This is a genomic window from Sphaerisporangium sp. TRM90804 (genome assembly GCF_029846175.1).
Lineage (GTDB): Bacteria > Actinomycetota > Actinomycetes > Streptosporangiales > Streptosporangiaceae > Sphaerisporangium.
In genome coordinates, this window is record NZ_JARWAC010000001.1 from 288358 (window position 1) to 346028 (window position 57671).

Genomic DNA, 57671 nt, shown 5'->3' on the forward strand with positions numbered 1-57671 from the left:
CGGTCGGCGCCGGGTGCGCCGAGCCCCTCGGCGCGCACAGCGCGGTCGCCCAGCTCGTGGCGCTCAGCTACGGCAGCTCGCTCACCGGAGTGGATCCGGACCCGCAGTAGGCACGACGCCCAGCGGCCCGGCGGGGTCGGGCCAGGTGTGCACGGGCTCGTGGGAGAACGACAGGTCGAGGTAGCTGGAAAGCATGGCCGCCCGGCTGTTCGGCTCCTCCCCCAGCGCGGCCAGGGCGGCGCGCTGCCAGGCCGCGCCGGTGCGGCGGCGCCTGACCCGCTCGGTGACGATGCCCAGCAGCCGCTCCGCCTCCTCGTCGTCCACCCCGGCGGACGCCAGCCCCTCGCGGGCCACGGGGATCAGGGCCAGCGCCAGGTCGGCGGCCTTGGCCGGCTCGGCCCGGTCGGGCCAGGCGAGGGTGGCGTCCAGCCCGTTCCTGGCCGCGCGGTAGAAGTTGCGGTAGGCGTCCGCGAACGGGAAGGAGCCGACCCAGGTCGGCTCGGCGGCCATCGCCAGCACCAGCCCGACGAGGAACGCCGCGTTGGCCGCCATGTCGGCGCACGTGGGACCGGCCGGCAGCGCGCGGAACTCCACCCGCAGGTGACCGCCGTCCGCCGGGTCGTAGACCGGCCGGTTCCACTGCCAAACCGTCCCCTGGTGCAGCCGCAGCTCGGCCAGCTTCGGCACGCCGGCGCCGCGGACGGCGGCCAGAGGCTCCTCCTCGTCCAGCACCGGAGCGACCGGCTCGTACTCGCGCACGCTCTGCTCGAACAGCTCCTGCGCGCCCTTCTCGACCCAGCCGGAGCCGAAGCACACCCGGCCGTCGACCCGCCACGGGCGGGCGGGGTCGCGGTCGTCGGCGGACGCCTCGAACAGCGCGATGCGGGTCTCCTCCCACAGCTCGCGCCCGAGGAACGACGGGGAGTTGCCGCTGACCGCGAGCACCGGGCCGATGGCGAGCTGCGCGGCGTTGTAGACGGCGGCGAAGTCGGCCGGCTGGGTGCGCAGGTGGATCTGCCAGGAGGTGTTGGCGCTCTCCAGGATCACGTCCTCGACCTCCAGCTCCAGCCGGTCGGCGCCGCGGATCGCGACGCGGAACGGCTCGGCGCGCACCCGCCGGATGCCCTCGCTGAGCGCCCGGTAGCGGGCCTCGTCGCTCAGGACGTCGGGGGTGAAGTCGAACTCGGTGAGCGTCGGCAGGATGCCGATCGGCACGACGCGGCCGCCCTCGGAGCGGGCGGCGCGGTCGGCCACCGCCATCAGCTCGCGCGCCTCGGCCTCCAGCGCCGAGAAGGGCCGGCCCGCCAGCGGCAGCGGGGTCAGGTTGACCTCCAGGTTGAAGCTGCCCAGCTCCAGCACCACCCGCTCGTCGCCGGCGGCCGCCCGGACCTCCTTGTTGCGGCGCATCGGCCGGCCGGCGCCATCGATGAGGAAGAACTCCAGCTCGGCGCCCAGAGACGCGGGCCCGACGCCGAAGCCGGGCCTGTCGAGCAGCTCGCGCAGGGCGAGGAGGCAGTCGTCCAGCCGCCCGCCGAAACGCTCGTACTCGGCTTCGGAGAAGCGCTCCTTGGCCACTTCCTGTCCCATCGTGCCGCCCTCCAGCCGTCGCGGTCCCCGTCGTGACGTCCCTGTCCCGGCGGGAACGTTTCATGCCTCCTACCTCGGCCGAGGCGGTGACAACCTCCCGGCCCGGCGGCGCCGCCTCCCCGCAGGTGCGGCGGCGCGGCCGTCCCACCCGCCGCCCCGCCCCCACGTGACCTCCCGCGACTCCACGGACACGCCATTGACTCGGGCGCGCCGAGTCGGTATGCCTGAACAACGCCATGTCAGGTGAGGGCCCGGCAGTGGAGGCGATGGCAGATGCGCGTGCTCGTGCACGCCTACCCGTGGGACGTGATCGGCGATCCGCTTTTCACCGCCCGTGTGCAGGCGCTCGGCGTCGACGGCGTGAACCTCGCCGCCGCCTACCACGCGGTCAGGGCCGCGACCCCGTGGCACCCTGAACGGGCCTATCTCGACGCTCGGCACTCCGCGCTCTACCGCCCCGTCCGCCCCGAGGCGTGGGCCGGCAGGCGCCTCGTCCCGGCCGCGCCCGGGTGGATGGACGAGCCCGACTCCTTCGGCGCCGCCGCGGCGGCGCTCACCGCCGCCGGCGTCCCGGTGACGGCGTGGGTGGTGCTCACGCACAACTCCCTGCTCGGCGAGGCCAACCCCGACGTCACCGTGGTGAACTGCTACGGGCAGTCCTACCCGTGGGCGCTGTGCCCCTCGCGGGCGGAGGTCCGCGAGTACGCCGCCACCCTGGCCGCCGAGGCCGTGCGCGAGGCGCCGCCGGCCGGCGTGCTGCTGGAGGCCTGCGGGCAGCTGGGCGCCGACCACGGCGGCCGGCACGACAAGACCGACGGCGCCTACGACGCCCGGGCGCGGCGCATGCTGTCGGTCTGCTGCTGCGCGGCCTGCCGGACCGGCTGGGCCGGGCGCGGCGTCGACGCCGATCGTGTGGTGCGCGACCTGCGCGCGGCCGTGCGGTCGCGCGAGCACGATCTCGACCCCGCCACGCTCGCGACGCTGCTGGCCGTGCGGCACGAGGCGGCCGACGAGCTGCGCAACCGGGTCTGCGACACGCTGCCCGGGCTGCCGGTGGCGCTGCACGGCAGCCCCGACCCCTGGGCCACCGGCGCCAACCCCGGCTTCGGCGCGAACGCGGGCAAGGACGTCGACGCCGTCGTGGTGCCCTGCTGGCCCACCGGCCCGGAGTCCCCCGAGATCGTGAAGCTCGCCCGCCGGATGCTGCCCGCCGACGTCGCCGTCGGCTCTTACGTGACCGTGCTGCCGCCGGCCCGCCCGGATGACGTCGCCGCGCACGTGCGGCGGCTGGTCGAGGCGGGGGCGGGCGAGATCCACCTGTACCACGCGGGCCTGGCCGGGCCCGCCCGCCACGGCCTGCTCGCCGAGGCCGCCCGGGCCGCCACGTCCGTCTGACCCTCGCTCGCCGGGAGACGTCCTGAGTCGCCCGATCCGTCGCCTCTCTGAGAGGGTGATATATCAGGATACGAGGAGGACATGTGCAGCGTCTGACGCCTGAGCAGTTGAGAAGCCATCGCTGGTACGGCACCGACAGCCTCCGCTCCTTCAGCCACCGTGCCCGCACGCGCCAGCTCGGGCTGGCCGCCGAGGAGCACATGGGACGGCCCGTGGTCGGCATCCTCAACACCTGGAGCGAGCTCAACCCCTGCCACATCCACCTGCGCGAGCGCGCGCAGGACGTCAAGCGCGGGGTGTGGCAGGCCGGCGGCTACCCGGTGGAGCTGCCGGTCATGTCGCTCTCGGAGACCTTCCAGAAGCCGACGACCATGCTCTACCGCAACCTGCTGGCCATGGAGACCGAGGAGATGCTGCGCTCGTACCCGGTCGACGCGGCGGTGCTCATGGGCGGCTGCGACAAGACCACGCCCGCCCTGCTCATGGGCGCCATCAGCATGGACCTGCCGTCGGTCTTCGTGCCGTGCGGCCCGATGATCCCCGGCAGCTACCGCGGCGAGGTCCTCGGCAGCGGCAGCGACATGTGGCGCTACTGGGCCGACAGCAAGGCGGGCCTGGTCGGCGAGGAGCAGATGCGCGGCGTGGAGGAGGGCATCGCCCGCTCCCCCGGCCACTGCATGACGATGGGCACCGCCTCCACGATGACCTCGGTCGCCGAGGTGCTCGGCATGACCCTGCCGGGCGCCGCGTCCATCCCCGCCGTGGCCTCGGCGCACAACAGGATGGCGGCGGCCAGCGGCCGGCGCGCCGTCGAGCTGGCCTGGCAGGACGTCCGCCCGTCCACGGTGCTCACCGCCGGGGCGTACGCGGACGCGGTCACCGCCGTCCTCGCGCTCGGCGGCTCTTCCAACGCCGTCATCCACCTGGTGGCCATGGCGCGGCGCAGCGGGGTGGAGCTGACGCTCGACGACTTCGACCGCGCCTCCCGCACCGTCCCCGTGCTGGCCGACCTGCGGCCGAGCGGCGCCTACGTGATGGAGGACTTCTACCTCGCGGGCGGCCTCCCGGGGCTGCTCAACCGGATCGCCGACCTGCTGCACCTGGACCGGCCGACCGTCGCCGGGTGCACGATGGGCGAGGCGATCGGCGGCGCCGAGGTCCACGACGACCGGGTGATCCGCGAGCGGCAGGACCCGCTGTCGGCCGAGGGCGGCCTGGCGGTGCTGCGCGGCAACCTCGCCCCCGACGGGGCCGTCATCAAGCACGTGGCCGCCGACCCGCGGCTGCTCGCGCACACCGGCCCGGCGGTGGTCTTCGACGGCCACCGCGACCTGATGCGCCGCCTGAACGACGAGAGCCTGCCCGTGACCGCCGACTCCGTGCTGGTGCTGCGCGGCGCCGGGCCGCGCGGCGGGCCCGGGATGCCCGAGCACGGCATGCTGCCCATCCCCGACCGCCTGCTGAAGGAGGGGGTGCGCGACATGCTGCGCGTCTCCGACGCCCGCATGAGCGGCACGAGCTACGGCGCCTGCGTCCTGCACGTGGCCCCGGAGTCGCACGTCGGCGGGCCGCTCGCCCTGGTGCGCGACGGCGACCCGATCACGCTGGACGTCGCGGCCCGCCGGCTCACGCTGGACGTGCCCGAGGAGGAGCTGGCCCGGCGCCGCGCGGCCTGGACGCCGCCCGCGACCGTCTACCGCCGGGGGTACGGCTCGCTGTACGACGCCCACATCATGCAGGCCGACCAGGGCTGTGACTTCGACTTCCTCCAAGGCGCGGGGGGCGCACCCGAACCGGACACCGAGTGACGCTCCACTCGAAGCGCCTACCAGTCGCCTTTACCATGTAGATCATGACTTGCCGGTTTCGGGAGTAGCCGCACGAGATCACGATGGGATGCGAAACGATATGCCGGTGTACGACACCACCGAGGAGCCGGCCCTCCAGCCGGTGGCCCGCGCCACGACGCGAACCGATCTCGTCGCCGGCTCGATCCGGACGGCGATACTCTCCGGCCGCATCAAGCCGGGCGAGACGCTGGTGGAGCGGCGGCTCGCCGAGCAGCTCGGCGTCTCCAAGACGCCGGTGCGCGAGGCCCTGATCGGGCTCGCGGCCTCCGGGCTCGTGACGATCAGCCCGAACCGCGGCGTCACGGTCAGGGTGCTCGACACCGTCGACCTGCGCAAGGCCACCGAGGTGCGGCTGCTGCTCGAACCGTGGGCCGTGGCCGGCGCGGCCCGCCACGCCCGCCCCGGCGGCCTGCCGTCCGCGCGGCGGGCGCTGGCCGAGGCCGGCGAGCTGCTGTCCGGGCAGGACCCGGCGGCGCTGAGCCTGGCCAACCGCCGGTTCCACCGCGCCCTGTACTCCGGCTGCGGCAACGAGCTGGTCACCGCGCACCTGGACAACCTGCAGGACCTGACCGCCCTCGGCGCCGTCACGGTGCTGTGGCGGCGGTGGCCCACCTGGCGGGAGGAGTTCGAGGAGCACGAGAGAATCCTGCTCGCCGCCGAGGCCGGTGACGCCGCCCAGGCCGAGCGCCTCACCCGGGCGCACGTCAAGCGCTCCCTCACCCACCTCGCCCCCGCCCCCGCCTCCTGACGCCCCGGCCGTTCCGGTGTCTCGGCCTCGCCGCTAAGCGCGGGTCCAGGGGAACTCGCCGCGCACCGTCGCCTCCCGTCGCCGGTCGGGGGACGCGAAGGCCCCAGTGCCCGTCGGTGTCCGGGCCGCGAGGGATCCCCCGGGCCGCTCCTCACCGCGCCCGCGCGACGACGCGCGGCGCGCCCCCGCGCTCAGCGGGGTCTCCGGTCGGCGGGCAGGGAGGCGTGGTAGCGGCGCAAGGTGTCCTCGTCGGGGGGGTAGGTGCCGCGCAGCGGGGCGCCGGCCTCCACCTCCCGCTGGATGAACTCCTCCATCCGCTCCTGCTCCAGGGCCTTGCGTGCCACCTCGGCGGCCATCTGGCGCGGTACGCACACCACGCCCTCGGCGTCGGCCACGATCACGTCGCCGGGGTAGACCGGCACCTCCGCGCAGCCGATCGGCACCTGCAGGTCGACCGCGTGGTGCCGCGCCAGGTTGGTGGTGGCGCAGACCCCGGCCGCGAACGCCGGGAGCTCCAGCTGGGCGAAGAACGGCGAGTCGCGCACCGCCCCGTCGGTGACCAGGCCCGCCGCGCCGCGGCGCAGCATGCGGGTGGCCAGAATGCCCCCGATGCACGCCGCCCTGGTCTGGCCCCGGCAGTCCATCACCAGCACCTGGCCCGGCCCCACCGACTCGACCGCGCGCCGCTGCGGGTGGTCGTAGTCGGAGAACACGTCCAGCACGTCGAGATCCTCGCGGGCGGGGATGTGGCGCAGCGTGAAGGCCTCCCCCACCATCCGGGTGCTGGCGGGGTTGAGCGGCCGCAGCCCGGCGAGGAACGCGTTGCGCAGCCCCCGGGCGAAGAGCTGGGTGGTGACGGTGGCCGTCGACACCCGCCGCAGCGCCTCGATCACCTCGGGCGTGACGGCGTCGTCGTCACGCTCCGGGCCGGGCGCCCCTACCGGCCCCGGGCCGCCGGCGTCCCGCGGGCCGGTCACGCGGCACCTGCCATGACGCGCAGCGAGCCCAGCAGCGCGGCGACCTCGGCCCGTTCGGTCTCCGGCAGCGGGGAGATCGGTGGCCGCACGTCTCTTCGGCACAGGCCGAGCTGGGCCAGCGCCTCCTTCACCACCGACACGTTGTTGGCGTTGCCGTGCCGGGCGCGCAGGTCCTCGAACGGTTTGAGCCGCCGCCACAACCGCATCGCGCCGCCGGTGTCGCCCGCCCGGAGCCGGTGCAGCAGCGCGAGCGACAGCTCCGGGACGACCGCGGCCAGCCCGGAGGTGAAGCCGCGCGCGCCACCGGGCCAGTAGAACGGCGCCCAGCTCTCGGCCAGCCCGCAGACCCACACCAGCCCACCGGCCTCGCCGGCCATCTCGGCGAAGCGCAGCGGGTCGGGCACCGCGTACTTCACCCCCACCACGTTCGGGCACGCCTCCGCCAGCCGTCCCACCGCCCGGGCCGTGACGAGCGGCGAGCGGACGTAGCAGACCACGCCGAGACCGGGCACGGCGTCGGCCACGGCCCGGTGGTAGGCCACCCAGCCGTCCTGCGACTGGTACGGGTGGACGGGCTGGTGGACCATGACACCGTGCGCCCCGAGCGCCGCCGCCCGAACCGCCTGCCGCGCGGCCAGCGCGGCGTCGTGCCCGACCCCCGCGATCACCGCCGCCCCGTCCGCCGCGCTCACCGTGAGCGCCAGCACGCGGTCGCACTCCTGCGGGGACAGCGAGTAGAACTCCCCGGTGTTGCCGTTCGGGGTGACGGCCACCACCCCCGCCGCCACCATGCGCGACACCATGTCGGCACAGGCTCCCTCGTCGACGCGCCCCGCGGCGTCGTAGGGCGCCACCGGCACCGCCACGACCGATCCGAGCGCATGCCTGACCTTTTCGAGCATCGCCGTTCCCCCTGACTTGCCGCTGTCGAGGTCTGGTATATCAAGACATCGCCATGTCGCCTATGCCATATCCGGCGCCATGCTCCCCGCGGGACGCCTCGCCCCACCGTCACCGCGCCGCCACCGGCGCCCGCCGCCCGCGCGAGCGGAACCTCGACGGCATGCGAGGTCAGCGGGGTCCGTTCCCCGTGGAGCCCCGCGCCGGCGGCGGCGGGTGAAGCCGAGGCGACGAACTCGTCACACCGCGGCGCCGAGGAAAGCGCTCGCCGGACCGCGGGCGGCGCGGAGTCAAGACGAGTTCCCGCTTCGGCACCGTCCCCGGGCGCCCATTTCGTGCACCGTGACAAGCGTTTCCACGAGCGCGCGGACGGGCCGTGGGACGACCCTCCGAGGCCCGGTTCGAGGGTGTCGGAAATAAATAAAGATTCTGTTTGAACCGTCCCCCCGGGGGCCGCGTACCTCCGACCGTACGCACATGCAGATGACATAGGAGGCCTGATGCGGCCACGCATCGTCACGTTCTGCGCTGCGGCACTCGTCCTGGGCATAACCACCGGCACGATCCCCGCGCACGCCACGTCAGAGTCCACGCCGACCAAGGAGTCCGCCAAGTCCACCACCACGAAGACGGCCACGCGATTCGCCGGGGTTCCCCTCATCTCGGACGTGGCCGGCAAGGCGGACGTCACCGACCCCAAGCTGGTCAACCCGTGGGGTCTGGCCATGGGTAAGACGCTGTGGGTCTCCAACGCCGGCACCGGCTCCGCCACCGTCTACTCGGGTGGCGCGGGGCTCATCACCAAGGAGAAGACCGAGGTCACCATCCCCGGTGGCACGCCCACCGGGCAGGTCTTCAACGGTGGCGAGGGATTCGAGATCCACAGCAAGGGCGCGAGCGGTCCGGCCCAGTTCATCTTCGCTAGCCCCAGCGGCGCCATCAGCGGCTGGAACGCGGAGGTGGACCCCAAGAACGCCATCATCTCGGCCTTCACCAGGTACGCCGACTACAAGGGTCTGGCCATGATGCCGACCAACCGCGGCAACTTCCTGCTCGCGGCCGACTTCGCCCACAACCGGATCGACGTCTTCGACGAGGACTTCCGCCGGGTGCGGATGTCGCGTTCGGCCTTCCGCGACCGCGCCCTGCCGTCCAGCTACTCGGCCTTCAACGTCGAGATCGTCGGCAGCGCCGTCTACATCGCTTACGCCAAGCGGGACGCCCGGACCGGCAAGTCGATCGCGGGCAAGGGCCTCGGCTTCATCAGCCGGTTCTCCGCGACCGGCCGCTTCCTCGGACGCGTCGCCGCCCGTGGCGCGCTCAACGCCCCGTGGGCCATGATCGAGGCCCCAGCGGGCTTCGGCCAGTACGCGGGAGCACTGCTCGTCGGCAACTTCGGCAACGGCTGGATCAACGCCTGGGACCGCAGGACCGGCCGCTTCCTCGGCCCGCTGCGCGGCACCAACGGCAAGCCCCTCGCCTGGGAAGGCCTGTGGGACCTGGAGCGCGGCACGGCGGCCAGCGGCGGCGAGAACGCCATCTGGTTCTCGGCCGGAGTCCAGAAGGCCCAGCACGGCCTGGTCGGCCTGATCATGCCCTCCAACGCGGCGAACACCACGCCGAGGCCTTCCTCCTCACCGACGGCCCCCCAGCCGAAGCCCTCCTCCGACAGCAACAACAACAGCAACAACGACTCGGGCTACTGATCACTGGAGGTGACACACCCGGGAGCCGCGCTTCAGCCGCGGGCTGGCGGCTCCACCACATCGGGAATTCTCTGTAATCAGAATTAACAATGCTTTCGACCCGCCCGAATGAGCGGAAGTCGGCTGCGAGGGTGGCGCGCCCTCGCAGCCGGCTTTCGGTCGTTCGGGCGATGTTTCCCAAACACCTGACTTGACAGCGGAAACACGCCCGAGTAAAGCCCGGAGCCACCCTCAGCGGACGGCGGCGAACGCGACGCTCACGATGCACGCGATCATGGTGGACAGGATGACCACGATCATGACCGTGGAGAGCGGGCTGCGGCGCCGGGGCGGCGGCATGCCCGCCGAGAGCACTCGCGGGGCGGCGGACGGCGTCACCGCCGGGGCCGTCGGCGTGGGAGAGGGCCCGCGCCGCGCCGGAGGCGACGCCGACGGATCGGGCCGGGCCCGCACGATCGCCGGCACCGGAACCGCGACGCGCGGCGGCCTCGGCGGCCGGGCCCGCGGGGGCGCGGGCGCGGCTCGCGGCGGGGAGGCCGCCGGTGGCGGGGCCGGCGGAGCCGGGGGCGCGGGCTGAGGCGGCGCCGGGCTCGGGACGGCCGGCGGCGCGGGCCGCGACGGCGGGGCCGCGGCGCGCGGGCAGACGGGCGGGGCGTTCAGCACTTCGAGGCGGAGCCGGAGGCTCACCACGACGTCGAGGTCGACGCAGACGACGATGCCCGTGCCCGCGACGAGCCGCTGGCGCCCGGCCTCCCCCGGCCGCCCCGGTGCGCCCGCCTCCTGGCCGCCGACCACCACCCTCGCGGCGCCCGGCGCAGCGCCGCCGCCCGGCGGGCCGGTGACCGGCGCCCCGCCGGCACCGGGCGCGCCGCCGGTGACCGGCGCCGCGCCCCGGGCTTCGCCGGCACCCGGATCAGGCGAGGCGACGTGCGGCGGGCCGGACGAGGCGGCGGACGGGAGGGGGGCGGCGGCGGTGAGTGCGGCGATGGACATGGCCAGGAGCGCCGCGGTGCGCGAGGGGGCCATGGTCATCCGATCGAGGGGATCTGCTGGAACTCCAGCAGCGCGGCCGTGAACGCGTCGGGCCCGACGGAAAGGCCGCTGGCGAACACGTGGGAGATCTGCCAGGTGAGGTAGACGCCCATGCCGAGCAGGCCGGCCATCAGCGACAACGGAACCAGTGTCCAGCCCCGGGGCCTGGCCCCGGCCAGGAACGGGAAGAGGATGACGAACAGGCCGGTCACGATCGTGAGCGGCAGCACGCCGGGCGGCGGGGCGGCGCGGGCGTCGGCGGCGCGCTGTCGGCGCGAGGACGACATGTCCTGCACCTGGTCGAGCACGTCGGCCTGGGCGTTCCTCGCGTCGTCGGTGGAGGTGACCACACTGGTGACCTGCGTGCGCAGCGCGTTCAGCCGCGCCTCGCCCTCGGGGCTGAGCCGGCCCTCGGCCATGAGCGGCCACTCCTTGTCGACCACGAACCGGACGTAGTCGTGCACCCGCCCCTGCACCTGCGCGTTGGCGGGGGCGGGGAGGCCGGCGGCCGCCCAGTAGGTCTCCACGGCCGCGTGGCTCTCGGTGTAGGTGTTCAGGCGGGCGGCGTCGGCGGTCGTCCACGGGACGACGATCGCGATGGCGAAGACGAGCAGGAACAGGGCCGAGAGCATCGACCCGGCGTGCCCGGCGGTCGGCCCGTCGGGGACCGGGTCGGAACTGCCGCGGCCGTATCTGCGGAACAGGAACGCGGCCGCCCCGACGACGCCGAGCGCCGCGGCCACGGCGAGAACGCCTACCAGCATGACCATCTCCATAACCTCGTATGGCGTGAACGCCCGACCCCTTGCCGAACGCATGCCGTGACATGGCTATCACATTAGGTGACCATCCAGGGCGGACAATCGCGGAGATGTGGATGGCAGAGGTGAGATGTCCGCCATCGGACAGCCGGCACGAGGGCCCGGCGCGTCAGGCGCGGCCGCCCCGGGCGGGGTAGCGGCCCAGAATGCTGTGCGCCTCCTTGCGCCGGCCCAGGGCGAGCAGGGTGGAGGCGAGGTTGCCGGCCGAGGTGAGGGTGTCGGGATGGCGTTCGCCCAGCACGCTGCCGCGCCGTTCGAGGACGTCGCGGTAGAGGTTGGCGGCCTCCCTGCGCTTGCCCTGCGCGAACAGGGTCGTGGCCAGGTTGTTCTTGGAGGTCAGCGTGTCGGGGTCGTCGTCACCGAGCACCTGCCGCCGCCGCCCGTACACGTCGCGGTAGAGGTTGGCGGCCTCCCTGCGCCTGCCGAGCGCGTACATGAGCGTGGCCAGGTTGTTCTGCGAGGTCAGCGTGGCCGGGTCGTCGTAGCCCAGCACGCGGCAGCGCCGGGCGTAGACGTCCTCGACGACGGTCAGGGCCTCGCCGCGCCGGCCGAGGGCGTACAGGCCGACGGCGAACTCGTCGCCCGCCGCCAGCGTGTCGGGGTGGTCGTCGCCCAGCTTCCTGCGGCGCCGCTCGTACACGACGCTGTTGACGGTGTGCGACTCGCGCCAGTGGCCCAGCTCGCCGCGGCCGACGGCGCGCTTGCCGAGGACGGCGCCGGGCTCCAGGTTGTGCGCGCCGAGGTAGGGCTGCGAGCGTTCGAGCAGGCCGCACAGGGACTCGCGGCGGCTCGGCCCGTCCGACGGCGGGTGCAGCCTGAGGAACGACTGGTAGACCGCGCGGACGCGCCGCCCGTAGTCGCCGGTGACCTGCCCGAGGGCGGTGAGCAGCGCTTCCGGGCGCGCGTTGGCCAGGTAGTCGACGTCGGTGACGAGCCTGTCGACCCGGCCGGCCGCGGCCGCGTGCGCGGCGAGGTACCGCAGCGTGTACGGGTGGGCCGTCTCCCACAGGCGCACGCCGTCGTGCAGCTCGCCGACCTGGCCCAGCAGGAAGGAGGTGAAGACGCCGTGCACGGACGCGGCGTCCGACTCCTCCTGGAAGCTCCCGCGCAGGGCCGCGTGGTAGAGGCGGTGGACGGGCCGGCCGTCCTCGACGGCGTCCACGACGTACGAGCCGGCGACGCCGCGCAACCACTCGACGTCGGCCCGGGTGTACCTCTCGCCCGCCAGGCGGGAGGCCAGCGGCGCCCAGAACTCGCCCGGCAGCCCCTCCCCCGCCGTGTACGCCAGCGGGCGCAGCAGGTCCTCCACCCGGGCGGCGTGCTCGCCGAGGCGGCTGGCGAGGTCGAACCGCAGCGCCTCGCCGGGGATGCTCGGCAGGCTCTCGCGCCAGCCCTGGTCGGCGGGGTCGGGGACGGCGTCGCCCGCGGCGAGCGTGGTGGCGACGATGCGGGCCACCAGGAACGACGGCGCGGCGGCCGCGGCGACGGCGGCCGCGACCGCGGCCACCGCGGGGTCGGGCGCCTCGCGGAACGGGCTGCCGGGGCGCGCGTGGCGGAGCAGGCGGCCGGTGTAGCCGGCGAGGGCCTCCTGGTCGGCGTACCGGGGGTCGTCCAGGTCGATCACCAGGGCGGGGGCCTGGTCGAGCCGGCTCACCAGGTGCCGGCGGGTGCCCACCAGCAGGCGCAGGCGGCCCTCGCCCCACCAGACCAGCGGCAGCAGCACCTGGTCGATCAGGGTGTGCGGCGTGAGGGCCTCGTCGATGCCGTCGACGACGGCGGTGAAGGGGCCCGCGCGATCGTCCAGGGCGGTGACGAGGTCCTCGACGGTGTCGGCGTCCACGCCGGCGGTGGCCGCGAGCTGCCCGAGGACCTGCTGGTCGGTCAGGCCGCGGACGTGCAGGGCCGCGTCGACGGCTCCGTCGTCGGGGACGGCGGTCGCGGGCAGGCCGTCGAGCGGGACCTCCGGGCGGAACCGGGGGTCGGCGAGCAGGGCGACCATGCCGAGCACCGCGCTCTTGCCCGACCCGGGCCCGGCCGTGACCGCGAGCATGGGCGCGGCGCGGCTCGGGCGGTCGGAGCCGCGCAGCCAGCGCACGATCTCGGACAGGGCCTCGCGCCGGCCGGAGAAGTGCCATCGGGCGTCCTCCTCCTCGCCGCCGCGCGCGAGCGGGAGGAAGTGCCGCCGCAGGTGGGTCTCGCCGTGGTCGGCGCGCGGGGCCCCGGGGCCGGCCGCGCCGTCGCGGGCGCCGCCCTGGCCGTCCACGCCGCCGTGGAACGCGGGGTGCCGCGCCGGGACGGCGTCCCCGAAGGTCTCGGCGCCCGGCTCGCCCCCGGGCGCGGGGGCGCCGGGCCGCGGGGGCGCGGGCGCGGCCGGAGCGGGGGCGGCGGGCGGAGCAGGGGCGGGCGGCGCGGGCAGGCCTAGGCGGGACAGGACGTGCCGGTGCAGCCTCGCCCAGGGGATGCCGTCGGCGTCGCGTTCGGCGAGCCCGGAGGGGTCGGCGATCAGGCCCGACACCCGGGCGACCGGCGTGTAGGAGTGGCGTTCGACGAAGCCGGTGACCTCGGCGAGCACCCGTTCGGCCTCGTGGGTGCGCAGGGTCTCGAACAGGGCGGCGCGCACGCCGGGGACGAACTCGTGCGGCACGTCCTCCAGCCGGGTCGGCCCGGTCACCGGGAGCGGCTGGATGAGCCCGCTGAACAGCACCTCGGCCAGGACGGTCGGCGGGCTGCCCGGGAGCATGGCCTCCTGGACGATGCGCATGATGGTGACGTTCAGCGGGACGACCGACAGCAGGGTGGCCAGCTTGAACGCCTCGGGTGTGGCCGCCGCGTGGAAGGCCTGGAGCGGGACGGCCGGGTCGGCCGAGCCGTTCGCGTGGCCGGGCCCGTGCGGCGCGGCGCGGGCCCGCGCCCCGGCGGGGCCGGCGGCGGCGCCCGCGGACTCCGGCGGGACGGCGGGGCCCGGCGAACCGGGCGGCTCGGCGGGGACGTCCCGGGACGCCGCGACGGCGCGGACGGGGGGCGGGAAGACGGCCACGGCGGTCTCGATGCCGCGGTCGCCGGTCGCGGCGACCAGCTCGGCCCAGGGGCGCACCCAGTCGGGCGCGATCTCCAGCAGCGGGACGACCACGCTTCCCGGGGCCAGGGTGCGCGTGCGCCTGCGGTGCCCGGTGAAGGCCAGGTCGGCGTTGGCGGCCGAAGGCCCGGTGCGGCGCAGGCGCCCGGCGACGACGGGCAGCGCGGTGCGGTGCCACAGGTGCTCGGGCAGCACCTGCAGCACCGCGACGGGCCCGGCCGAGGCCCACTGCCGAACGGCCTCGCGCACCCCGGGGTGCCGCCAGGCCGGGGCGACGCCGTCGGTGAGCAGCAGCACGAGGCGGCGGCCGGTGCGGTCGCGTACCTCAGACAGGTCGCGCGACCGGCTGGCGGGGTCGGTGACGTGCGCGGTCAGCCCGGGTGCGCCGCCGGGTTCGGCGTGCAGGTAGCGCACGCGCACGTCGCGGAAGGCGCCCAGGTGCTCCAGGAGCCGGCGCACCTCCTGCGCGAGCGGCTCCCACAGCATGAGGCTGGTCGGGTGGCCGTCCACGACGAGCACGACGTCCAGCCAGCGCCCGGTCGTGGGGCGCAGCACCGGCACCCGGGACAGGAAACGGTGCTCGGCGACGTGCTGGGCGGTGGCCTCCTCGTCCAGCTCCCAGGAGTGCGCGACCGGGACGCGCTTCTTGAACGGGCGCAGGGCGCGCAGCAGGTCGAGCCGGGCGGGAAGGCGTGGCTCCCCGCCGAGGCGCACGTGCCTGGCCGGGGCGCGGCCCGCGCCGCCGGGCGGCGTGGGCGGCGGCGGGGCGAACACGGGGATCTCGGGCTCGTTCGGCGGTTCGACGAGCACGGGCACGACCTCCGCCGGGGCCGGGGGACGTTCGCGTGTGTCGTCGCCGGTGTCGCGGCCGGCCTCTTCGTCGTCGCCTCCCTCGGCGGTCTCGGGCGCCGTGGCGCGGACGGGGAGGCGGGTGGCCAGCCAGAGCACCTCGGCGACCTCCCTGGGCGTGGGATCGCCGACCCCGCCCACCTCCCCGAACAGCGCGCGGAAGCGCTCCAGCGACATCAGCGCACGTGGTTCAGGTGCTGGAAGACGAGCTCGGCCAGGCGGTCGTAGTTCATGCCCGCCGCGCCGTTGGCGTGCCGCGCGAGGTAGACGGCGTGCAGGAGCTGGTCGGTCGCGAGCTCTCCGACGCTGCGCCGGTCGAGGAACATGGAGATGAGCCGGTCGGCGTGCGCGCCGTCGGAGCCGAGGTGGGCCCGCACGATGGCGCTCAGCCGGGCACGGTCGGGCGTGGGCAGGTGCAGGCGCACGCACCGCCGCAGGAAGGCGGGCGGGAAGTCGCGCTCGCCGTTGCTGGTCAGCACGGCGAACGGGAAGGCGCGGCAGCGCACCTGGCCCGCCGTGACGGTGACCCGGTGGCCGTCGTCGGCCGGGGTCACCGGCACCGGGCCGGAGTCGGCGACCCGGGCCAGCTCGGGGATCTCGTACGCGCCCTCCTCGAAGACGTCCAGGAGGTCGTTGGGCAGGTCGATGTCGCTCTTGTCGATCTCGTCGACCAGCAGCACCCGGGGCACCTCGTACGGGGCCAGGGCGGTGCCCAGCGGGCCCAGGCGCAGATAGCGCCCGATGCCGGCGCCGGCGGGCGTGTCGTCCAGGGCGGTCCGGGTGAGGTTGGCCTCCTCCAGGCGGCCGATGGCGTCGTAGCGGTACAGGCCGTCCTTGAGGGTGCTGCGGCTGGTGATGGGCCAGCGCAGGACCGACCCCAGGCGCAGCTCGCGGGCCACGGCGTAGGCGATGCTCGACTTGCCCACGCCGGGGTCGCCGGTGACCAGCAGGGGCCGCCGCAGGTAGAGCGCGGCGTTGACCATCTCGACGGTGTGCGGGTCGGGCTGGTAGGCCGAGGCCCGCTGCGGCCACCTGGCCGACATGCCCGAGACCTTCTCACGGTCGAACGGGGTGGCGGGGTCGTCGTAGAAGGTGCGCCAGGGAGGCGGGTCGGGGAGCCGCGCGATGCCGTCGTGGGGCTCGCCGTCGCCGGTGTAGACCAGCCAGTCATCCATCGGCCTGATACCTCTCCTGCGCGTACCTCATCGGGGGGTCGGAGATCCGCCGCTCGGGGTCGTCCCAGAGCAGGACCAGGCCCTGAGCGTAGTGCGCGGGGGCCCGGGCCGACACCGCCTCGCCGCGCAGGATCCGCACGCGTTCGGGCCACGGCGTGGACGCCTCGCGCGCCGCGGGCCCGGTGAGTTCGGCGTGGAAGTCGTGCGCGGCGCAGACGTCCCGCCCGGTGTCCGCCCGCGCCCCGGCGACGGGCCGGGCGCGGGGTTCGAGGGCGTCAGGCGCCCCCGTGCCGGACGCGCACCGGGGGTGGTCGCCCCGTGGGCAGTCGAGGGTGTCGGTGCGCCGCCAGATGATCACCGGGATGCCGGCCGCGAGGGCGACCTCCAGGGCCGCGCCGGAGGAGGTGTGCCGCGGGGATCCGGCGAGCACCAGGGCCGCGAGGGTGGGGTCGGACTCGATCCAGCCCTCCAGCACCTCGTGGTCCAGGCGGTCGCCGTTGCAGACGAGCGCGGGCGCGCCGGCCGAGTCGCGCAGGAAGTGGTTCCACCGCCGCTTCCAGTCGGGGTGCAGCTCCTCGTCCTCCAGGCGCTCCAGGTCGCGCAGGACGACGGGGTGTTTGCGCCCGAGGCTGGACCACGCGCGGCGCGGCCACAGCTTCCAGGAGTCGAAGTCCTCCTCCATGAGGTCGCGCGGGACGATCAGCTCGACCATGGTGGTCTCGCCGGAGCGGCCCAGGATCGCGAGCTGCTCGGGTAATCGCTCCCTGACCAGGGCGAGCGCCTCCGGCAGCGGCCCGGCCGGCGACTCCGGGCCCGCGGGAGTGATGGCCGCCGGCCCCTCGTACCGCCACATGCCGACGTGGTAGCGGGTGTGGTCGCGCCGCGACGGCCGCAGCCGGACCATCACCGAGGACGGCGGGCCGGGCCGCCGCGGGGTCAGCGGCGTGTGCAGGCGGTCGCCGAGGCCGAGCATGCCGGCGATGAGGTGCACCCGTTCGGACAGGCGCGCGCCCGCCGCGCCGTGCGTGGCGCCCGCGAGCGTGGCCGCGTAGCGCAGCCCCCGGGGGACGTCGTCGACGGTGCGGGCCATGGCCTCCAGTTCGCTGACCACGTCGCGATGTTCGTGCATGGGCGTCTCGGGCAGCGGCACAAGCGGGCCGGCGACGGCCGCGAACGCCGCCTTCGGGTTGCCCGCGCCCGGCAGCCCGGACATGAGCGCGAACATCGCGCGCTCCTCCGACCTGGGGATGGCTCCCCGGCGCGCCGGGGAGGCGGCGGCCAGCTCGTCGGCGGCCGACGCCCAGCCGTGGTCGCGTCCGTGGAAGGCGTCGTGGGCCCGGATGAGACGGCTGTAGGCCGCGGGGGCCAAGCGGCGCAGGGCTCCGACGGGCACGGCCAGCCCGCCCATGTCGGTGTCCTCCATGCGGGTGGCCTTGACCATCGCGCACACGCCGCCGGATCGGGTGTTGAGCACGGGGCCGCCGGACATGCCCGGGGGCACCTCGTCCCTCTTCAGGCGGAGCATCAGGCCGCCGTCCAGATCCTGGTCGCTGCTGTAGGCGAAGTCGGCGGTCAGCCGCTCGGGGACGGCGCGGTACTTGTCGGAGTAGCCGGCGGCCTTGAGCAGCGTGCCGCCGTCGGGGATGCGGTCGTCCAGCCAGACGCACGGATGGGCGTCGGGCGGGCGTGCCAGCGTGATGATCGCCAGGTCGGGGTAGGGCCAGATCTCCCCGCCCTCGGGTGCCGGGGAGGCGTCGGCGATCGTGCCCTCGAACTCGCCGCCCTCCCAGAAGACCTTCACCGGGTCGCCGGGCCGGCCGGCGACGTGGGCGCAGGACACGACGTGCCCGGGTGCTGCGAAGAACCCGCTGCCGAACGTGGAGCCGCGCACCTGCACCAGGCAGCTCTTCATCAGCCGGCCTAAGTGGTCCGCCGTTGTCATCATGTGGTCGACTAGCGCCTCCCCGTGGACCGCCTCACCCTGTGGAGGACCGCGCCGCCGGGCGCGGGCCGCCGGAACCGCCGGCCTCCGCCTGGGGCGGACTCGACCAGCTCATGCAGACCTTCAGCGTGGCCGTGCCGCTCGCCCCCGCGAGCGCCGCCACCAGACCGTCCTTGCCGACCGCGACCTCGATGCCGAACTCGACGCTGACCTGCTCGGGCCCGGCGCCGGCCACCGCCTCGCGGACGTTGGCCGCGACGGCCCGCAGGGTGGTGTCGAAGCCCTTCACCGTGCGCACCGCGCCGTCGAACAGACCCGAGTCGCGCGGCCCCGGCTGCACGCTGACCCGTGCCCAGATGGTCTGCCCGTCGGGCAGGGCCACCTCAACCAGTTGCTGCATACGTCGCACCCCGCCCGTCGTCGTCCATCGTGCAACCGATAGCCGCGTGCCGCCACGTGTAAGGGATTCTATGCCTTCACGGCATCGCGGGCGCCCCGCCGGAATTCGCGCGGAAGGGCCCAGGCTACGAGAGACGGCCACGGTGTCTCCAGCGGTTTACGGCGGCGTCCCCGGGGCCCGGCGCACCTCGTCCAGGCGGCCGGCGGCCTCGGGGTGGCCGGCCTCGGCCGCGCGGGCGAGCCAGACGGCGGCCGATCGGCGGTCGCCGCGGTCGGCGTGGACGGTGCCGAGGCGGAAGGCGGCGCACCTGTGGCCGGCGCCGCCGGCCAGCTCGTAGAAGAAGAGCGCGGCGCCGATCTCGCCGTCGCCCTCGTAGGCGACGCCGTACCCGTAGGCGAGCTTGGCCGCCTCCGCCCGGGGGGAGGCGAGGCCGCGGAGCCGCACCGCGTCCTCCTGTCCGGCGTCCGCGGCCCGGCGCAGCCGGTCGCGGGCCTCCGGCAGCCGGTCGTCGAGCAGCGTGACGAGCCACGACTGCAGGCAGGCGCCGATGTCGCCGGCGTCGGCGCGCCGGGCCAGGCGGGCGGCGAGGCCCGCCTCGGCGGGGGTGTGTACGGTCATGGCCTCCCCCGGAGACGGTGGCGACGATCATGGGCGGGTCGGCACCATGCTCGCACCGATCCGGACGTCACACAGCAGGATCCCGCATTCCGCACTCTTCGGACAGGTCCTCGGCGCGGGGCGGGAGGGCGCTCAGAGGGAGCCGGTCAGGTAGCGCTCCGCCAGGTCGCAGCTCCCCCGCGTGTAGCCCGCGCCGAGCTCGCGGGCGGTGTCGACCGCGGAGTGGGAGCCGATCCAGGCGACCAGCAGGAGGCGGCGGAACATGATGAAGGTCCAGATCTCACGCTCGTCCTCGGCGGGCAGGCCGAGCTCGGTCCGGTAGCCGCGCACCCACGAGTCGACCATCTCCGGGACGCGCGGATGGTGCTCGATGAAGCTCACGGCGGCGGCCAGGTCGTAGAGGTACCAGCTCAGGCCGCAGTCGTCGAAGTCGATGACGGTGACGGCGGCGCCGCCCGCCGGGGCGGGGTCGACGAGCAGGTTGGCCAGGCGCAGGTCGGCGTGGATGAGCCCGTAGCGGTCGGGGCCCGTGCCGAAGCGGGCCAGGCGGTCGCGCAGGGCCGACTCCAGGCGCGAGAGCACCGCGCGCGCCTCGCCGTCCACGCCGGCGCCGTCCTGCCACCTGCCCCAGCGCGGCCGGGGCCCGAAGGCGGCGTCCACGTCCCAGTGGAAGCGGGTGAACCCCGGCGGCCGTGCCCATCCGCGGGCGTGGCGGTGCATGCGCGCGGTGAGCGCGCCGAGCGGTTCGAAGTCCTGGACCAGGCTGTCCTCGGCGGGCTCGGCGCCGGGGACGAACGCGAACATCACGCAGGTGCGCGGGGCCGCCCCGGGGTCGTCGACGGCGACCAGCCGCGAGCCGTCGAGGGCCGGCAGCACCGCCGGCGTCGGCACGCCCGCCTCCTCGCGCAGCGCGGTCAGCCAGTCGAGCTCGGAGGCGATCGCCTCGGGTGCGTGGTAGCCGAGCCGGTGGACCCGCAGCACCGTGCGGGCGTCGCCGTCGGTGGCGAGGAAGGTGGCGTTCTCCGACACGTTGATCAGCTTGACCTCGGCGTCCGGCGACAGGCCGTACCGCCGCAGCGCCCGGCGGGCCACCCCCTCGACCCGGGCGATGACGTCGCCCCCGCCCGACAGGTCGTGGACCTCCATGCGCTCTCCTCGTGATCACGGCCGCAACGGCGAAACGTCCGGATGATAACGAGCGGCGGCCCCGACCGCGAAGACGGAGGCCGGGCGCCCGCACCGGTGCGGTGCGGGCGCCCGGCCGTGGGGCTGGTACGGGTCAGAAACCGGCGGTGATGCGGGTGAAGTCCCAGTTGCTCTGCGGGACGCCGCTGCAGGTCTCCGTCAGGCCGCCCGAGCAGGGGCGGTCGCGGTTGACCGACCAGAACGCGAAGCGGGTGAGGCCCCTGGCCTTGGCCCAGTCGCGGATCTGCGTCCAGGCCGCGGTCGTGGTCGTCTCCCGCTGGTCGGACAGGCCGTTCATGCCGGAGATGCCCATGCGCGCGTACGCCTGGGCGTCGGACCAGCCCCACGCGCTCTTCAGGGCGTTCTTCAGCCCTTCGGAGGCGCTGACGGTGTTCTGGTAGATGTTGCTGCCGCCGAAGTTGAACGGCATGATCGTGTAGTTGTCGATCGGGACGTTCAGGGCCCTCGACTGGTTGATCAGCCGGATGCCGTGGGAGTCGGGGCCGTTGATCCCGGTGCCGAAGGTGACCGCGATCTTGACGTTCGGGTTGTTCTGCTTGACGATCTTCAACCCGTTGAGGATGCGGTCCTGAACGGTGTAGTTGGAGAACTCGTCGGTGTTCTCGATGTCGAAGTCGACCACGGCGGGCCCGACGGCGTTGATGACCTCCTGGACCGCCCCGGCGAAGGCCGCCGGCGTGGAGCAGTTCGGGCCGAGCTTGTTGCCCGACCAGCCGCCGAAGGACACCTGGACGCTGCCGCCCGCGCCCTTGATGGCCGAGATCGTCTGGGCGTCGGTGCCGCCGGTCAGCGGCCTGCTGCCGTCCCACCTGGGGACGCAGCCGCCGCCGGACAGGATGAACGCCATGGTGAACGACCGGACGCCGGTCGCGCTCATCACCGAGGTGGCGCTGGGCGGGCTGCCCCAGCCCATGTAGAGGTACGGCGCGCCCGGCATCTTGCCGGCCGGGGGCGGCGGGGTGGTGCCGCCCGGCAGCGTCCACCGCTGGTTGGCGGAGGCGCTGCAGTCCCAGATCTGCAGGGGCGTGCCGTCGGCCGAGCTGGGACCGGTCGCGTCCAGGCACTTGCCCAGGGCGCGCAGGGTGCCGTCGGAGGAGGCCGTCCACGACTGCGCCGCCGAGCCGTTGCAGTCGTAGATCTGCACCTTGGTGCCGTTCGCGGTGCTCGCGGCGTTGACGTCCAGGCACTTGCCGAGGGCGCGGATGGTGCCGTCGGTGCCGGTCGTCCACGACTGGGCGTTGGTGCCGTTGCAGGTGTAGAGCTGAACCTGGGTGCCGTTGGCGCTGCTGGCGGCGGCGACGTCGACGCACTTGCCGCCGTAGCCGGTGATCTGGCCGGTCGCGGCGTGGGCGGGCGTCAGGCCCGTCGCGATGAGGGGAAGGGACGCCACGAGGGCGCCCGCGAGCAGCCGCAGTCGGAGACGGCCGGAGCGTTCCGGATTCATGGGGGGTGTCGCTTTCTTGGAGGGCCGAGCCTGCACGAGGCGTTGCGGTGGAAACCATCCCGGGCGCGCCTTAGGAACAGCCGGTCACACAGGGTGCCGGCCGCCATCTGACAAGAAGGTTTCCTAACTAATTGGTGCCCCTGATTTAACGCTCGACGGCCACAGGGCGTCAAGAGAGCGGTTTCGGCAATCGCGGACGGCCGGCTCAGACGGTGCGTTCCGGGGACGTGCCGCCACGGGGGACGGGGCCGGACTCCCGGTCTCGTGCCGTATCTGTCCGTTCTATCCCCGATAGGGGGTTCCGCGCTTTCCGAGATCCCGCCCCCGCCCGCGTGCCTCCCGGGCTGCGGTGATCTTCCCGGGCCCGCCGCCGTTGGCTAGCGTGGTGCGGTAGGCACCGGTGGCCCGCCGTCACCGCCCTTTACCGGAGGTGGCATGGACCTGCGCCAGTTCTTCGAATACCTGCCCACGGCCCAACGCGTGTACGGCGAGCCGTACGAAAAGGACGGCGTCACGGTCATCCCCGCGGTGGCGATGCGCATCGCGGGCGGATTCGGCCACAACGACTCCAAGGGCCAGGGGCCGATCCACGGAGGCGGCGGTGGCGGGCTGGCCTTCGTGCGCCCCGTCGGCTCGTACGTCATCGGCAAGGACGGGGTGTCCTGGGAGCCCGTCGTGGACGTCAACCGCATCGTCTTCGGCGGCCAGATCCTCGCCGGGCTGGCACTGATGGTGTACGCCCTGCGCACCGGCGAGCGCAAGAGGCGCCGCTAGCACGCCTCCCCCGGCCCCGCCATCGCGGCGGGGCTGCGCGGCGACCGTGCGTCGCGGGCCCGGGAGGGGCGAAGCTAGTCTTGACCGTCATGGTCCGTACCCGCCTCTACCGCGACGGCGTCCTCGCGGCCGAGGGCTTTCCGATCGCCGAGGTCTCCGATCACCTGCACGACCCCTCGGCCACCGTCTGGTTCGACCTGTGCGCACCGCCGCCCGAGAAGCTCGCCCTCATCAGCGAGGAGCTCGGGCTGCACCCGCTGGCCGTCGAGGACGTCCTGCACCCGCACCAGAGGCCCAAGCTCGACGTCTACGAGAGCCACCTGTTCCTCACGGTGTACAACGTCGTGCTGGACAACGGCGGGCTGAAGCTCTGCGAGATCTCGGTGTTCGTGACCAGGAACGCGCTGGTGACGGTGCGGTCGGACGACACCTGCGACATCGACGCCATCACCGCGCGCTGGGACGGCAGCCCCGGCATGGCCAAGCACGGGGTGTCGTTCCTGCTTCACTCCCTGCTCGACTACGTCGTCGACGGCCACTTCGAGGTCGCCCAGACGCTGGACGACCGGGTCGAGGGCCTGGAGGACGACCTGTTCGGCGAGCAGCCGACCGACGGCCGGGCGCTGCAGCGCCAGATGTTCGACCTCCGGCGGACGGCGGTGCGGTTCCGCCGGGTCGTGGTGCCGATGCGCGAGGTGGTGAGCAGCCTCATGCGCCGCGACCTGCAGATCGTCCGGTCGGACATGACGCCGTACTACCAGGACGTCTACGACCACGTGCTGCGGGTGTCGGAGTGGACCGACTCCCTGCGCGACCTGATCGGCAACGTCTACGAGACGCACCTGAACCTTCAGGGTTACCGGATGAACGACATCATGAAGCGGGTGACGAGCTGGGCGGCGATCATCGCCGTCCCCACCGCGATCACCGGCTTCTACGGGCAGAACATCCCCTACCCGGGTTTCGCGCAGGCGTCCGGCTTCTGGGTCTCGACCCTCACGATCGTCGCGGCCTCGCTCGTGCTCTACGTCGTCTTCCGCAAGAACGACTGGATCTGACGGCGACCGCGGTCGGCTCAGCGCCGGCCGCCGCGCCCGTCCTGGATGGCGAACCACTCGGCGTCCGACACCGGCGGGGTGCCGAGGGCGCGGGCCGCCTCGTCGAGGCCCGCGCGGTTCAGCCGCCAGCAGTGCATCAGGCCCTCGGCACGCCTTCTCTGATGCTCGCTGGCCACGATCAGGGCGAGCGCCGCGCGCACCCGCTCGACCGTGCTCCGGTTCACCCGGTGGCGGTCATGCGGGCCGCCCTGGCGAGCGGGGTGACCGGTCATCCACCCACCCCGCTCGCGGCTTCAGGACGTTCCCGCCGAAGCTGCTCATACCGGTCGAGAACCCGCCGCGCGGCGGTCACCGGGTCGTCCGCCGGGGTGTAGGAGTACGTCCGGCGCCGGGTGGCCGCGGAGACCTCTCCCGACCACCAGAAGAAGGAGGAGCCGTCGGTCCACGCGACGAGGTCGACACACACCGAGACCAGCGCCAGACCCCTGCCCTCGTGCACCTCCCCGGTGATGCCGTGCTCCTCCAGTTCCCGGCTCAGCCGGTGCGCGGCCCGGGCCGCCGGGTGGCGGCGAAAACGCTCATGGGCTACCACGGCTACCACCCGCGCCCCGAACAGTGAAGGTCATAGGACCGAAGCTATGAAGTGCGGACGCAGGTGGCAATGATGTTTCGCGTTGTTGCTCGGAGGTGTTCCGGGGCCCGGGCGGATCGCCCCTAAGCGTCGCCGGCCGTAGCCAGCCGCACGCCGAGGGCGACCAGCGCGGTGCCCGTGACGGCGTCGACGGCCCGCCGTACGCGGGGGCGGGCGAAGAAGCGCCGGAACGCGCTCACCAGGGTCGCCACGATCGAGAACCACGTGATCGTCAGGGCCGCCGCGACCGCCGCCAGGAGCGTGATGTCGCCGGCGCCGGCCTGGCCGGACAGGAAGTGCGGAATCAGCGCGACGAAGAACAGCGCGGCCTTCGGGTTGAGGACGTTGCACAGCAGCCCTTCGCGGAACGCCGCCCACATCGTGGTGTCGCCGCCGTGCTCCACCGTCACCGCGGACGCCTCGGTAGCGCGGGCGGAGGACCGCAACGCCTTCACGCCGAGGAAGAGCAGGTACGCCGCGCCGACCACCTTGACGACGGTGAAGGCCACCGCCGAGGCCGCGAGCAGCGCCGCCACGCCGACGGCCGCGGCGACCACCCACAGCACCACGCCGAGCGTGACGCCGAGGGCCGCCGCCATGCCGTTGCCCCGCCCGCCGACGGCCGACCGGCGCACCACCACGGCGAAGTCGGGCCCCGGCGACATCGCCGCGACCTGTACAAGCCCGGCGAACACCACCACCTGCGTCAGCGACACCATCAGCCCACACTCCCCGTCTCTCCCCGCACGGCCGGCAGGCGGCCCATGCTAGCCGGGCGCCCCCCGGGCCGCCCCGCCCCTCCTCACCCGTGGCGACACCGATTCGTGCGGAGGATTCGCGGGCACGGGTCCGAGCACCGGCCGGTCCCTCCTTGTAGCGTGAGCATCCGGTCGGCAGCCCGGGGGGAGCGCGGAGCATGCGCTGGAAGGTCAACTCCGAACGATCCCTGTACACGGACGAATGGCTGGACGTGCGCCTGGCGGACGTCGAGCTGCCCGACGGGAGGCACCTGGGGCACCGTCTGATCCACGCGCCCTCAGGGGCCGGGGCGGTGGTCCTGGACGAGCGGCGGGTGCTCATGCTGTGGCGCCACCGGTTCATCACCGACTCCTGGGGCTGGGAGATCCCCGCCGGCCGGATCGAACCCGGCGAGCAGCCGATCGCCGCGGCCGGCCGCGAGGTCGAGGAGGAGACCGGCTGGCGGCCCGGCCCGCTGCGCCCCCTGCTGTACGTCCAGCCCAGCAACGGCATCTCCACCGCCGCCGACCACATCTTCAGGGCCGACGCCGCCACCCAGGTGGGCCCGCCCGCGGACGTCCACGAGTCCGAGCGCATCGACTGGATCCCCCTGTCGAGGGTCCGCCCCCTCATCGACGCCCGTCAGATCGTCTGCGGCACCACCATCGCCTCCCTCCTCTACGTCCTCAGCGCTCCCTGACGGGCCTCCCTCCCGCGCCCGCGCGGCTTCCTCAGCGGGCGAATCTTCCGGCCATGGCGCCGCGCCCGCTCGTTCCGCCGCGATCAGAGGTATATTTCGGTTATTCACGAAATAAGGAAGAAGCGATGAACGGGGTCTACGAAGCGCTGGCGCATCCGACCCGGCGCCGGGTCGTCGCGCTGCTGCGGGAGCGCGAGATGTCCGCCGGGGAGCTGGCCGCGCGCGTCGACATCGCCAAGCCGACCCTCTCCGGCCACCTGCGCGTCCTGCGCGAGGCCGGGCTGGTCTACGGCGAGCGGCACGGGACCTCGATCGTGTACCACCTGCACCTGTCCCTGCTGGAGGAGTCCCTGGGGGCGCTGCTCACCCTGTTCAAGATCGACAAAGCGGGGCCGGACGGTCGCGCGCGTTCTACGCCGCCCTCCCCCTCGGCCGGGAACGAGAGGACGACCGATGACCATGAACCCCGCTGACGACACGCGCCTCGACCTGCGCCCCGGGCTGGCGGGCAGCGCCGTCGCGCTGCTCGTCGCGGCCGGCTGCTCCGTCTGGGGCTGGTTCGCGATCCCCGGCGACGCCCGCCTGCCGATGCACTGGAACGCCTCCGGCGAGGCCGACCGCTACGTGAGCAAGACCCAGGCCCTGCTCGAACTACCGTTGATCATGCTCGGACTCTGCGTGTTCATGGCCGTGCTGCCGCGCGTCCTGCCCCGGCGACGGCACATGGCGAGCTCGGCCCGCACCTACACCGCGGCCTGGATCGGCGTGCTCGTCCTGATGACCGGTCTGCACGCGGTCAGCGTCGTCAACGGCGCCGGCGGGCAGATCCCCGTCTCCCGGGTCACCGTCGCCGGCGTCGGCCTGCTCCTGGTGGTGCTGGGCAACTACCTGCCCAAGACGCGCAGCAACTGGGCCGTCGGCGTGCGCACCCCCTGGACGCTGCAGAGCGAGCACTCCTGGAAGCGCGCCAACCGGATGGCCGGCTGGCTCTTCGTCGCGCACGGCCTGGTCGTGCTCGCCGTCGCCTTCCTGCTCCCGCTGCCCGCGGTGTTCCTCGTCCTGGTCGTCGGCGTCGTCGTCGCGAGCGTGCTGCCCGTGGCCTACTCGTGGTGGGCCTGGCGCTCCGACCCGCGCACCTCGGAGGCCGAGGCCGGCGGGCGCTGAGAGCGCCGCGCTCGCGAACCGTCCGCGGCACCCAGGTGACAGGTCGGAACCTCCTCGGGGCGGGCGGCGTAGTAAGGGCGGTCCCGGCCGGACGGCGGGGCGTGCGGCGGGCTTCGAGGGGGCGCCTGGATGGACGGGGCACAGCGGGCGACGGCGTTCGCGATCGCGGTCACCGGTCTTCTGGCCTGCGGGTGCTCCCCGGGGGCGGGGGGCGTCGCGGAGCGGCCCGCCGCTCGGGCGCCGGGCGAGGGGTCGCCGACGGCCGCGGGGGTCGCCTGTGAGATCACCCGTCCCTCGGACCGCCGGGGCGACCCTCCGGCCGGGGTGGGGAGCGAGGGCGATGACCGGTGGTTCGGCGAGGGCCCCCTGTGGGCCTCGTTGCCCGACCCCGGGTACGGGGGCGAGCGCCGGGCGAACGGCTACGCCGTGAAGATCGGCTGGTGGCGGCTGACCGAGGGCGGGCTCCGGGTGACCGCCGAGCCCCTCGGCTCCGGTTCCGCGACCACCCCCGCCCCGGCGGCGGCCCCCACCGCGAGCGTGGAGGTTCGGTCAGGGTACGAGCCGACGGGGTTCCAGCCCTCCTTGATCGTGTTCTCCGGCACCGGCTGCTGGCGCGTGACGGGAACACTCGCGCGTCAGGCGGTCAGCTTCGTGATGCGGGTCGAGGGCTGACGGGCCGGCGCGGTAGGAAGATCGCCGCGAGTACCGCCGCCGGCAACCTCGTGTTCATCGGATCGGCGGCACACCGATCGCACACTTACACCGCGACGGACTGATCGAAATCTGATGCAATCTCCGTAGCGCCGCATCGGTCCCCTTCTGACCCCCCATCGGAGGACTTCGTGCGTTCCCCCCGCCTCGCCGCCCTCGCCGGGCTGGCCGCTTCCATCCTCGTGGCGGCGACCGCCGCTCCCGCCCAGGCCGCCGCCGTCAACGGCGCCACCTACGGCGGCGTCCACAACGCCTACGAAAGGGCGGCCTACCCGTACATGATCGATGCGCTCGACGCCGGGAACCGGATGATCGAGATCGATCTGTGGACGTTCTTCGGGCAGTGGACCGTCAGCCACTCCAACCCGTTCGGCAACGCCAACAACTGCGAGCAGGGCAGCACGGCCGGCCAGCTCCGCGACTCCTCCCGCAGCCGCCCGCTGACCGACTGCCTGGACAACGTCAAGGCCTGGCACGACGCGAACCCCGACCACGAGCTGCTCGTGATCAAGCTGGAGATGAAGGACGGCTTCCACGACAACCGCGGCCGCGGCCCGGACGAGCTGGACGCGGTGCTGCGCCCCCGTTTCGGCGGCGCGCTCATCACCCCCGCCGCCCTGCTGAACGGCCACGCCACCCCCGACGACGGCGCCAGGGCCGGCGCGTGGCCGGCCCAGACGCGCGGCAAGATCATGGTCTACGTCATCAGGGGCACCGCCGAGAACGACAGCCTCCCCACCGAGATCGAGTACGCCCGCCACCTGCGCGACCACCCGGCGGACGCCCAGGTGTTCCCCGTGCCCGACAGCGCGTACGGCGCCGCGGACCCGCGCGAGGCCTACGAGCAGGCCCTGCGCCCCTGGTTCGTCGTCTTCGACGGCGCCGCGACCTCCTTCGCCGCCCTCTCCCCCGCCCAGCGCGCCTTCTACGCCCCGTACGTCACCACCGTGACCGGCGCCCACAGCGTCTCCCCCACCCTGGACGCCTACAACCCCACCCCCGAGCAGGCACACGCCCGCGCCAAGCTGCTCGGCTGCCTGGGCGCCACGATCGTCTCCAGCGACTGGCGCGACGTCCCCGCCTGGCAGGGCCCCCACGACCGCGCCGCCTGCTGACCGCCGGCCCGAACGAACCGCCCCTTTCCCCGGTCTCCGCCTCGTATCCGCGTCGACCGGGCGGCGGCCGGGGAAAGGGGCCGGGGCGGTTCAGGTGAAGACGGAGACGCGGGTGCGGTGGTGGCGCGGGGTCTCGATCTCGTCGAGGGCCGCCACCGCGAGGTCCGCGTACGACAGGTGCGCGGACGGGGGGACGGTGTCGTCCCCCACCCGGTAGCGGCCGGTCCTGGCGCCCGCGGCGTCCAGGAGGGCGGGCGGGGTGAGCGTCAGCCAGTCGATCACCGTGTCCGCCGCCCGGAGCCGGTCCAGGCCGGCGGTGTGCGCGAGGGCGAACGGGCGGATCTCGGGCGGGAAGACCGAGGGGTCGTCCATCACCGGGCGCCCGTGGGCGTCCTGGAGGTTGGCGAACAGGCCGATCACGATGAGCCTGGGCACGCCCGCTTCGGCCAGGCCGTGCAGCAGGGCGTCGGCCGCCTTGACGAAGAACTCGGGGTCCAGGTCGGCGAAGCCCTGCTCCGGGCCGGAGAAGGGGCTCACCGCGTGGACGGCGGCGTCGTGGCCGCGCGCGATCGCGGAGATCGCCTTCACGTCGGTGACGTCGCCACGTACGAGGGTGACGCCGTCGGCCACCAGGTCGCCGTACCCGCCTGGTTCGCGGACCGCGGCCGTCACGCGATGCCCGCGCCGCCGCGCCTCGGCCGTGACCGCCCGGCCCGCACGGCCGCCCGCTCCGAAGATGACGATGCCGCCCATGTCGCTCCCGTCCGGCCACGTCCTTCGCGGCCGGAATCTGACGGTATCCGGGAGATACTGGTTACCTCAAAGATACCGGGATAGCCTTCGGCCATGGCCGAGCCCCTGGACCCGCGCATGTTCGACCCCGTCTGCCCGTCCAGCGCCATGCCGATCCAGATCGGCGACAAGTGGACGGCGATGATCGTGCTCTGCCTCGAAGGCGGCCGGCGCCGGTTCAACGAGATCCGCGTGCCGCTGCGCGGCATCACGCCGAAGGTGCTCACCCAGACCCTGCGGGCGATGGAGCGCGACGGCCTCGTGACCCGCACGGCGTACGACGAGAACCCGCCCCGGGTCGAGTACGAGCTGACCGAGCTGGGCCGCAGCCTGCTGACCCTGATCGCCGCCGCCCGCGCCTGGAGCGAGCACCACCTCCCCGCCCTGCTCGAAGCCCGCGAGGCCCATGGGCCGGCCTCTGCCTCCTCGCGCTGGTCGCGGGGGACGGAGAGCGGCTCTCCGCAAGGCCGCGGGCCGAGCTTCCGGTAAGGCACCGGCCACACCGCTCGCCCCTGGCCGGACATGGGTTCATCGCGCCCGGCTCCGTCGTGACACGCGGTGCCCGCCGCCTCGCCGAACGGTGTGGCCGGCGAAACTCCGATGAATGTCAGGCCTGAATGTGATTTGGGCGAGAACATTGCCACATTTCTAAATGATGTTTACTCTATCGTGGAACCTGTTTACCCCGTCGCGATCTCCGTATGGTGACCATTCCCCGGAGAAGAGATATTTTCGAGATCTCTCCGCCGACGCGGGGGGAGAAATGTCCCATTCAACGTTAACGATCGACATATGGAACAACATGATTTCTCGTGGTACCTCGATCAACTCCGGCAGGGTGAAACCCGGGTTGGACTGGACGCTCGCGGCGATGACCTGCGCACTCGTGACTCTTTCGCTGCCGGCGCCCGCCGACGCGAACACCGGGACGGCGCGTGCCGGCGCCCTATATGGCTCATGGCTCGCGGGGCCGCCCGACGACCGCGACAATGACCACGGTCATGGCGGTCACGGTCACGGTCATGACGAATGGCGGAGTTTCTACTTCGACTTCGACAAGAAGCTCTTCACCTGTCGCGGCAAGTGCTGCACCAACATTCGCAAGTGCATCCAGCACACCGGGATGCAGGGACCTCCCGGACCCCCTGGACGACCCGGCCCCATGGGGTTGCGCGGACCGGCGGGAGAGACGGGGCCCGCGGGACCGAGCGGCCCGCCCGGGCCGTCAGGGCCCATAGGTCTGATCGGACCGGCCGGGCCTCGCGGCCTGCCCGGCCCGGCGGGCCCGGCGGGCCCGGCAGGACCGATCGGACTGCGCGGACCGGCGGGACCCATCGGCCTGACCGGACCAGGAGGACCCATCGGGCCCATCGGCCTGACCGGACCCGCCGGACCCGCGGGGCCCATAGGCCTGACCGGACCAGCAGGACCCATCGGACCCATCGGACCCATCGGCCTGACCGGACCCGCCGGACCCGCCGGACCCGCCGGGCCCATCGGCCTTACCGGACCAGCAGGCCCCATCGGACTCACCGGACCCGCCGGCCCAATCGGCCTGACCGGACCGGCGGGACCCATCGGACCCATCGGACCCATCGGCCTGACCGGACCGGCAGGACCCATCGGCCCGACCGGACCCGCCGGACCCGCGGGGCCCATCGGCCTGACCGGACCAGCAGGCCCCACCGGTCTCACCGGACCCGCAGGACCCGCCGGCCCAATCGGCCTGACCGGACCGGCGGGACCCATCGGACCCATCGGCCTGACCGGACCCGCCGGACCCGCCGGACCCGCGGGGCCGATCGGCCTGACCGGACCCGCAGGGCCTGCCGGACCGGCTGGGCCGGCGGGGCCGACCGGGCCGGTCGGACCGGTGGGACCCACCGTGGACGTCAACTCGACGGTCGTCTCGCAGATCATCGCGCCGCAGTTCATCGCGTTCGTCAAGACCGGCCAGACCTACGTGGGGGACTCCCGCACGCCGAACACGCCGCACAACGTGTCCACCGTGCCGGGCTACCCGAGGAACGCGGTCTCCGTGGCGCTGGCTCCGTCGCCGACCGCGCTCAGCACGGTGCTCAACGTGACCGTGTCCACCGACACCCGGGTGTTCCAGGCGGCATGCCTCGTCAACCCGCAGCCAGGGAGCGGCGGAAACCCGGCGTGGCCCGCGAACTGCGGAGCCTTCGTGGAGATCCTCAGCCCCACCGGGACCGCTACCACGACCCGGCGCTGAAGCCCTTCGCCGTGCCCGGAGCGATCCGGGCACGGCGAAGCCCGGGAGCCCGGGACGGCCCTGACGCGAGCGCGCCCTCCGCATGACGCCGTGGCGGGGTTCCGTGATGGGATGTCCAGCGGGAGGTACGGATATGGACTACGTACGGCTGGGCGGCACGGGCATGCGGGTGTCGCGGATCTGCCTCGGCATGATGAGCTACGGCGACCCGTCCTGGCAGGAGTGGGTGCTCGACGAGGAGCGCGGCGAGCCGCTGGTCCGCAGGGCGGCCGACGCGGGGGTGACGTTCTTCGACACCGCCGACGTCTACTCCTCGGGGGTCAGCGAGGAGGTCACCGGCCGGGTGCTGCGGAAGATCTTCCCCAACCGGGAGGACTACGTGCTGGCCACCAAGGTGTTCTTCCCGGTCGGGAAGGCGATCAACGACAGCGGGCTGTCGCGCAAGCACATTCACGCGGCGATCGACGCCTCACTGCGCCGCCTGGGCACCGACTACGTCGACCTGTACCAGATCCACCGGTGGGACGACCACACGCCCATCGAGGAGACCATGGAGGCGCTGCACGACGTCGTGCGCGCCGGCAAGGTGCGCTACCTCGGCGCCTCCACGATGTACGCCTGGCAGTTCGCCAAGGCCCAGCACGTCGCCGAGGTCAACGGCTGGACGAGGTTCGTTTCCATGCAGAACCACTACAACCTCCTGTACCGCGAGGAGGAGCGCGAGATGGTGCCGCTCTGCGTCGACCAGGGGGTCGGGATGATCCCGTGGAGCCCGCTCGCGCGCGGGCTGCTGGCGCGCGCGGGGTCGGCCGACCAGGGGACGACACGCGCCGGCTCCGACTGGCGCATCGAGAACCTGTACGGCGGGCCGAGTGACGCGGCCGTGCTTGAGCGGGTCGCCGAGACCGCCGCCGAGCGCGGCGTCGCGCCGGCGCGGGTCGCGCTGGCCTGGCTGCTCGCCCAGCCGGGGGTCACCGCCCCGATCATCGGCGCCACCAAGGACCGCCACGTGGACGACGCGGTCGCGGCCGCGTCCCTGAGCCTGACCGACAAGGAGCTGGCCTACCTGGCGGAGCCGTACCAGACCAGGCCCATCGCCCACTGAGGGCTCCGCTGGGGGACGGCGTTCGCGGGCCCGCCGTCGAGGGCCGGCCGGGGCCGGTCATGACCAGTGCGCGCACTCCTGGGTCGTGACGGCGTGCCGGCCGGGGGCCGGGTCGAGCGGGCCGGCGTGGTCTCCTCCCGCGTGTGCCGCCCCCGGGTGTGCTGCTCTCGCGGGGCCAGATCGCGCGGGGGCAGATCTCTCGCGGGGCCTCGTCCCGGAGGACTTCATCCCGGATGGCCCAGCCCCGAGGCGGCTTCGTCCTGGAGTGCCGCATCCCGGGGCGCTTCGTCGTGGACGATCCGATCTCTGATGAGCACCGCCCGCCTGGGCTGTTCCGGGACGGCCGGGTCCGGCGCGGCCGGCTCCGGCGGGAGGGATTCGGCCGACAGCAGCATTCCCAGGTAAGGCAGGTGGTAAAGCGCGTACCGCCCGGGAGGGAGGAACGCCTGGGCCACCTCCATCGTCACCGCGAATCTCAGGCCGCCCGTCGACACCCACCAGTGGCGGCCGCCGCCCCGCACCGACACCTCGCCGGTGACCCGCCTGACCGGGGTCGCCGCGCGCAGGGCGGCGACCATCTCGACCATGCGGCTGTTGGCGATCCCCGCCCCCAGGGCGAAGACGGCGATCACCGAGAAGGGGAGTGCGACCCACAGGGTGCCCAGGCTGTCGCTGGCCACCTCCACGTCACCGCCTCGCGTCAGCAGGGCGGCGAGCGCGAACACCACCGGCACCATGAACAGACCGACGCACACCAGCCCGCCCAGCGCCCAGGCGAGCGCGTGAAGCGCCGCACGGCGGACCAGCGACCACCGTTGCCCACGGGTCAGCCGCCCCGCCCGTCCCTCGGCGAGATCGGCCTCGGTACACCCCATCACCGCGTCCGGCGACGACCCCGCCCGGCCCTCCGCCGGACCCGGCTGCGCGCCACCCGTCGCCTCGGCCGGTGACGGTCCTTCCTCGTCGGCTCCCGGCACCCGAGCCGGCGTACGGACCCCGGCGGGGGTGGGCGGGGCGTCCATCGGTTCGGCCGAGAGCAGCAGCGGGCCGGGACCTTTGGCGACCGACTCCAGCCAGTACAGCCGGTAGGTTCCGGGCGGCGGCAGGGCCGGCGCGCCCCGGGGCACGGGGATCGGGTTGGGGCCCACCCGGACTCCGGCCTCATGGTTCGGCTCGGCGACCACCCGGCCGGCGGCGGCGACGATCCGGGCGGCGGTCAGGCCCGCGACCACCCGGCGGCGGCGGCGCCGGTCGACCCAGCGCGGCACGCCGGCGAACAGCGCGGGCGCCAGGAGCATCCACCCCATCACGACCATCATGAAGGCCATCATCCCCAGGGCCCCGGCCGGCCCGCCCTCGACGGCGATCCCGCGGCCCGCCGCGCCCAGCGCCCCGGACCCAGCCATCAGCGCCGCCAGGGCGCCCAGCAGCGCCCACGCCCCGTACGGCTGCCCCACACGAGGGCCGGCGATGAGGGCCCACTGCTCCGGCGTCACGGCGCCCGCGGCGTTGGCCGCGCACGCCCGGGGGTCGGTCCACGACAGCGGCGCGACCCGCGCCTGCGTACGATCACCGCGCCGCATCACGGACCTCTCGTCCATACGGGCCGTCCCGGCCGCCGTTGAGCGCTCGCCTCCATTACAACTCGCCGACGCCGTCCGGGGAACAGGCGATCGTCGCGGGCGGCGGCGTGCCCCGGCGGGCGGGCGGCCTAGGCTTGGCTCATGGGGAGGGCGAACGACGAGGCCGCTGAGGCCCTGCACGAGTACGCCGATCTGTACGCGATGACCGGCGGCGACGCCTTCCGGGTGCGCAGCTACCAGAAGGCCGCCAAGGCGATCGCGGGCCACCCGGAGGACATCGCGCGCGGCGACGTCCGGCAGGTGCCGGGCGTCGGGGAGGCGATCGCCAAGAAGGTCGAGGAGTTCCTCCGGCGCGGCAGCTTCCGGCAGCTCGACGACCTGCGGGCCGAGGTGCCCGAGGGCGTGCGCAGGATGACGCGCGTCGCCTCGCTCGGGCCGAAGAAGGCGTTCTTCCTGTTCCAGCAGCTCGGCATCGCCTCACCCGAGGAGCTGGGCGAGGCGATCCGCCAGGGCAGGCTCGAAGGGCTGCGCGGGTTCGGCGCCAAGACCGAGGAGAACCTGCTCAAGGGCATCGAGCAGCTCCGGTCGTCCGGCGAGCGGGTGCACCTCGGCGTGGCCATGAGCCTGGCCGAGCGGGTCATGGCCTCGCTGCCCGCCGCCGAGCGCATCGCCTACGCCGGGTCGCTGCGCCGCATGAGGGACACCATCGGCGACATCGACATCCTGGCCGTCGGGCCCGAGAGCCTGATGGACGACTTCAAGGCCCAGCCGTACGTCGCCGAGGTCATCGCGAGCGGCGGCCGCAAGACGTCGGTGCGCACCACGCAGGGCCTCCAGGTGGACCTGCGGGTGGTGCCCGAGGCGTCCTGGGGCGCCGCCATGCAGTACTTCACCGGCTCCAAGGAGCACAACGTGCGGCTGCGCGAGATGTGCGTGAAGCGCGGCTGGAAGCTGTCGGAGTACGGGCTGTTCGACGGCGACACCGTGATCGCCGCCCGCACCGAGGAGGACGTCTACACCGCCCTGGGCATGCGGTGGGTTCCGCCGCCGCTGCGGGAGGACACCGGCGAGGTGGAGGCGGCGCTGCGCGGCGAGCTTCCCGGCCTGGTGACGCTCGCCGACCTCAGGGGCGATCTGCACACCCACACCGATCTCACCGACGGCGTCGCCTCCCTGGAGGAGATGGTGGCCGCCGCGGCCGGGCGCGGGTACGCGTACTACGCGGTGACCGACCACGCCCCCAACCTGTTCATGCAGCGCATGACGCTGGACAAGGCGCTGGAGCAGCGCGAGGAGCTGCGCCGCCTCCAGGCGGGCTACCCGGGCATGCGGCTGCTGCACGGCACCGAGCTGAACATCGCGCCCGACGGCACCGTCGACTGGCCGGCGGAGGTGCTCGCGGGGTTCGACGTGTGCGTGGCCTCGGTTCACTCTCACTTCACCCAGTCCCGCGAGGAGATGACCCGCCGGTTCGTCGCCGCCTGCGAGAACCCGCACGTGCACGTCATCGGCCACCCCACCACCCGGAAGATCGGCAAGCGCGCCCCCGTGGACGCCGACTGGGAGGCCGTCTTCGAGGCGGCGGCCCGCACCGGCACCGTCATGGAGATCGACGCCTACCCCGACCGCGCCGACCTCCCCGCCGACCTCGTGCGGATGGCCCGCCACCACGGCGTGAAGTTCTCCATCGACAGCGACGCGCACGCCGTCGGCCACATGGAGAACCTCAGGTACGGCGTCGGCATCGCCCAGCGCGCCTGGCTCACCACCGACGACGTCGTCAACACCTGGCCCCTGGACCGCCTCCTGGACTTCTTCGGGCGATAGGTCCCTGTCGCACGGAAGGCGCGGGGCGCCATGCGGCGCGGCCCCGGGGCCGGGGGGCGCCCCGGGCTCGCGGCCGGTGGTCGGTGGTCCGGGCCGTCCCGCCCGAGCGGGGCGGCGAAGGCGCACGGCTCGGGCGGGCGGGGCTCTGCCCGGGCGAGGAGGATTGTCCCGGGCGAGCGAGGAGCCCGGGCCGGACGCAGCAGGATCGTCCGGACCGGGCGGGGGCCCCGGTGGCGGAGGGCCGGGGTCCCCGGGTGGCACTTCTGGGCGCTCCCCCTAGTGGGGCGTGGCCTTCTCGGCGCCGGCCCCGGTGAGGGAGCGGACCTCGATCTCGGCGTACTTGTCGGCCCGGTACTCCTTGCTCGTCACCGTGCCGATGTATCCGGCGAGGAAGCCGAGCGGGATCGAGAGCAGACCCGGGTTCTCCAGCGGGAACCACTGGAAGTCGGCGTCGGGGAACAGCGAGGTCTTCGCGCCGGACACCACCGGGGAGAAGATGACGAGGAACACGGCCGACGTCAGACCGCCGTAGATCGCCGACACCGCGCCCGCGGTGTTGAACCGCTTCCAGAACAGGCTGTACAGGATCGCGGGCAGGTTGCCGGAGGCCGCGACCGCGAAGGCCAGGGCCACCAGGAACGCCACGTTGAGGTTCTGCGCGAAGATGCCCAGAACGATCGAGACCGCGCCGATGGCGAAGGCGGCGATCCTCGCGACCCTGATCTCCTCCTTGTCGGTGGCGGTGCCCCGCCTGAACACGTGGGCGTACAGGTCGTGCGCGAAGCTGGACGAGGACGCCAGCGTGAGCCCGGCGACCACCGCCAGGATCGTCGCGAACGCCACGGCGGCGATGATGGCGAGCAGGATGGTGCCGCCGATGTCGCCGAACACCAGTTGACCGACGCGTTCGGCCAGTTGTGGCGCGGCCGTGTTGCCCGCCGCGTTCTGGGCGGCGATCTCCTCGCTGCCCACCAAGGCGGCGGCGCCGAAGCCCAGCACGAGGGTGAGCAGGTAGAACGTGCCGATGATGCCGATGCCCCAGATGACCGACTTGCGGGCGTCCTTGGCGGTGGGCACGGTGTAGAAGCGGATCAGGATGTGCGGCAGGCCCGCCGTGCCCAGCACCAGGGCCAGGCCCAGGCTGATCAGGTCGAGCTTGCCGGCCAGGCCCTTGGCCTCCACGCCGTACTTCAGGCCCGGCTCCAGGAACGCCTGCCCCTTGCCGCTCTGCTCGGCGGCGGTGCCCAGGAGGGTGGAAAGGTTGAACCCGAAGCGGCCGAGGACGAGCAGCGTGACCAGCGCGGCGCCGGTCATCAGCAGCACGGCCTTGACGATCTGCACCCAGGTGGTGCCCTTCATGCCGCCCACGACCACGTAGACGATCATGAGCAGGCCGACCACCACGATGGTGCCCGCCTTGCCGGCGGACGAGGTGATGCCGAACAGCAGGCCGACCAGCGCGCCGGCGCCGACCATCTGGGCGAGCAGGTAGAAGATGCTCACCACGATGGTGGAGACGCCCGCGGCCGTGCGCACCGGGCGCGGGCTCATGCGGAAGGCGAGCACGTCGGCCATCGTGTACTTGCCGGAGTTGCGCATCAGCTCGGCGACGAGCAGCAGCGCGACCAGCCAGGCGACGAGGAAGCCGATCGAGTAGAGGAACCCGTCGTAACCGGACAGCGCGATGATGCCGGCGATGCCCAGGAACGACGCGGCGGACATGTAGTCGCCGCCGATGGCCATGCCGTTCTGCACGCCGGTGAACGAGCGGCCGCCGGCGTAGTAGTCGGCGGCGTCCTTGGTGTTGCGGCTGGCCCAGAACGTGATGCCCAGGGTCGCGGCCACGAAGACCAGGAACAGGGTGATGGAGAGCGCGTGCTCACCCATTGGACGAGCCCTCCATCTCACCGCGGATCTTGTCCGACAGCGGGTCGAGCCTCTTGGCCGCGTGGCGGGAGTACAGCCACGCGATCAGGAACGTCGACACGAACTGCAGGAGGCCGAAGATCAGCGCAACGTTGATGTTCCCGAAAAGCTTGGTGCCCATGAAGTCACGCGCCCAGCCGGACAGGACCACGTACAGCAGGTACCACGCTAGAAAAGCGACGGTCACCGGAAACGCCCAGTTGCGGTAACGCTTGCGAAGCTCCTGGAATTCGGAACTCGCCTGCACCTGTTCGTAGGCCGATGACTCGTTTTGTCGAGTGGTCACGAGACCTCCCACTTCGTCATCTGGATCACGCCTACCGTAGGAGCGGCCGGGTGCCGCGACGGAGAGGCCGGGGCAGGATTGTCGCCAAGCCGCCGTGACCCATCGGCCACTTGGTCGTCCCATGCGCCGAAAGGCGCGTTCCACGCGATGAGTGGTATGGCCCGCGCGCCCGTCTGGGCTGATCATGGCCGGTCCGGGCCCGATCAGGTGGAGCGGGGGCGCCAGTCGCCGCGGTCGACGTCCAGGGCCTCGGGGGCGTGCAGGCGGACCATCGTGCGGGCGACCCCGCGCGGGACGCGGCCCGGGGTGAGCAGCGAGACGACGATCATCACGGTGAACGAGATGGGCACCGTCCACGCGGCCGGCTGGGCGAGCAGGGCACCCGTCCACCCGCTGTACGGCCCGACGGTGACGACCGCGATGCCGGCCGCGCCGGCGAGGCCGCCGCCGGCGAGCAGGCCGGCCATCGCGCCGGTGGTGGTCAGCCGCCGCCACCAGATGCCGAGCACGAGCAGCGGGCAGAACGACGAGGCGGCCACGGCGAACGCCAGCCCGACGACGTCGGCCACGGCCAGCGTGCGGGCGCCCAGGGAGAGCGCCAGCGGGACCGCCACGGCCAGCAGCGTCGCGACGCGGAACGATTGCACGCCGCCACGCATGATGTCCTGGCCGATCACGCCGGCCACCGACACGGCGAGCCCGGAGGAGGTCGACAGGAACGCGGCGAACGCCCCCGCGGTGACCAGCGCGCTGAGCAGCTCTCCGGCGGTGCCGCCCACCAGGCGGGCCGGCAGGGTGAGCACGACGGCGTCCGTGCGGCCGGTCATCAGCAGCTCGGGCGTGTAGAGGCGGCCCAGCGCGCCGTAGATGCCGGGTAACAGGTAGAAGGCCCCGAGCAGGGCCAGCACGACCAGCGTGGTGCGGCGGGCGGCGCGGCCGTCGGGGTTGGTGTAGAACCGCACCAGCACGTGCGGCAGGCCCATCGTCCCGAGGAACGTGGCCAGGATCAGCGAGTACGTGGCGTAGAGCGGGTGCTCCCTGCCGTTCAGCGGCAGCAGCCACTGGTGGTCGTCCAGCACCGGCAGGTTCTCCACGTGCGGCACCCGCGCGCCCGCCGGGAAGGCGATCGTCGTGTCGTGGGTGATCTCGTGCCTGCCCGGCTGGAGGGTGACGGCCGCGCGGTCCAGCTCACGCCCGTCGACCCGTCCGGTCACCGTGACCCGCACCGGCTCGTCGACGCGCACGGTGACGTCGGTGCCGACCCCGACCGTCACCGGGTCGGTGAACGCCGGAGGCGCGTCGCGCCCGAGCCCCGGCCGCCCGTCGCCGTGCCAGGCGAACAGCAGGAACACCACGGGGACGGCCAGGGCGGTGAGCTTCAGCCAGTACTGGAAGGCCTGGACGAAGGTGATCGACCGCATGCCGCCCGACAGGACGTTGACCGCGACCACCACGGCGACGATCACCCCGCCGGCCCAGGCGGGCGCCCCGGTGGCCGTGCGCAGCACCATGCCGGCGCTCTGGAACTGCGGCATCAGGTAGAGCCAGCCGATCAGCACCACCAGCACGCTCGCCATCCGGCGGACCGCCATCGACTCCAGGCGGGCCTCGGCGAAGTCGGGCAGGGTGTAGGCCCCCGAGCGGCGCAGCGGCGCCGACACCAGCACGAGCAGGACGAGGTACCCGCCGGTCCAGCCCACGGGCAGCCACAGCATGTCGGCGCCGTAGGCGAGGATCAGCCCGGCGATGCCCAGGAAGGACGCCGCCGACAGGTACTCCCCGCCGATCGCCGAGGCGTTCCACAGCGGCGAGACGGTGCGTGAGGCGACGTAGAAGTCGGAGGTGGTGCGCGACAGCCGCAGGCCGAAGGAGCCGATCAGGATGGCCGCCAGCACCACGACGAGGACGGCCCCCAGCTCGACGGCCGTGCTCACCGGGGCCGCGCGATGCTCACTGGCGCTCCACCAGGTCAGCGAAGTGGCGTTCGTTGCGCTCGGCCTGGCGGATGTAGAGCCAGGCGCCCGTGACGAAGGCCGGGTAGACCAGCCCGCCCAGCACGACCCACGGCAGCGGCACGCCGATCAGGCGCAGCTCGCGCAGCTCCGGGACGAGCAGGAACAGCAGCGGGAGGCCGCCCACCACGCAGCCGAGCACCGCGCACACCAGCAGCGCCAGGCGGAACTGGGTGCGCACCAGCGAGCCCATGTACACCTCGCCGAGGCGCGTCTGCTCGTCGATCTCCCGGGTGACCGGGTACCGGGGCCTGCGCGCCGCCGTCGTGCGCGGGCTGGTGACCACCTCGCGCTTGGGCCGCTCCGGCGTCCTGGTCACGCCCGGCCCCCCGGACGTGTGGCCGGGGCAAGCCGTGTGGCTGATGACGGGCATACGGCCGAGGACGGGCGTGTGGCCGAGGACGGGCGCGGGACGACCGGCCCGCACGCCGGCCCGCATGCCGTCCGGCGCGCCGTGCCGGTCATTCGGGGCGGCCCTTCCTGGCACGGCGCACCAGCAGGTCGCGCAGTTCGCGGGTGTGGCGGCGGCTGACGGGGATCTCGGTGTCGCCGATCCGGACGACGCAGCGCCCGGAGTCGATGTGCAGCTCGTCGATGTGCTTGACCGCCACCAGGTGGCTGCGGTGGACGCGCAGGAAGCCGGCGCCGGCCCACCGCTCCTCCAGCGCGGCGAGCGGGATGCGCACCAGGTGGCTGCCGGTGGCCGTGTGCAGGCGGGCGTAGTCGCCCTGGGCCTCCACGTAACGCACGTCGGAGCTGGCCACGAACCGGGTGACCCCGGCCAGCTCGACGGGGATCGTCTCGCCCTCCGGCGCGGCGCGCCCGGCCCCGTCGGCCGCGCCCGAGGCGCCGGGGACGGAGGCGCAGACCCGGCGGACGGCCTCCGCGAGCCGTTCGGGGCGCACCGGCTTCAGCAGGTAGTCCTCGGCCTTGATCTCGAAGGCGTCCACCGCGTGCTCCTCGTAGGCGGTGACGAACACCACCCGGGGCGGGCGGGCGAACTGGGCGAGCAGCCGGCCCAGCACGACGCCGTCCAGGCCGCGCATGCGGATGTCGAGGAACACGGCCTCGACCGGCCTGCCCTCGGCCATGGCCCGGTCGAGCAGCTTGAGCGCCGACGCGCCGTCGCGGGCGGTCGTGACCTCGCCGATGCGCGGGTCGGCGCGGAGGAGGTACGCCAGATCCTCCAACGCCGGCTGCTCGTCATCCACCGCGAGCACGCGCAGGCCGGTCACATCATGTCCATTCGTCCAATCGCCCTCCGGAACCACTAGAGCGTGATGAATCAGACGGGGTCAAGTCAACGGATACCGGCATCGGGCGGATAACTATACGGAGACGCCCGGACGGTACTTGGGCAGGTGGACGCTTATCTTGGTCCCCGCGCCCCTGGCCGTCTCGACCACGAGGCCGTACTCGTCGCCGTACACCTGGCGCAGCCGCTCGTCCACGTTGGCCAGACCGACGCCGCCGGTGCCCGACCTCTCCTCGGCGTCCCCCGACAGGATGGCGCGCAGCCGCTCGGGGTCCATGCCCACCCCGTCGTCCTCCACGCTGATCGCGCACTCGGCCCCGGCGTCCTCGGCGATGATCGTGATGCGGCCCACGCCGTCCTTGCCCTCCAGGCCGTGCCGCACCGCGTTCTCCACCAGGGGCTGCAGGCACAGGAACGGCACGGCGACCGGCAGCACCTCCGGCGCGATGCGCAGCGAGACCCTGAGCTGGTCGCCGAACCTGGCCCGCTCCAGGGTGAGGTAGCGGTCGATGGAGCGCAGCTCCTCGGCCAGGGTGGTGAACTCCCCGTGCCTGCGGAAGGAGTAGCGGGTGAAGTCGGCGAAGTCCAGCAGCAGCTCGCGGGCGCGCTCGGGGTCGGTGCGCACGAAGGAGGCGATGGTCGTCAGCGAGTTGTAGATGAAGTGCGGGGAGATCTGCGCCCGCAGCGCCCGCACCTCGGCCTCCATCAGCAGCGTGCGCGACCGGTCGAGCTCGGCCAGGGCGAGCTGGGAGTCCACCCACCGGGCCACCTCCCCGGTGGCGCGCACCAGCCCCGCCGAGGCGTGGTCGCCGTAGGCCGCCAGGGAGCCCACCACGCGGTCGTCGGTGGTCAGCGGCACCACGATGGCGTACTTGATCGGGCACTCGGGCCGCTCGCACGCGACGGTGTCGGGCCCGAGCACGTGCGTGCGCCCGTCACGCAGCGTCCCGGCCGCGTTGGCGAACGCGCCGCCCGCGTGGTGGTCGCCCGCCCCGTCGTACACCAGCAGCTCCTCCCCGCTGGTGATCGCGATGGCCGGCGACCCGAGCAGGGCGCGCAGATGCCGGGACGCCTTCATCACCCCCGCCGCCGTCAGCCCGGCCCGCAGCGGCGGCCCGGCGAGGGAGGCGGTGTGCAGGGTCTCGAACGTGGCCAGCTCGGCCGGGCTCGTCCCGAGCTCCCGCCGCCCGCGCAGCACCCGCCAGAGCACCACGGCGGGCACCCCGGCCAGCACCAGCAGCAACGGCACGGCCAGAACGGGTTCCACGCCGCCGGAGCCTACCCCCTCGTCCCGGATCGGCCGCAATGACGCCTTCGGCGTTCCCACGGAGGCGCTCACCCGCCGCGACCGGCCGTCGCGCATGCCCCGGCCCCGATTCAGGGCAGGACGACGGTGCCGTGTCGCGTCGGGTTCACCGGGCGACGCCTGAACGAGGCCGTGAACGGCTCACGCCGCTCTCACCTCGACGGGACTCGCCTCAGGCGGGAAGAACGTTCTCCGCGAAAGCGCCCTGCATGTTTCCCGGGGGTTCGAAGACGAAGACGATGTACGTCTCGAAGTATTGGCTCCCCTGACCCGACGCCCGCCCGATGCCGACCTTCGTGCTGCCTTTCCAGACGAGCTGGGTGAAGTGGCCGCTGGCGCCGTTGAACTGGGCCGCCGCGAAGTCGTAGGCGGCGATCTCGTCATACCAGCTCTTGACCGCGTCCGACCCGGCGAGCGCTCCGGAGCCGCCGCCCCAGAAGATGTTCTCGCCCGTGCCCTTGCGCAGATCGGTGTGGCCGGCCTGAAGGTCCTCCTGCTCGGAGCGGGATGTCGCTCGCGCTTGCGCGTAGGCGTTGAGTTCGGGGTCCAGCACGAGCGGCGGCGCGTGGTGCTTGGCCCGGAAGGCGTTCGCCTCGGCGAGCGCTTCGGCCTGGAATTCAGGCGTCGTGGTGTCGGGGAATGCGGGGCGAGTTGCGGGCATGTGAGTCCTTAAACGGCACCATAGGCGCCGGTCTCACCACGATCTGGATGACCGTGGATTTCTCCCCCAATTCTTTACCGCCGCCCCGCGATCGGGCAAGGACCGGTCCAAGCGAGGAAACCTATGGGAAAGCCGAATCGATTCGGCCGGGATCAAAAGAACCGACGTCCCCTCTCGTATTCTTCGTCGGCACGGGGGTATACAAATGCCAACAAATTCCCTCAAAGCAGACACTTTATCCCTTGATGCGCGGGACGCCTTCGCCGCCGGGGCGTGACGAATAAGCCGCACACGCCACAACTCATAGGCGGATCGGCATTCGCGTGATATGGAGATCGGCCGTCGTAGCGGTGCAGTGGGTTCGACGGTTCGGGTTCCTCCGAATCCACCGCCTTCGGCGGTCGGGCCCGGCCACCCCGGTAGGGTTCGTCGGCATGCGCGTGCTGTTCGCCAGTCTTGCCTCGGTCGGTCACGCCTACCCGCTCGTCCCGCTGGCGATCGCCGCGCGGGACGCCGGGCACGAGGTGCACTTCGCCGTGGGCGAGGAGGTGCACGCACCGCTGGCGGCCAACGGCCTGCGGCCCTTCCGCCCGGCGGACACCTTCTACGAGATGTACGCCGAGGACCTGGAGCCGGACCTGGCACGGCTGCGGCCCGACCTCGTCGTGCACGGATGGGGCGTGCCCGGGGCTGCGATCGCCGCGGCCCGTGCCGGGATCCCCGGCCTCTGGCACGGCTTCGGGCGGATGATCCCCGAAGGCATCGGGCTCGAACTGCCCACGCGGATCGCCGAGGCCCCGGGCAGGCCGCACATCGACATCTGCCCGCCTTGCCTGCAGGACAAGGACTTCCTCGCCACCGAGGAGCGGATCGCCCTGCGTCCCGTCCCGTTCTCCGGGCCGGCCACGCTGCCCGCGTGGGGCGACCGGCGCGGCTCGACCCCGCTGATCTACCTGACGCTCGGCACCGCGTTCGGCACCGCCGAGCTGCTCACCACGGCGATCGAAGGGCTGGCGACCCTGGACGCGCACGTGGTGGTCGCCGCGGGCCGGGTGCCCCTGGAGCAGGTCGGCGACGTGCCCGGCAACGTCACCGTCCAGACGTGGGTGGCCCAGGCCGACCTGCTGCCGCACGTCGACGTGGTCGTGCACCACGGCGGCAGCGGCACCACCCTCGGCGCCCTGGCCGCCGGCGTCCCCCAGCTCCTGCTCCCCCAGGGCGCCGACCAGTTCGCCAACACCGACGCCCTCGTCTCCGCCGGCGCCGGCCTGCGCCTCCCCGCCGACGACCTTACCCCCGGCACCATCGCCGCCCACGCCCGAAAGCTCTTCCCCCACCACGGCCCCACCCCCCACCACGACGCGGCCCGCACCATCGCCTGGGAGATAGCCCACATGCCTTCCCCCGCCGAGGTGGCCCGCCAACTCCCCCACCACGCCGACCCCGCCTGACCCGCCGCCCCTGCCGCAGCACGCGGTCTCCCGATTCCCGTCCTCCCCGGCACGAGGCCCACGGCGATCGATCACCTCTCTTGAGGCTCGTACATCACCAAGATCATGGTGCCTTCGGCGCCGCCCCCCGGGCGACACTCGCCTGCCTCCAACCGCTCATCCCGCAACTCGGTGCAGAACCCGGTGACGCCACGGAATCATGGGTGGCTTCGCTGACACACCGCAGGAGAGGGGATATCGAGCTGGAACGCCATTACAAGCGGGTATGCGAGGCATTCGATGACCGGCGGGTCGAGATCGTCGACGGCAGAATCGTGATCAGGGAGGGGGCCAGCCTTGTTCACAATCAGGTGATCTTCCGGCTGCTCCGGCAGATCCTCATCTTCGCCGACGACCGCGGGTGGACCGCGTGCAACGACATCAAGCTCTTCCTCGGCCCGCGGATCGACCGCTACCGGCCCGACCTCACCGTCGTACCGGAGAAGCCTCGCATGTGGGACGCCGAGAACGTATACGGCGAGGACACCCTGTTGGTGGCCGAGGTGGTGTCACCCAGCTCCCGCAGGGACGACCACCTGCTGAAACCGCGCACCTGCGCCCTGGCCGGCGTACCGCTCCACCTCGTGCTCGACCCCCTCGACAGAACCGCCCGCCTGCTCAGCAGCCCCGGTCCTCACGGCTACACCCAGGAGACAGCCGTGGCGTTGGGCGAGTCCCTCATGCTGCCGCAACCATGGGACCTCGAGATCGACACCGGGCGGTTGCTCGACTGACCACCACGGCGTCTTCGGCGCCGCCCCCGGGGCGGCACTCACCCTGCCTGCGCGACGGGCGTCGCCGGATGAGAGAGGGGCGCCCCTGAAAGGCTGCGCCGAAGGCACCATTTTCTGGGGCGGTTTGCTTTCGGGAGGCCTACGCGGCGTCCTTGGCCAGGGCGGCGCGGATCTTGTGGGCGTAGGACTCGGCTTCCTGCTGGTCGTCGTACTTGGTGCGGGGCCAGAAGAAGCCGCGCAGGCCGTCCTTGCGGTTGCGGGGGACGACGTGGGTGTGCAGGTGCGGGACGCTCTGGCTGATCCGGTTGTTGATGGCCACGAAGGTGCCGGCGGCGTCCAGGCCGGTCTCGACGGCGCGGGCCATGGCCTGGACGCGGGTGAAGTACGGGCCCACGGCCTCGGCGGGGAGGTCGGTGAGGGTCTCCGCGTGGGCGCGGGGGACGACGAGGACGTGGCCCTTGAAGACCGGGCGGGTGTCCAGGAAGGCGGTCACCTCGTCGTCGGCGTGGACGATGGTCGCGGGGAGCGAGCCGGCGGCGATCTCGCAGAACAGGCAGGTGGCGTCCGGGGTCACCAGCCGACCTTAGCGGCACCGGGCGGCGGCGCGCCGCCGGGCGGTCACCAGCCGAGCTTCATGGCTCCCGAGAGCAGGGCGCGGGCGATGACCATGCGCTGGACGTCGTTGGTGCCCTCGCCGATGGCCATCAGGGGAGCGTCGCGGTAGAGGCGCTCCACGACGAACTCCTGGGAGTAGCCGTAGCCGCCGTGGACGCGCATGGACTCCATCGTCGCCCGCAGCGCCACCTCGGAGGCGAAGTACTTGGCCATCGCGGCCTCGGCGTTCACCGCGCCGGCCTGGGAGCGGGTGGCGGCCCAGTAGGTGAGCAGGCGGGCCGCCTGGATGTCGGTGGCCATGTCGGCCAGTTTGAGCTGGATCGCCTGGAAGTCGGCGATCGGCCGTCCGAAGGCCTGGCGGTCGCGGGAGTAGTTCAGCGCGGACTCGTAGGCGCACTGGGACACCCCGACCGCGCGGGCCGCGATGTTGACGCGCCCGAGTTCGAGCGCCGACAGCACCTGCTGCATGCCGCGCCCCTCGGTGCCGCCCAGCAGCGCCGAGGCGGGCACCCGGACGGCGTCGAAGACTACCTCGCAGGTCTCGGGGCCCTTGTAGCCGAGCTTGGGCAGGTCGCGGCTGACGGTGAAGCCCGCCGCCGCGTCCACCAGCAGCACCGACATCCCCTTGTGCGGCGGCTCGGCGGCCGAGGTCTTCACCAGCACCGGCAGCGGGTCGGCGTGCCGGGCGTTGGTGATCCACGTCTTGGTGCCGTGGATCACGTACTCGTCGCCGTCCCGGACGGCCCGGGTCTGGATGCCCTGCAGGTCGGTGCCGGCGCCGGGCTCGGTGAGCGCGATGCCGGTGCGGCGGGCGCCGGTGGCCAGGGCGGGCAGGTACGTCTCCCGCTGCTCCTCGGTGCCGTAGCGGGCGATCATCCAGGCGGACAGGGTGTGGGAGCCGAGGATGCCGGCCACGCCCATCCACCCCCGGGCGATCTCCTCGAAGACCAGGGCGAAGGACACGCGGTCGAGGTCGAGGCCGCCGTACCGCTCGGGGATGGTGATGCCGAACAGGCCGAGCCGCCGGAAGCCCTCGACGATCTCCTCGGGGTAGCGCCCCTCGCGCTCCCAGTCGGACGCGACGGGGACGATCTCCCGGTCGACGAACTCGCGCAGCGTCTGACGGAACAGGAGCTGGTCCTCGTTCAGCTCGAAATCCATGGGCGTCCGATCTAGAGGGGGCCGGACCTGGCCTCGGGGAAGTGGTGCTTGTCGTGCGGGGCGTCCCGCTTGTAGACCATGACGGACCTGCGCCACGACATGACCTCGTCGCCGTCCTGGTTGAGCCCGCGCGTGCGGCAGGTGACGATGCCGGCGTAGGGCCGCGACCCGGACTCGCGGGCCGCCAGCACGATCGACTCCGCGTACAGGGTGTCGCCCACGAACACCGGGTGGGTGAGCTTGATCTCGTCCCATCCCAGGTTCATCAGCGCGTTCTGGCTGATGTCGATCACCGACAGGCCGAGGACGATCGCCACCGTCAGGCCGGAGTTGACGATGATCCTGCCGACCGGGGCGCCGGCGGCGTAGTGGGCGTTGAAGTGGTTCTGGTTGGTGTTCATCGTCAGCAGCGTGAACCAGGTGTTGTCGGCCTCGCCGATCGTGCGGCCGAGCGGGTGCCGGTAGACGTCCCCGACGGTGAAGTCCTCGTAGTAGCGCCCGATGCGGGCCTCGTACACGGTCACGTCCCACCCCCTTCCCTCATTGAACACGATCAAGGGCGGGCGGGCCCTCGGGGTGGGCGGGGACGTGCCCGGCAGAAGGCGCAAAGCATGTGCTAAGACGTGACTAGCAGAAGAGCGGGCCAGGGGCAGGGCCCGCGGCACTCCCCAGGGACCGAAGGACGATCTTGACGATGAGCATCGGCGGCGACGCCGCTCCCCTCTCCGCGTACGGCCTCGACGAGCTGCGGGAGCGGCGCAGCGCCAAGTGGCGCCACTACCCGCCGGACGTGCTGCCGCTGTGGGTCGCGGAGATGGACACGCCGCTCGCCGAGCCGATCTCCCGCGCGCTGGGCGAGGCGATCGCGCGCGGGGACACCGGGTATCCGACCCCGGCGGGCCTGCCCGAGGCGTTCGCCGGGTTCGCCGCCCGCCGGTACGGCTGGCAGGCCGACCCGGCGAGCATGCGGCTGGTGCCCGACGTGATGGCCGGGGTCGTGGAGGTGCTGCACCAGGTCACCCGCCCCGGGGACCGGGTCGTGATCAACACCCCGGCGTACCCGCCGTACTTCTACTGGCTGCCGCGCATCGGCCGCGAGGTCGTCCAGAGCCCGCTGGCCCTGACCGCCGACGGCTTCCGGCTCGACCTCGACGCGCTGGAGCGCGACTTCGCCGCCGGGGCCGGGGCGTTCCTGCTGTGCAACCCGCACAACCCCACGGGCCTGGTGTTCTCCGAGGAGGAGCTGCTGGCCGTCGCCGCGCTGGCCGACCGGTACGGGGTCCGGGTGGTGTCGGACGAGATCCACGCGCCGCTGGTCTTCCCGGGCGCCCGCCACGTGCCGTTCGCCGCCCTGGACGCCGAGTCGGCGGCCCGGTCGGTGCTGCTGGTGTCGGCGTCCAAGGCGTGGAACCTGGCCGGGCTGAAGGCCGCGCTCGCGGTGCCGGGCCCGGCCGCCGGGGCCGACGTCGCCGCCATCGACGGCGAGGTCAGCGAGGGTGCCGGCCTGCTCGGAGTGATCGCCTCGGAGGCCGCGTTCGCCGGCGGGGAGCCGTGGCTCGAAGAGCTGATGACCGGGCTCACCGCCAACCGCGACCTGCTGGGCGACCTGCTCGCCGAGCACCTGCCCGCCACCGGTTACCAGCCGCCGCAGGCGACCTACCTGGCCTGGCTGGACTTCCGCGCCCTCGGCATCGGCGACGACCCCGCCGAGTGGTTCCTGCGCCGCGGCGGCGTCGCCCTGTACTCGGGCCTGAAGTTCGGCCCCCCCGGCACCGGCTTCGCCCGCTTCAACTTCGCCACCGCCCCCGAACGGGTGACCGAGGCGATCGAACGCATGGCCGCCTCCTGCGACCGCGACGGCGGCCCCGCGCTCCCCTGACGGTCAGGTGTCTATGAAGGCGGGGGGGACCATCACTCGCAGGCCGTTGGGGATGGTGCGGATTCTCAAGGGGGTGCTGAGGCGGACTTCGCCGTCCACGTCGGCCGACAGGGTGGGTTCGGTTTCCAGGAGCATCTCGCCGCCGGTGACGAAGGGGCCGCCGGCCAGGCTGCGCCAGCGGCCGCTGGTGGCGCGGATCAGGGTCTCGGCCACCAGGCGCAGGCGCTTGCCGGAGCCGAGCTGGTAGGCGACCAGGCGGCGGTTGTCGATGCTGATGTCGCGGGCGATCTGCCAGCCGCCGTGGTAGCGGCCGTTGGCGATGTTGAGCTGGTGGGTCAGCAGCTCGTGGCGGCGGCCGTCGACGGTGATGAAGGCGCGGAACGGCTTGTGCTTGGGCAGGACGGTGAGCGCGGTCAGGGGGTAGGCCGCGCGGCCGAGGGCGCGCTTGAGCCACGGCTTGACGGTGCCGGCCACCTGGACCGAGACGCCGAAGCTGGCGAGGTTGGCGAAGGGGCGGTCGTCGGCCATGCCGAGGTCGATGTCGGCGACCTTGCCCTGGCTGAACACCTTGACCGCCAGGGCCAGGTCGAGCGGCAGGCCGAGGCTCCTGGCGAAGTTGTTGGTGGTGCCCAGGGGCAGCACGCCGAGGGCGACGTCGCGGTGGGCGACGTGCTTGACGGCCTCGCTGAGGCTGCCGTCGCCGCCGCCGACGACCAGGAGGTCGGGCTGAAGGTCGAGCGCCTCGTCGATCACCTGGGGCAGCTTGGAGGGGTCGGTCACCGCGTACGTGCGCAGCGGCCGGAAGCCGTCGGCCTGGAGGAGCCGCAGCGCCTCGAAGTAGCGGTGGCGTCCCCGGCGGGACCTGGTGTTGACCACCAGCACCGCCCTGCGAAGGTCGCGGATCGCCTTCGTGTGCTCCGCCTTGCTCCGCAACTCGCTCACCGATCACCCATCCCCGTCAAAGGTCTAGGGGACATGGTATGAGGTAGCGGAAAGCGTGCGGGACGGGTACGGCGGTGCCGTACCCGTCCCGCGGGTCCTTCGGGTCACCCGGGTGACCCGGAGATCACTTCTTGGGCGGGGTCACGTGGACGATCACGCCGAGGTTGCCGGGAAGCGGCGTCACCAGCTTGATCTTCGTGCCCAGTTGCTTGCCCTCGTCGCCGGGGTTGCCGGTGCCGAGGGTGAAGCCGTTGACCGTCTCGCCGTACAGGTCGGTGGCGGGGCTGCCGTCGGGGTTGACGACCCGCACCGAGTACTGCTGGTTGCCCTTGGACGGCACGACCACCGAGGCGTCGCGGAGCCGGTAGTAGAGGCCGTCCTCACGGCTCTCCAGGCCCGGGTACCACGTCTTGGCGTCCGTGAAGTCCTTCACCGGGTTCTGCGGGGAGAACTGCGTGCAGTACTGGGTGAACGGCGCGCCCTCCAGGCACTCCTTGAAGGCGTACGTCTTGCCGAAGCCGAAGGCCGCGTTGGACGACTGCGGGCGGGACGGGATGTTCTTCGTGACGCTGGGGTCCACCGCGGCCGCCTCGCCGGTGCGGCGCAGCGGGTCGAAGTGGGAGTCCACCAGCAGGAGCTGGCCCTTGGAGCCGGCCGAGGGCAGCGACCAGATGTTCGTGGCCGGGTTGTTGTAGCCGAGCGAGGTGTCGCGCAGCCAGAGGAGCAGGCCGGGGGCGTTGTAGGACAGCTTCTCGACCTTCCAGGCCCCGTCGCGGAGCCAGGTGGTGTCGTAGGTGTACTTCAGGCCCTTGTCGTAGCCGTCGAAGTTGCGCCACTCGGCCAGGTAGTACTGCGCGCTCTTGAGGGAGCCGCTGTGCCGGACCCAGCCCGCACCCGAGGTGTCGGTCCAGGTGCCGCGCGCCGCGGTCCAGCCGGCGTCGCCGGACTCGACGTCGTCGCTCCAGACCGTGGTGGCGCCGCTGGTGACCGAGAAGTCGTCGGCGAACCAGCCGCGCTCGTTGGCGGCGGCGTCGGTGGCGTACCGCAGCCGCAGCTTGACCGAGGCGCCCGCGAACGGCGCCAGGTCGACGTAGTAGTGCTGCCAGCCGCCGGAGTCGCCGGTCAGGCCGTACTTCTTGTTGCCGTAGTCCTGCATGCGGTTGTTGGGGTCGGCGTAGTCGTCGTCGGTGGAGACGAGCGTGCCGTCCTCGCCGTAGACCTTCTGCTCGGACCAGGTGGCGCCGCCGTCGGTCGAGACCTCGACGAAGCCGTAGTCCCAGTCGGCCTCGATCGTGTAGTCGTTCCAGAAGCGGAACTTGGTGTCGGCGCCGGCCGGGACCGCGATGTCGCGGGTGAGCTTGACGTCGGCCCAGTCCTGGTCGTTGCTGGACCACCACACGTTCGCGCCGCTGTGCGGCGTGGTGAGCGTGACGTCCTTGTCGGGCAGGTTGATCCGCAGGCCGTCCTCGGTGAGCTTCGGCGTGCGGGAGGTCTGTCCGATGGTCACGAGCTTGGCCGCGTCACCGGGGTTGAGGACCTTCGGGTTCGCCCAGCCGAGCACCCACTTGTCCCAGATGCCCATGTGGGTGGGCAGCGACTGGAAGATCGGGCCGGAGTGGGAGCCGGTCGACATCAGGTCCCAGAACTCCACGTCGCTGTCGCCGGCGCCCGTGGCGTCGTACAGGTCGGGCAGGCCCAGGTCGTGGCCGTACTCGTGCGCGAAGACGCCGACGCCGGAGTCCTCGGGCTGCACGATGTAGTTGGAGATCTTCACGGTGTTGCCGGGAACGGTGTACCCGCCGGCCACCGCGCTGGAGTGGGCCCAGATCGCGTACGGGCCCTCGGCGCCGCCGCCTCCGGACTTGTCCTCACCCGCGTGCACGAGCACCAGGTGGTCCACCACGCCGTCGGGCTCCAGGACGTTGCCGTCACCGTCGGCGTCGCCGGTGTCCTCAAGGTCGTAGTCGGCCCAGGGGAAGGACGGGTCCTGCGCGGCCAGCACGTTGACGGCGTCGATGGCGAGCTGCCCGGGGCCGCGGGGGTTGTCGGGGTGACCCGACATGTCCTGCGGGGCCGCGCCACACCTGCCGGCGCCGTACCACGCCTCGGAGTGCGGCATCTTCAGCCAGCCGATGGCCGCGCCGTCGACGGTGTAGGCGCCCTTGGACATCTCCTCGTACATGTTCTTCATGGTCGAGCCGGAGATGTCGATGCCGGGCTTGCCGTCGCGCGGGTCCTTCAGGTCCTTGCGGACGCGGGTGGTGATGCCCTCCTTGGAGTAGAGCATCTTGTTGAAGTGGGCGGTGTTGAAGTCCGGCACCCACATCGAGTTGTTGTCCTTGCCGCCGCCCGCCGCGGTGGCCGGATCGGGGATGTTGTTGTGCAGCGGGCCGTTCAGCAGCGTGCCGGGCGGCTCGGTGACACAGACCGAGGTGTCCTCGGTGCTCACCGGACGGTTGAATCCGGAGAAGTCGTCGTTGGCGTTCTCGTTGAACTCCAGCAGCAGGGTGAGCAGCTTCGCCTGCTGGGTGGTCTTCGACTTCTTGTAGATGAAGTCGAAGGGGTTCTTGCCCGTGCGGGCCGCCATACGCTCACGCTTGGTGAGCTCGCGCGCGGCGACCGGATAGCCGAGGCCGAACTTGTGGTCGAACTCCTCGGCGGTGGGGGCCTTGGGACCACGCTTGGCCGCACCGGTGTCCACCTTCTCCTCAGCCTTGGAGGAGGTGTCGCTCTGCGCCCTGGGGGGAGCGTAGTTGATGTAGTAGTCGCTCGCCTTCGGCGTGTACCTGGCCACCGTGGTGTCCCCGGGCGCCGCTGCGCCCGTGACCGCGAGGCCCGCCGCCGCCAGTCCCAGGACCGGAAGCACCGCGACGAGACGCCTGACTCTGCGTGACAACAGGGGTTCCTCCCTCACCCGGGTTCTCCGGGCGACGTCCAGGGGACGTCCGTAATGGAACGCCCCACAATCGGCAAACCGGACGTTAGAGGAAAAAGTAAAGAGTAGGTAAAGGCTACTCAGAGTGTTGCTGAATCGTCATCGAGTCGAGTCGGGTCATCAATCGACAACTCGGCATTTCGGGCGGAAGAACGTACAGTCGCAGGCGTGACCCGTCTCGCCGACCTCGTCGAACAGCTGCCCGACGGACGCGTTCTCACCGATCCGGACGTCGCCGCCTCCTACTCGCGCGACCAGACGTTCCTCGTCCCGGGCAAGCCCCTGGGCGTCGTCGCCGCCGAGACCCGCGACGACGTCGTGACCACCATGCGGTGGGCCACCGAGCACCGGGTGCCGGTGGTGCCCCGGGGAGCCGGCACCGGCCTGGCGGGCGGGGCCACCGCCGTCGACGGCTGCGTCATGCTGTCGCTGGCGCGCATGACCGCCGTCCGCGAGCTGTCGCCCGCCGACGAGATCGCCGTCGTCGAGCCCGGCGTGATCACGGCCGACCTCGACCGCGCCGCCCGCGAGCACGGGCTGATGTACGCCCCCGACCCGTCCTCGTACGAGATCTCCACCATCGGCGGCAACCTCGCCACCAACGCCGGCGGGCTGCGGTGCGTCAAGTACGGCGTGACCCGCGACTCGACGCTCGGCCTGGAGGTCGTGCTCGCCGACGGCCGGGTGCTGAGGACCGGGCGCCGCACCATGAAGGGCGTGACCGGCTACGACCTCACCGGCCTGTTCGTCGGGTCGGAGGGCACGCTGGGCGTCATCACCTCGGCGACCCTTCGGCTGCGCCGGGCTCCGGCGGTGCCGCCGGCCACCGTCGCCGCGGAGTTCCCGTCCCTGCGGGCGGCCGGGGACGCCGTCGCGGCGATCATCGCCTCCGGGTGCCAGCCGTCGCTGCTGGAGCTGATGGACCGCAACACGCTCAAGGCGATCGACGACTGGAAGAACATCGGGCTGGAGCCCGGGGTGCAGGCCATGCTCATCGGGCAGGCCGAGGGGAGCCTGCCCGGCAACGCCGAGGCCATGGCGCGGCTGTGCGAGCAGAACGGGGCGAGCTTCGTCGCGGTGTCCACCAGCCCCGAGGAGACCGAGGAGCTGATCGGCATCCGGCGGCTGGCGTACAACGCCAAGGAGCGGCTGGGCGCGTGCCTGGTCGAGGACGTCTGCGTGCCCCGCTCGGCGCTGCCCGACATGATCAGCGCGGTGGAGGCGGCGGCCGTCCGGCACGACACCCTGATCTGCACGGTGGCGCACGCGGGGGACGGCAACCTGCACCCGGTGTTCGTCTTCGACCGCGGCCTGCCCGAGCCGCCGCCGAACGTCTGGGCGGCGGCCGACGAGGTGTTCCGCGCGGCGCTCGCCCTGGGCGGCACGCTGACCGGCGAGCACGGCGTCGGCGTGCTCAAGCGCCGCTGGCTCGACCTGGAGTCCGGCCCCCTGGTGGACGAGGTCCAGCGCGGCATCAAGCAGGTCTTCGACCCGCTGGGCATCCTCAACCCCGGCAAGGCGATCTGACCCCCCGCACGGGTGGCCGGGTGACTCGTGTGGCCTGCGGCATCGGGTATCCCACTGATAGCGTTCATGCACACAAGTCGTGCTATGTCAGGTAATCGCGGGCTCATCGGAGGGTCGCAGTGACGCAGGCTCTCATCGATGACGACCCACGCCGCCTGGGCGTCTTCGAGGTGCTCGGACGGCTGGGCGAGGGAGCCCAGGGCGTCGTGTACCTCGGACGCTCCCCCGCGGGCGAGCCGGTCGCGATCAAGCTGCTGCACGCGCGCCTGTCCGCCGACGCCGACGCGCGCGCCCGCTTCCTGCTGGAGGTGTCGGTCGCCCAGCGGGTGGCGCGGTTCTGCACCGCCTCGGTGCTGCACGCCGACCTGGTGGGCAACCAGCCGTTCATCGTCAGCGAGTACGTGCCCGGGCCCTCGCTGCGCGAACTGGTCGACCGGGAGGGCCCGCGCCGCGGCGCCGCCCTCGACCGGCTCGCGGTGAGCACGGCGACCGCGCTGGCGGCGATCCACCGGGCGGGCATCCTGCACCGCGACTTCAAGCCGGCCAACGTCCTGATGGGCCCCGAGGGCCCGGTCGTGATCGACTTCGGCATCGCCAGGGCGCTGGACACGCCGGGCGCCACCGTCACGGGCGACACCCTGGGCACCCCCTCCTACCTGGCGCCCGAGCAGCTCTCCGGAGCGCAGGCGACGGCGGCGGTCGACGTGTTCGCCTGGGGCGTCACCATGGTCTTCGCCGCCACGGGCACCCCCGCGTTCGGGGCCGACTCCATCCCGGCGGTGATCAACCGCATCCTCAACGGGGAGCCCGACCTGCGCGTGCTGGAGGGCGGCCTGCGCGAGGTGGTGGCCGCGAGCCTGGCCAAGGACCCCGCGGCCCGGCCCTCCGCCGACGACCTGGCCGCCCACCTGCTGGGCCACCGCGCCGTCCCCGGCCCGCCGCCGCACCCGCCCGTCCCGGGCGCGGCCCCGGCGGCGCCGGGCGTCGCCCTGGCCGGTTCCGCCGCGACCGCGCCCGGCGGCGCCGGCGCCTCGCACGCGACCGGCCATCGCCGGCGGGGCGCGCGGCGCGAGCCGCCGGCGTGGCGGGCCGCCGCGATCCCGGTGGCCGCGGCGGTCGCGGCAGCCCTGGTGACCGGCGGGGTGCTGGTGTACACCCGCACGATGGCGCCGGCCGCCGTCCCGTCGGTCGCCGGCACGGCCAGCGTCGGGCCCCGGGCCGTCCCGCCCGCCGAGCAACCGGCCGGGCTGGTGACCTCGCCCTCCCCCACGCCGTCGCGGCCCAAGAAGACCAGGAGCGCCGCGCCCCGCAGGACGGCGTCCCCCACGGCCCCGCGCCCCACCGCGTCCCGCACTCCCGCGCGCACCGCCACGCCGAAGGCGACGCCGACGCCCCGACCCACCACCTCGCCCTCCCCGAAGCCGTCCCCCACCGCGACGCCCACCAAGAAGCCGACCGCGACGCCCAAGCCGACGGCCTCGGCCAAGCCGAACCCGTACACGGCGGCCCAGGTGTGCGGGAGCGGCTACAAGCCGGTCGACTCGCACTCGCTGGGCGGCCGGGCGACCGTGCACCTGATGTACAACGCCTCCGCGGGCCAGAACTGCGTGGTGACGCTCGCGCGGACGGTCGCCCCGCAGAAGGTCAAGATGAGCGCGGTGCTCCAGGTCAAGGGCGGTAAGACCGGTGGCGACACCGGTAGCTTCACCGCCTATGCCGGCCCCGTCCGGCTGCCCGCCAAGAAGGTCTGCGTGATCTGGGGCGGCTCCCACGGCGCCACCTCGTGGAAGAGCGGCTGGTCGCACTGCGGCTGACGTGCGCGCCCCGCACGCCCGGCGCCGCCGGGGTCTTCGCGCCCCGCCCGGCGGGGAAGGTCACCTACCCGGGGACGAGCGCGGCCGGCCGCGTTCCCGCCGCCGCCCCCCGGCCCGGGGCGCCGGGACGATGTACTACCTTCTGCCCCACGGCCACCGGCACCAGGGGGAGTGAGACGTGATCGACAGCAGGCTCGATCCCGCGAGCGCCGACCACCGGGCGAGACGGGCCGCCATGCTCGCGAAGCTGGCCGAGCTCGACGCCGAGCACGCCAAGGCGGTCGCCGGCGGCGGCCCCAAGTACGCCGACCGGCACCACCGGCGCGGCAAGCTGCTGGCCAGGGAACGCGTCGAGCTGCTCGTGGACCCCGACTCGCCGTTCCTGGAGCTGTCGCCGCTGGCCGCCTGGGGCACCGACTTCCCGGTCGGCGCCAGCGTGATCACCGGCATCGGGGTGATCGAGGGCGTCGAATGCGTGATCACCGCCAACGACCCGACGGTGCGCGGCGGGTCGTCCAACCCCTGGACGCTGCGCAAGACGCTGCGCGCGGCCGACATCGCGCTGGAGAACCGGCTGCCGCTGGTCAACCTGGTGGAGTCGGGCGGGGCCGACCTGCCCACCCAGAAGGAGATCTTCATCCCCGGCGGCAGGGTGTTCCGCGACCTGACCCGGCTGTCGGCGGCCGGGATCCCGACCGTCGCCCTGGTGTTCGGCAACTCCACGGCCGGCGGCGCGTACGTCCCGGGCATGAGCGACCACGTGGTCATGGTGCGGGAACGCGCCAAGGTGTTCCTGGGCGGCCCGCCGCTGGTCAAGATGGCCACCGGCGAGGAGTCCGACGACGAGTCGCTCGGCGGGGCCGAGATGCACGCCCGCGTCTCGGGGCTGGCCGACCACCTGGCCGCCGACGAGCACGACGCCCTGCGCATCGGCCGGCGCGTCGTCCGCGGCCTCAACCGGCGCAAGC

At 73.1% G+C, this 57671-nt stretch carries 52 protein-coding genes (2 of these 52 only partly in view); 22 read left to right on the forward strand and 30 right to left on the reverse strand.

The features are described from left to right. Window positions 1-110 carry the 3' end of a hypothetical protein gene (locus PYR91_RS01245; protein ID WP_279776987.1) on the forward strand. It extends 736 nt beyond the left edge of the window, so the window shows 110 of its 846 coding nt (coding positions 737-846); the start codon falls outside the window, past its left edge; it ends in the stop codon at window positions 108-110. Here the strand turns inward: PYR91_RS01245 and PYR91_RS01250 are convergent. Beyond that, complete coding sequence (locus tag PYR91_RS01250; RefSeq protein ID WP_279776988.1) at window positions 82-1587, reverse strand: glutamate--cysteine ligase; 1506 nt, start codon at window positions 1585-1587, stop codon at window positions 82-84. The two genes, PYR91_RS01245 and PYR91_RS01250, sit on opposite strands and share 29 nt — an antisense overlap. Before the next feature lie 273 nt (window positions 1588-1860). Between PYR91_RS01250 and PYR91_RS01255 the strand changes: the two genes are divergently transcribed. The 3 genes from PYR91_RS01255 (at window position 1861) to PYR91_RS01265 (ending at window position 5580) form a co-directional block, all read left to right on the forward strand. Then, window positions 1861-2982: a hypothetical protein gene (locus PYR91_RS01255; RefSeq protein ID WP_279776989.1), complete on the forward strand. Its 1122-nt coding sequence runs from the start codon at window positions 1861-1863 to the stop codon at window positions 2980-2982. 83 nt (window positions 2983-3065) lie between these two features. Then, a complete protein-coding gene (gene araD / locus PYR91_RS01260; RefSeq protein WP_279776990.1) occupies window positions 3066-4790 on the forward strand; it encodes an L-arabinonate dehydratase in 1725 nt (574 codons plus the stop codon). A 106-nt stretch (window positions 4791-4896) separates the two neighbouring features. Next, window positions 4897-5580, forward strand: a complete 684-nt coding sequence (locus tag PYR91_RS01265; RefSeq protein ID WP_279776991.1) for a GntR family transcriptional regulator — start codon at window positions 4897-4899, stop codon at window positions 5578-5580. 191 nt (window positions 5581-5771) lie between these two features. Here the strand turns inward: PYR91_RS01265 and PYR91_RS01270 are convergent, their stop codons facing one another. Together PYR91_RS01270 and PYR91_RS01275 are read right to left on the reverse strand one after the other, a co-directional pair. Beyond that, window positions 5772-6557 (reverse strand): ribonuclease activity regulator RraA, encoded by a 786-nt coding sequence (locus PYR91_RS01270; protein WP_279776992.1) that lies wholly within the window; start codon window positions 6555-6557, stop codon window positions 5772-5774. Then, window positions 6554-7459, reverse strand: a complete 906-nt coding sequence (locus PYR91_RS01275) for a dihydrodipicolinate synthase family protein (RefSeq protein WP_279776993.1) — start codon at window positions 7457-7459, stop codon at window positions 6554-6556. Before PYR91_RS01275 ends, PYR91_RS01270 begins: the two co-directional genes overlap by 4 nt. A gap of 498 nt (window positions 7460-7957) precedes the next feature. Between PYR91_RS01275 and PYR91_RS01280 the strand changes: the two genes are divergently transcribed. Then, window positions 7958-9163: a TIGR03118 family protein gene (locus PYR91_RS01280; RefSeq protein WP_279776994.1), complete on the forward strand. Its 1206-nt coding sequence runs from the start codon at window positions 7958-7960 to the stop codon at window positions 9161-9163. Window positions 9164-9394: 231 nt separating this feature from the next. On the opposite strand, the gene PYR91_RS01285 is transcribed toward PYR91_RS01280, so the two are convergent. From PYR91_RS01285 to PYR91_RS01325, 9 genes are all read right to left on the reverse strand, one after another. After that, window positions 9395-10195: a hypothetical protein gene (locus PYR91_RS01285; protein ID WP_279776995.1), complete on the reverse strand. Its 801-nt coding sequence runs from the start codon at window positions 10193-10195 to the stop codon at window positions 9395-9397. Beyond that, on the reverse strand, window positions 10192-10959 hold the full coding sequence (locus tag PYR91_RS01290; RefSeq protein ID WP_279776996.1) for a DUF4239 domain-containing protein: 768 nt from the start codon (window positions 10957-10959) through the stop codon (window positions 10192-10194). The genes PYR91_RS01285 and PYR91_RS01290 overlap by 4 nt, the downstream gene beginning before the upstream one ends. Window positions 10960-11125: 166 nt before the next feature. Next, a complete protein-coding gene (locus PYR91_RS01295) occupies window positions 11126-15118 on the reverse strand; it encodes a tetratricopeptide repeat protein (protein WP_279776997.1) in 3993 nt (1330 codons plus the stop codon). Next, window positions 15118-16116: a MoxR family ATPase gene (locus PYR91_RS01300; protein ID WP_279776998.1), complete on the reverse strand. Its 999-nt coding sequence runs from the start codon at window positions 16114-16116 to the stop codon at window positions 15118-15120. Before PYR91_RS01300 ends, PYR91_RS01295 begins: the two co-directional genes overlap by 1 nt. After that, complete coding sequence (locus PYR91_RS01305; protein WP_279776999.1) at window positions 16109-18061, reverse strand: trypsin-like peptidase domain-containing protein; 1953 nt, start codon at window positions 18059-18061, stop codon at window positions 16109-16111. The genes PYR91_RS01300 and PYR91_RS01305 overlap by 8 nt, the downstream gene beginning before the upstream one ends. A gap of 31 nt (window positions 18062-18092) precedes the next feature. Beyond that, entirely contained in the window at window positions 18093-18458 is a 366-nt protein-coding gene (locus PYR91_RS01310) for a CU044_2847 family protein (RefSeq protein WP_279777000.1), read from the reverse strand. A gap of 156 nt (window positions 18459-18614) precedes the next feature. Further along, the gene (locus PYR91_RS01315) at window positions 18615-19076 is read right to left on the reverse strand and encodes a hypothetical protein (RefSeq protein ID WP_279777001.1); all 462 of its coding nucleotides are present in this window, start codon (window positions 19074-19076) and stop codon (window positions 18615-18617) included. A gap of 132 nt (window positions 19077-19208) precedes the next feature. Next, on the reverse strand, window positions 19209-20222 hold the full coding sequence (locus tag PYR91_RS01320) for a phosphotransferase (protein ID WP_279777002.1): 1014 nt from the start codon (window positions 20220-20222) through the stop codon (window positions 19209-19211). A 133-nt stretch (window positions 20223-20355) separates the two neighbouring features. Continuing rightward, entirely contained in the window at window positions 20356-21726 is a 1371-nt protein-coding gene (locus tag PYR91_RS01325) for a chitinase (RefSeq protein ID WP_279777003.1), read from the reverse strand. A gap of 435 nt (window positions 21727-22161) precedes the next feature. On the opposite strand from PYR91_RS01325, the gene PYR91_RS01330 reads away from it, so the two are divergent. Together PYR91_RS01330 and PYR91_RS01335 are read left to right on the forward strand one after the other, a co-directional pair. Then, window positions 22162-22500: a sporulation protein gene (locus tag PYR91_RS01330; RefSeq protein WP_279777004.1), complete on the forward strand. Its 339-nt coding sequence runs from the start codon at window positions 22162-22164 to the stop codon at window positions 22498-22500. An 89-nt stretch (window positions 22501-22589) separates the two neighbouring features. Continuing rightward, window positions 22590-23558: a magnesium transporter CorA family protein gene (locus PYR91_RS01335; RefSeq protein ID WP_279777005.1), complete on the forward strand. Its 969-nt coding sequence runs from the start codon at window positions 22590-22592 to the stop codon at window positions 23556-23558. A gap of 17 nt (window positions 23559-23575) precedes the next feature. On the opposite strand, the gene PYR91_RS01340 is transcribed toward PYR91_RS01335, so the two are convergent. From PYR91_RS01340 to PYR91_RS01350, 3 genes are all read right to left on the reverse strand, one after another. Then, window positions 23576-23830 carry a hypothetical protein gene (locus tag PYR91_RS01340; RefSeq protein WP_279777006.1) on the reverse strand — a complete coding sequence of 85 codons (255 nt, stop codon included), beginning with the start codon at window positions 23828-23830 and terminating at the stop codon, window positions 23576-23578. After that, entirely contained in the window at window positions 23827-24150 is a 324-nt protein-coding gene (locus PYR91_RS01345; protein WP_279777007.1) for a hypothetical protein, read from the reverse strand. The genes PYR91_RS01340 and PYR91_RS01345 overlap by 4 nt, the downstream gene beginning before the upstream one ends. A gap of 122 nt (window positions 24151-24272) precedes the next feature. After that, window positions 24273-24908, reverse strand: a complete 636-nt coding sequence (locus tag PYR91_RS01350) for a LysE family translocator (protein WP_279777008.1) — start codon at window positions 24906-24908, stop codon at window positions 24273-24275. 197 nt (window positions 24909-25105) lie between these two features. Here PYR91_RS01350 and PYR91_RS01355 point away from each other — a divergent pair, with 197 nt between their 5' ends. From PYR91_RS01355 to PYR91_RS01375, 5 genes are all read left to right on the forward strand, one after another. Beyond that, the gene (locus PYR91_RS01355) at window positions 25106-25627 is read left to right on the forward strand and encodes an NUDIX hydrolase (protein WP_279777009.1); all 522 of its coding nucleotides are present in this window, start codon (window positions 25106-25108) and stop codon (window positions 25625-25627) included. A gap of 125 nt (window positions 25628-25752) precedes the next feature. Next, window positions 25753-26100: a metalloregulator ArsR/SmtB family transcription factor gene (locus tag PYR91_RS01360; RefSeq protein ID WP_279777010.1), complete on the forward strand. Its 348-nt coding sequence runs from the start codon at window positions 25753-25755 to the stop codon at window positions 26098-26100. Further along, window positions 26081-26791, forward strand: a complete 711-nt coding sequence (locus PYR91_RS01365) for an SdpI family protein (protein ID WP_279777011.1) — start codon at window positions 26081-26083, stop codon at window positions 26789-26791. Before PYR91_RS01360 ends, PYR91_RS01365 begins: the two co-directional genes overlap by 20 nt. Window positions 26792-26920: 129 nt before the next feature. After that, window positions 26921-27463, forward strand: coding sequence for a hypothetical protein (locus PYR91_RS01370; RefSeq protein ID WP_279777012.1), 543 nt, complete (start codon window positions 26921-26923; stop codon window positions 27461-27463). Window positions 27464-27633: 170 nt separating this feature from the next. Beyond that, entirely contained in the window at window positions 27634-28617 is a 984-nt protein-coding gene (locus PYR91_RS01375; RefSeq protein WP_279777013.1) for a Ca2+-dependent phosphoinositide-specific phospholipase C, read from the forward strand. 90 nt (window positions 28618-28707) lie between these two features. On the opposite strand, the gene PYR91_RS01380 is transcribed toward PYR91_RS01375, so the two are convergent. Further along, window positions 28708-29370, reverse strand: coding sequence for an NAD(P)H-binding protein (locus PYR91_RS01380; protein WP_279777014.1), 663 nt, complete (start codon window positions 29368-29370; stop codon window positions 28708-28710). A gap of 93 nt (window positions 29371-29463) precedes the next feature. Here PYR91_RS01380 and PYR91_RS01385 point away from each other — a divergent pair, with 93 nt between their 5' ends. Then, window positions 29464-29898, forward strand: coding sequence for a helix-turn-helix domain-containing protein (locus PYR91_RS01385; protein ID WP_279777015.1), 435 nt, complete (start codon window positions 29464-29466; stop codon window positions 29896-29898). Window positions 29899-30364: 466 nt separating this feature from the next. Here the strand turns inward: PYR91_RS01385 and PYR91_RS01390 are convergent, their stop codons facing one another. After that, the gene (locus tag PYR91_RS01390; protein WP_279777016.1) at window positions 30365-30526 is read right to left on the reverse strand and encodes a hypothetical protein; all 162 of its coding nucleotides are present in this window, start codon (window positions 30524-30526) and stop codon (window positions 30365-30367) included. A 768-nt stretch (window positions 30527-31294) separates the two neighbouring features. Between PYR91_RS01390 and PYR91_RS01395 the strand changes: the two genes are divergently transcribed. Together PYR91_RS01395 and PYR91_RS01400 are read left to right on the forward strand one after the other, a co-directional pair. Continuing rightward, a complete protein-coding gene (locus PYR91_RS01395) occupies window positions 31295-31645 on the forward strand; it encodes a hypothetical protein (protein ID WP_279777017.1) in 351 nt (116 codons plus the stop codon). A 133-nt stretch (window positions 31646-31778) separates the two neighbouring features. Next, window positions 31779-32750, forward strand: coding sequence for an aldo/keto reductase (locus PYR91_RS01400; protein WP_279777018.1), 972 nt, complete (start codon window positions 31779-31781; stop codon window positions 32748-32750). Between the two features lie 224 nt (window positions 32751-32974). Here the strand turns inward: PYR91_RS01400 and PYR91_RS01405 are convergent, their stop codons facing one another. After that, window positions 32975-34351: a hypothetical protein gene (locus PYR91_RS01405; RefSeq protein WP_279777019.1), complete on the reverse strand. Its 1377-nt coding sequence runs from the start codon at window positions 34349-34351 to the stop codon at window positions 32975-32977. A gap of 123 nt (window positions 34352-34474) precedes the next feature. Here PYR91_RS01405 and polX point away from each other — a divergent pair, with 123 nt between their 5' ends. Beyond that, window positions 34475-36160, forward strand: a complete 1686-nt coding sequence (polX, locus tag PYR91_RS01410; protein WP_279777020.1) for a DNA polymerase/3'-5' exonuclease PolX — start codon at window positions 34475-34477, stop codon at window positions 36158-36160. Window positions 36161-36436: 276 nt separating this feature from the next. Here the strand turns inward: polX and PYR91_RS01415 are convergent, their stop codons facing one another. The 7 genes from PYR91_RS01415 to PYR91_RS01445 form a co-directional block, all read right to left on the reverse strand. Continuing rightward, window positions 36437-38047, reverse strand: a complete 1611-nt coding sequence (locus PYR91_RS01415) for a cation acetate symporter (RefSeq protein ID WP_279777021.1) — start codon at window positions 38045-38047, stop codon at window positions 36437-36439. After that, window positions 38040-38372, reverse strand: coding sequence for a DUF485 domain-containing protein (locus PYR91_RS01420; protein WP_279777022.1), 333 nt, complete (start codon window positions 38370-38372; stop codon window positions 38040-38042). Before PYR91_RS01420 ends, PYR91_RS01415 begins: the two co-directional genes overlap by 8 nt. 203 nt (window positions 38373-38575) lie before the next feature. Next, window positions 38576-40306 (reverse strand): cation acetate symporter, encoded by a 1731-nt coding sequence (locus tag PYR91_RS01425; protein ID WP_279777023.1) that lies wholly within the window; start codon window positions 40304-40306, stop codon window positions 38576-38578. Window positions 40307-40322: 16 nt separating this feature from the next. Then, window positions 40323-40703 (reverse strand): hypothetical protein, encoded by a 381-nt coding sequence (locus PYR91_RS01430; RefSeq protein ID WP_279777024.1) that lies wholly within the window; start codon window positions 40701-40703, stop codon window positions 40323-40325. A 142-nt stretch (window positions 40704-40845) separates the two neighbouring features. Next, entirely contained in the window at window positions 40846-41619 is a 774-nt protein-coding gene (locus PYR91_RS01435) for a LytTR family DNA-binding domain-containing protein (RefSeq protein ID WP_279777025.1), read from the reverse strand. Window positions 41620-41712: 93 nt separating this feature from the next. Next, window positions 41713-42906 (reverse strand): histidine kinase, encoded by a 1194-nt coding sequence (locus tag PYR91_RS01440; RefSeq protein WP_279777026.1) that lies wholly within the window; start codon window positions 42904-42906, stop codon window positions 41713-41715. A 211-nt stretch (window positions 42907-43117) separates the two neighbouring features. Next, window positions 43118-43606, reverse strand: coding sequence for a CAP family protein (locus PYR91_RS01445; protein ID WP_279777027.1), 489 nt, complete (start codon window positions 43604-43606; stop codon window positions 43118-43120). Window positions 43607-44040: 434 nt separating this feature from the next. Between PYR91_RS01445 and PYR91_RS01450 the strand changes: the two genes are divergently transcribed. Further along, entirely contained in the window at window positions 44041-45057 is a 1017-nt protein-coding gene (locus PYR91_RS01450) for a glycosyltransferase (RefSeq protein ID WP_279777028.1), read from the forward strand. Window positions 45058-45260: 203 nt separating this feature from the next. After that, the gene (locus PYR91_RS01455; protein ID WP_279777029.1) at window positions 45261-45830 is read left to right on the forward strand and encodes a Uma2 family endonuclease; all 570 of its coding nucleotides are present in this window, start codon (window positions 45261-45263) and stop codon (window positions 45828-45830) included. Between the two features lie 139 nt (window positions 45831-45969). Here PYR91_RS01455 and PYR91_RS01460 read toward each other — a convergent pair whose 3' ends face one another. From PYR91_RS01460 to PYR91_RS01470, 3 genes are read right to left on the reverse strand one after another with little or no spacing between them, the layout of a single operon-like run. Further along, complete coding sequence (locus PYR91_RS01460; RefSeq protein ID WP_279777030.1) at window positions 45970-46404, reverse strand: HIT family protein; 435 nt, start codon at window positions 46402-46404, stop codon at window positions 45970-45972. Between the two features lie 44 nt (window positions 46405-46448). Beyond that, entirely contained in the window at window positions 46449-47606 is a 1158-nt protein-coding gene (locus tag PYR91_RS01465; RefSeq protein ID WP_279777031.1) for an acyl-CoA dehydrogenase family protein, read from the reverse strand. An 11-nt stretch (window positions 47607-47617) separates the two neighbouring features. Further along, the gene (locus tag PYR91_RS01470) at window positions 47618-48130 is read right to left on the reverse strand and encodes a MaoC family dehydratase (RefSeq protein WP_279777032.1); all 513 of its coding nucleotides are present in this window, start codon (window positions 48128-48130) and stop codon (window positions 47618-47620) included. Window positions 48131-48300: 170 nt separating this feature from the next. Here PYR91_RS01470 and PYR91_RS01475 point away from each other — a divergent pair, with 170 nt between their 5' ends. Further along, complete coding sequence (locus PYR91_RS01475; protein ID WP_279777033.1) at window positions 48301-49485, forward strand: pyridoxal phosphate-dependent aminotransferase; 1185 nt, start codon at window positions 48301-48303, stop codon at window positions 49483-49485. A gap of 3 nt (window positions 49486-49488) precedes the next feature. On the opposite strand, the gene PYR91_RS01480 is transcribed toward PYR91_RS01475, so the two are convergent. After that, window positions 49489-50427: a diacylglycerol kinase family protein gene (locus tag PYR91_RS01480; protein ID WP_279777034.1), complete on the reverse strand. Its 939-nt coding sequence runs from the start codon at window positions 50425-50427 to the stop codon at window positions 49489-49491. A 124-nt stretch (window positions 50428-50551) separates the two neighbouring features. Then, the gene (locus tag PYR91_RS01485; protein ID WP_279777035.1) at window positions 50552-53323 is read right to left on the reverse strand and encodes an immune inhibitor A domain-containing protein; all 2772 of its coding nucleotides are present in this window, start codon (window positions 53321-53323) and stop codon (window positions 50552-50554) included. A 207-nt stretch (window positions 53324-53530) separates the two neighbouring features. Here PYR91_RS01485 and PYR91_RS01490 point away from each other — a divergent pair, with 207 nt between their 5' ends. The 3 genes from PYR91_RS01490 to PYR91_RS01500 form a co-directional block, all read left to right on the forward strand. Further along, window positions 53531-54889, forward strand: coding sequence for an FAD-linked oxidase C-terminal domain-containing protein (locus tag PYR91_RS01490; RefSeq protein WP_279777036.1), 1359 nt, complete (start codon window positions 53531-53533; stop codon window positions 54887-54889). 119 nt (window positions 54890-55008) lie between these two features. Continuing rightward, on the forward strand, window positions 55009-56703 hold the full coding sequence (locus PYR91_RS01495) for a serine/threonine-protein kinase (RefSeq protein ID WP_279777037.1): 1695 nt from the start codon (window positions 55009-55011) through the stop codon (window positions 56701-56703). A gap of 235 nt (window positions 56704-56938) precedes the next feature. Next, window positions 56939-57671, forward strand: the start of a protein-coding gene (locus tag PYR91_RS01500; RefSeq protein WP_279777097.1) for a carboxyl transferase domain-containing protein. It continues 812 nt past the right edge of the window; 733 of the gene's 1545 nt are visible here — the first part of the coding sequence; the start codon lies at window positions 56939-56941; its stop codon lies beyond the right edge, outside the window.

Coding starts and splice junctions, on each gene's coding strand:
- PYR91_RS01400 (WP_279777018.1), top strand. CDS start 31,779: ATGGACTACGTACGGCTGGGCGGCACGGGCATGCGGGTGTCGCGGATC.
- PYR91_RS01300 (WP_279776998.1), bottom strand. CDS start 16,116: ATGGATGACTGGCTGGTCTACACCGGCGACGGCGAGCCCCACGACGGC.
- PYR91_RS01355 (WP_279777009.1), top strand. CDS start 25,106: ATGCGCTGGAAGGTCAACTCCGAACGATCCCTGTACACGGACGAATGG.
- PYR91_RS01275 (WP_279776993.1), bottom strand. CDS start 7,459: ATGCTCGAAAAGGTCAGGCATGCGCTCGGATCGGTCGTGGCGGTGCCG.
- PYR91_RS01450 (WP_279777028.1), top strand. CDS start 44,041: ATGCGCGTGCTGTTCGCCAGTCTTGCCTCGGTCGGTCACGCCTACCCG.
- PYR91_RS01370 (WP_279777012.1), top strand. CDS start 26,921: ATGGACGGGGCACAGCGGGCGACGGCGTTCGCGATCGCGGTCACCGGT.
- PYR91_RS01330 (WP_279777004.1), top strand. CDS start 22,162: ATGGACCTGCGCCAGTTCTTCGAATACCTGCCCACGGCCCAACGCGTG.
- PYR91_RS01405 (WP_279777019.1), bottom strand. CDS start 34,351: ATGGACGAGAGGTCCGTGATGCGGCGCGGTGATCGTACGCAGGCGCGG.
- PYR91_RS01360 (WP_279777010.1), top strand. CDS start 25,753: ATGAACGGGGTCTACGAAGCGCTGGCGCATCCGACCCGGCGCCGGGTC.
- PYR91_RS01320 (WP_279777002.1), bottom strand. CDS start 20,222: ATGGAGGTCCACGACCTGTCGGGCGGGGGCGACGTCATCGCCCGGGTC.
- PYR91_RS01475 (WP_279777033.1), top strand. CDS start 48,301: ATGAGCATCGGCGGCGACGCCGCTCCCCTCTCCGCGTACGGCCTCGAC.
- PYR91_RS01465 (WP_279777031.1), bottom strand. CDS start 47,606: ATGGATTTCGAGCTGAACGAGGACCAGCTCCTGTTCCGTCAGACGCTG.
- PYR91_RS01350 (WP_279777008.1), bottom strand. CDS start 24,908: ATGGTGTCGCTGACGCAGGTGGTGGTGTTCGCCGGGCTTGTACAGGTC.
- polX (WP_279777020.1), top strand. CDS start 34,475: ATGGGGAGGGCGAACGACGAGGCCGCTGAGGCCCTGCACGAGTACGCC.
- PYR91_RS01255 (WP_279776989.1), top strand. CDS start 1,861: ATGCGCGTGCTCGTGCACGCCTACCCGTGGGACGTGATCGGCGATCCG.
- PYR91_RS01445 (WP_279777027.1), bottom strand. CDS start 43,606: ATGCCCGCAACTCGCCCCGCATTCCCCGACACCACGACGCCTGAATTC.
- PYR91_RS01365 (WP_279777011.1), top strand. CDS start 26,081: ATGACCATGAACCCCGCTGACGACACGCGCCTCGACCTGCGCCCCGGG.
- PYR91_RS01295 (WP_279776997.1), bottom strand. CDS start 15,118: ATGTCGCTGGAGCGCTTCCGCGCGCTGTTCGGGGAGGTGGGCGGGGTC.
- PYR91_RS01340 (WP_279777006.1), bottom strand. CDS start 23,830: ATGACCGGTCACCCCGCTCGCCAGGGCGGCCCGCATGACCGCCACCGG.
- PYR91_RS01310 (WP_279777000.1), bottom strand. CDS start 18,458: ATGCAGCAACTGGTTGAGGTGGCCCTGCCCGACGGGCAGACCATCTGG.
- PYR91_RS01315 (WP_279777001.1), bottom strand. CDS start 19,076: ATGACCGTACACACCCCCGCCGAGGCGGGCCTCGCCGCCCGCCTGGCC.
- PYR91_RS01290 (WP_279776996.1), bottom strand. CDS start 10,959: ATGCTGGTAGGCGTTCTCGCCGTGGCCGCGGCGCTCGGCGTCGTCGGG.
- PYR91_RS01380 (WP_279777014.1), bottom strand. CDS start 29,370: ATGGGCGGCATCGTCATCTTCGGAGCGGGCGGCCGTGCGGGCCGGGCG.
- PYR91_RS01415 (WP_279777021.1), bottom strand. CDS start 38,047: ATGGGTGAGCACGCGCTCTCCATCACCCTGTTCCTGGTCTTCGTGGCC.
- PYR91_RS01335 (WP_279777005.1), top strand. CDS start 22,590: ATGGTCCGTACCCGCCTCTACCGCGACGGCGTCCTCGCGGCCGAGGGC.
- PYR91_RS01250 (WP_279776988.1), bottom strand. CDS start 1,587: ATGGGACAGGAAGTGGCCAAGGAGCGCTTCTCCGAAGCCGAGTACGAG.
- PYR91_RS01280 (WP_279776994.1), top strand. CDS start 7,958: ATGCGGCCACGCATCGTCACGTTCTGCGCTGCGGCACTCGTCCTGGGC.
- PYR91_RS01385 (WP_279777015.1), top strand. CDS start 29,464: ATGGCCGAGCCCCTGGACCCGCGCATGTTCGACCCCGTCTGCCCGTCC.
- PYR91_RS01305 (WP_279776999.1), bottom strand. CDS start 18,061: ATGATGACAACGGCGGACCACTTAGGCCGGCTGATGAAGAGCTGCCTG.
- PYR91_RS01285 (WP_279776995.1), bottom strand. CDS start 10,195: ATGACCATGGCCCCCTCGCGCACCGCGGCGCTCCTGGCCATGTCCATC.
- PYR91_RS01325 (WP_279777003.1), bottom strand. CDS start 21,726: ATGAATCCGGAACGCTCCGGCCGTCTCCGACTGCGGCTGCTCGCGGGC.